48 protein-coding genes and 1 tRNA gene (1 of these 49 running past the window's edge) are annotated in these 57671 nt (G+C 70.7%); 22 read left to right on the top strand and 27 right to left on the bottom strand.

Features of this window, described 5'->3' with window-relative positions:
• Nucleotides 1-192: 192 nt before the first annotated feature.
• Genes ABZ930_RS30655 through ABZ930_RS30675 form a run of 5 tightly spaced genes read right to left on the bottom strand, consistent with a single transcriptional unit; the run spans nt 193 to nt 5481 of the window.
• Nucleotides 193-1275 carry an ADP-ribosylglycohydrolase family protein gene (locus tag ABZ930_RS30655; RefSeq protein WP_361554853.1) on the bottom strand — a complete coding sequence of 361 codons (1083 nt, stop codon included), beginning with the start codon at nt 1273-1275 and terminating at the stop codon, nt 193-195.
• 49 nt (nt 1276-1324) lie between these two features.
• Entirely contained in the window at nt 1325-2620 is a 1296-nt protein-coding gene (locus tag ABZ930_RS30660) for a sugar ABC transporter substrate-binding protein (protein WP_361554856.1), read from the bottom strand.
• Nucleotides 2620-3468, bottom strand: coding sequence for a carbohydrate ABC transporter permease (locus ABZ930_RS30665; RefSeq protein ID WP_361554859.1), 849 nt, complete (start codon nt 3466-3468; stop codon nt 2620-2622). Before ABZ930_RS30665 ends, ABZ930_RS30660 begins: the two co-directional genes overlap by 1 nt.
• A complete protein-coding gene (locus ABZ930_RS30670; RefSeq protein WP_361554862.1) occupies nt 3465-4424 on the bottom strand; it encodes a sugar ABC transporter permease in 960 nt (319 codons plus the stop codon). Before ABZ930_RS30670 ends, ABZ930_RS30665 begins: the two co-directional genes overlap by 4 nt.
• Nucleotides 4425-4443: 19 nt before the next feature.
• Nucleotides 4444-5481: a LacI family DNA-binding transcriptional regulator gene (locus ABZ930_RS30675; RefSeq protein ID WP_361554865.1), complete on the bottom strand. Its 1038-nt coding sequence runs from the start codon at nt 5479-5481 to the stop codon at nt 4444-4446.
• A gap of 306 nt (nt 5482-5787) precedes the next feature.
• Between ABZ930_RS30675 and ABZ930_RS30680 the strand changes: the two genes are divergently transcribed.
• From ABZ930_RS30680 to ABZ930_RS30690, 3 genes are all read left to right on the top strand, one after another.
• The gene (locus ABZ930_RS30680) at nt 5788-6519 is read left to right on the top strand and encodes a VIT1/CCC1 transporter family protein (protein WP_361554868.1); all 732 of its coding nucleotides are present in this window, start codon (nt 5788-5790) and stop codon (nt 6517-6519) included.
• 344 nt (nt 6520-6863) lie between these two features.
• Nucleotides 6864-11471, top strand: a complete 4608-nt coding sequence (gltB, locus tag ABZ930_RS30685; protein WP_361554871.1) for a glutamate synthase large subunit — start codon at nt 6864-6866, stop codon at nt 11469-11471.
• Nucleotides 11464-12927 (top strand): glutamate synthase subunit beta, encoded by a 1464-nt coding sequence (locus tag ABZ930_RS30690; RefSeq protein ID WP_361554874.1) that lies wholly within the window; start codon nt 11464-11466, stop codon nt 12925-12927. Before gltB ends, ABZ930_RS30690 begins: the two co-directional genes overlap by 8 nt.
• Before the next feature lie 116 nt (nt 12928-13043).
• On the opposite strand, the gene ABZ930_RS30695 is transcribed toward ABZ930_RS30690, so the two are convergent.
• Together ABZ930_RS30695 and ABZ930_RS30700 are read right to left on the bottom strand one after the other, a co-directional pair.
• Nucleotides 13044-13553 (bottom strand): lamin tail domain-containing protein, encoded by a 510-nt coding sequence (locus ABZ930_RS30695; protein ID WP_361554877.1) that lies wholly within the window; start codon nt 13551-13553, stop codon nt 13044-13046.
• Nucleotides 13554-13695: 142 nt separating this feature from the next.
• The gene (locus ABZ930_RS30700) at nt 13696-14604 is read right to left on the bottom strand and encodes a chitosanase (RefSeq protein WP_361554880.1); all 909 of its coding nucleotides are present in this window, start codon (nt 14602-14604) and stop codon (nt 13696-13698) included.
• A 142-nt stretch (nt 14605-14746) separates the two neighbouring features.
• Between ABZ930_RS30700 and ABZ930_RS30705 the strand changes: the two genes are divergently transcribed.
• The 3 genes from ABZ930_RS30705 to ABZ930_RS30715 all read left to right on the top strand — a co-directional run bounded on the left by ABZ930_RS30705 (nt 14747) and on the right by ABZ930_RS30715 (nt 16789).
• Nucleotides 14747-14995 carry a hypothetical protein gene (locus tag ABZ930_RS30705; RefSeq protein WP_361554883.1) on the top strand — a complete coding sequence of 83 codons (249 nt, stop codon included), beginning with the start codon at nt 14747-14749 and terminating at the stop codon, nt 14993-14995.
• Nucleotides 14992-16107 carry a hypothetical protein gene (locus ABZ930_RS30710; protein ID WP_361554886.1) on the top strand — a complete coding sequence of 372 codons (1116 nt, stop codon included), beginning with the start codon at nt 14992-14994 and terminating at the stop codon, nt 16105-16107. Before ABZ930_RS30705 ends, ABZ930_RS30710 begins: the two co-directional genes overlap by 4 nt.
• Nucleotides 16108-16213: 106 nt before the next feature.
• Nucleotides 16214-16789, top strand: coding sequence for a HutD family protein (locus tag ABZ930_RS30715; protein ID WP_361554889.1), 576 nt, complete (start codon nt 16214-16216; stop codon nt 16787-16789).
• A 29-nt stretch (nt 16790-16818) separates the two neighbouring features.
• Here ABZ930_RS30715 and ABZ930_RS30720 read toward each other — a convergent pair whose 3' ends face one another.
• The 4 genes from ABZ930_RS30720 to ABZ930_RS30735 are packed head-to-tail and all read right to left on the bottom strand — an operon-like array spanning nt 16819 to nt 20591.
• Nucleotides 16819-17544: a glucose 1-dehydrogenase gene (locus ABZ930_RS30720; protein ID WP_361554892.1), complete on the bottom strand. Its 726-nt coding sequence runs from the start codon at nt 17542-17544 to the stop codon at nt 16819-16821.
• Nucleotides 17545-17557: 13 nt separating this feature from the next.
• Nucleotides 17558-18580: an acyl-CoA dehydrogenase family protein gene (locus tag ABZ930_RS30725; protein WP_361554895.1), complete on the bottom strand. Its 1023-nt coding sequence runs from the start codon at nt 18578-18580 to the stop codon at nt 17558-17560.
• The gene (locus ABZ930_RS30730) at nt 18580-19719 is read right to left on the bottom strand and encodes an acyl-CoA dehydrogenase family protein (RefSeq protein ID WP_361554898.1); all 1140 of its coding nucleotides are present in this window, start codon (nt 19717-19719) and stop codon (nt 18580-18582) included. The genes ABZ930_RS30725 and ABZ930_RS30730 overlap by 1 nt, the downstream gene beginning before the upstream one ends.
• Entirely contained in the window at nt 19719-20591 is an 873-nt protein-coding gene (locus tag ABZ930_RS30735) for an enoyl-CoA hydratase (protein WP_361554901.1), read from the bottom strand. Before ABZ930_RS30735 ends, ABZ930_RS30730 begins: the two co-directional genes overlap by 1 nt.
• Before the next feature lie 122 nt (nt 20592-20713).
• Between ABZ930_RS30735 and ABZ930_RS30740 the strand changes: the two genes are divergently transcribed.
• The 5 genes from ABZ930_RS30740 (at nt 20714) to ABZ930_RS30760 (ending at nt 25432) form a co-directional block, all read left to right on the top strand.
• A complete protein-coding gene (locus ABZ930_RS30740; protein WP_361554904.1) occupies nt 20714-21496 on the top strand; it encodes an SDR family oxidoreductase in 783 nt (260 codons plus the stop codon).
• 28 nt (nt 21497-21524) lie between these two features.
• A complete protein-coding gene (locus ABZ930_RS30745; protein ID WP_361554907.1) occupies nt 21525-22139 on the top strand; it encodes a TetR/AcrR family transcriptional regulator in 615 nt (204 codons plus the stop codon).
• A 42-nt stretch (nt 22140-22181) separates the two neighbouring features.
• The gene (locus ABZ930_RS30750; protein WP_361554910.1) at nt 22182-23339 is read left to right on the top strand and encodes an acetyl-CoA C-acetyltransferase; all 1158 of its coding nucleotides are present in this window, start codon (nt 22182-22184) and stop codon (nt 23337-23339) included.
• A gap of 179 nt (nt 23340-23518) precedes the next feature.
• Complete coding sequence (locus tag ABZ930_RS30755; RefSeq protein WP_005318814.1) at nt 23519-23722, top strand: cold-shock protein; 204 nt, start codon at nt 23519-23521, stop codon at nt 23720-23722.
• Nucleotides 23723-23815: 93 nt separating this feature from the next.
• Nucleotides 23816-25432 (top strand): DEAD/DEAH box helicase, encoded by a 1617-nt coding sequence (locus tag ABZ930_RS30760; protein ID WP_361554913.1) that lies wholly within the window; start codon nt 23816-23818, stop codon nt 25430-25432.
• A 29-nt stretch (nt 25433-25461) separates the two neighbouring features.
• Here the strand turns inward: ABZ930_RS30760 and ABZ930_RS30765 are convergent, their stop codons facing one another.
• The 4 genes from ABZ930_RS30765 to ABZ930_RS30780 are packed head-to-tail and all read right to left on the bottom strand — an operon-like array spanning nt 25462 to nt 28977.
• On the bottom strand, nt 25462-26511 hold the full coding sequence (locus tag ABZ930_RS30765; protein ID WP_361554996.1) for a nitronate monooxygenase: 1050 nt from the start codon (nt 26509-26511) through the stop codon (nt 25462-25464).
• A gap of 32 nt (nt 26512-26543) precedes the next feature.
• The gene (locus ABZ930_RS30770) at nt 26544-27308 is read right to left on the bottom strand and encodes a CoA-transferase (RefSeq protein WP_361554916.1); all 765 of its coding nucleotides are present in this window, start codon (nt 27306-27308) and stop codon (nt 26544-26546) included.
• The gene (locus ABZ930_RS30775) at nt 27305-28189 is read right to left on the bottom strand and encodes a CoA-transferase (protein ID WP_361554919.1); all 885 of its coding nucleotides are present in this window, start codon (nt 28187-28189) and stop codon (nt 27305-27307) included. The genes ABZ930_RS30770 and ABZ930_RS30775 overlap by 4 nt, the downstream gene beginning before the upstream one ends.
• Nucleotides 28190-28191: 2 nt before the next feature.
• Nucleotides 28192-28977 (bottom strand): enoyl-CoA hydratase family protein, encoded by a 786-nt coding sequence (locus ABZ930_RS30780; RefSeq protein WP_361554922.1) that lies wholly within the window; start codon nt 28975-28977, stop codon nt 28192-28194.
• 86 nt (nt 28978-29063) lie between these two features.
• Here ABZ930_RS30780 and ABZ930_RS30785 point away from each other — a divergent pair, with 86 nt between their 5' ends.
• Both ABZ930_RS30785 and ABZ930_RS30790 read left to right on the top strand, forming a co-directional pair.
• Nucleotides 29064-29813, top strand: coding sequence for an SDR family oxidoreductase (locus tag ABZ930_RS30785; RefSeq protein ID WP_361554925.1), 750 nt, complete (start codon nt 29064-29066; stop codon nt 29811-29813).
• A 1-nt stretch (nt 29814) separates the two neighbouring features.
• Nucleotides 29815-30744, top strand: a complete 930-nt coding sequence (locus ABZ930_RS30790; RefSeq protein ID WP_361554928.1) for an SDR family oxidoreductase — start codon at nt 29815-29817, stop codon at nt 30742-30744.
• Between the two features lie 28 nt (nt 30745-30772).
• On the opposite strand, the gene ABZ930_RS30795 is transcribed toward ABZ930_RS30790, so the two are convergent.
• Entirely contained in the window at nt 30773-31678 is a 906-nt protein-coding gene (locus ABZ930_RS30795) for a hypothetical protein (RefSeq protein ID WP_361554931.1), read from the bottom strand.
• 422 nt (nt 31679-32100) lie between these two features.
• Nucleotides 32101-33855, bottom strand: a complete 1755-nt coding sequence (locus ABZ930_RS30800; protein WP_361554934.1) for a beta-galactosidase family protein — start codon at nt 33853-33855, stop codon at nt 32101-32103.
• 176 nt (nt 33856-34031) lie between these two features.
• Between ABZ930_RS30800 and ABZ930_RS30805 the strand changes: the two genes are divergently transcribed.
• From ABZ930_RS30805 to ABZ930_RS30825, 5 genes are all read left to right on the top strand, one after another.
• Nucleotides 34032-34919: an AraC family transcriptional regulator gene (locus tag ABZ930_RS30805; RefSeq protein WP_361554937.1), complete on the top strand. Its 888-nt coding sequence runs from the start codon at nt 34032-34034 to the stop codon at nt 34917-34919.
• A gap of 6 nt (nt 34920-34925) precedes the next feature.
• The gene (locus ABZ930_RS30810) at nt 34926-35279 is read left to right on the top strand and encodes a chorismate mutase (RefSeq protein ID WP_361554940.1); all 354 of its coding nucleotides are present in this window, start codon (nt 34926-34928) and stop codon (nt 35277-35279) included.
• Nucleotides 35280-35418: 139 nt separating this feature from the next.
• On the top strand, nt 35419-37935 hold the full coding sequence (pepN, locus tag ABZ930_RS30815; protein ID WP_361554943.1) for an aminopeptidase N: 2517 nt from the start codon (nt 35419-35421) through the stop codon (nt 37933-37935).
• Nucleotides 37936-38437: 502 nt separating this feature from the next.
• Nucleotides 38438-39823, top strand: a complete 1386-nt coding sequence (locus ABZ930_RS30820; RefSeq protein WP_361554946.1) for an aminotransferase class V-fold PLP-dependent enzyme — start codon at nt 38438-38440, stop codon at nt 39821-39823.
• Nucleotides 39820-41271: a SidA/IucD/PvdA family monooxygenase gene (locus ABZ930_RS30825; protein WP_361554949.1), complete on the top strand. Its 1452-nt coding sequence runs from the start codon at nt 39820-39822 to the stop codon at nt 41269-41271. The genes ABZ930_RS30820 and ABZ930_RS30825 overlap by 4 nt, the downstream gene beginning before the upstream one ends.
• A gap of 4 nt (nt 41272-41275) precedes the next feature.
• Here ABZ930_RS30825 and ABZ930_RS30830 read toward each other — a convergent pair whose 3' ends face one another.
• Nucleotides 41276-43090: a 5'-nucleotidase C-terminal domain-containing protein gene (locus ABZ930_RS30830; RefSeq protein ID WP_361554952.1), complete on the bottom strand. Its 1815-nt coding sequence runs from the start codon at nt 43088-43090 to the stop codon at nt 41276-41278.
• A 152-nt stretch (nt 43091-43242) separates the two neighbouring features.
• Between ABZ930_RS30830 and ABZ930_RS30835 the strand changes: the two genes are divergently transcribed.
• Complete coding sequence (locus ABZ930_RS30835; protein ID WP_361554955.1) at nt 43243-43959, top strand: SIMPL domain-containing protein; 717 nt, start codon at nt 43243-43245, stop codon at nt 43957-43959.
• A gap of 140 nt (nt 43960-44099) precedes the next feature.
• On the top strand, nt 44100-45536 hold the full coding sequence (gene pyk / locus ABZ930_RS30840; RefSeq protein WP_361554958.1) for a pyruvate kinase: 1437 nt from the start codon (nt 44100-44102) through the stop codon (nt 45534-45536).
• 76 nt (nt 45537-45612) lie between these two features.
• Here pyk and ABZ930_RS30845 read toward each other — a convergent pair whose 3' ends face one another.
• From ABZ930_RS30845 to ABZ930_RS30855, 3 genes are all read right to left on the bottom strand, one after another.
• Nucleotides 45613-47511, bottom strand: a complete 1899-nt coding sequence (locus tag ABZ930_RS30845) for an alkyl sulfatase dimerization domain-containing protein (protein ID WP_361554961.1) — start codon at nt 47509-47511, stop codon at nt 45613-45615.
• 135 nt (nt 47512-47646) lie between these two features.
• The gene (locus tag ABZ930_RS30850) at nt 47647-48435 is read right to left on the bottom strand and encodes a helix-turn-helix domain-containing protein (protein WP_361554964.1); all 789 of its coding nucleotides are present in this window, start codon (nt 48433-48435) and stop codon (nt 47647-47649) included.
• A 105-nt stretch (nt 48436-48540) separates the two neighbouring features.
• Nucleotides 48541-48615 (bottom strand) — tRNA-Leu (locus ABZ930_RS30855).
• Nucleotides 48616-48720: 105 nt separating this feature from the next.
• Here ABZ930_RS30855 and ABZ930_RS30860 point away from each other — a divergent pair.
• Entirely contained in the window at nt 48721-49377 is a 657-nt protein-coding gene (locus tag ABZ930_RS30860) for a response regulator (RefSeq protein ID WP_361554967.1), read from the top strand.
• A gap of 80 nt (nt 49378-49457) precedes the next feature.
• On the opposite strand, the gene ABZ930_RS30865 is transcribed toward ABZ930_RS30860, so the two are convergent.
• From ABZ930_RS30865 to ABZ930_RS30890, 6 genes are all read right to left on the bottom strand, one after another.
• Entirely contained in the window at nt 49458-50174 is a 717-nt protein-coding gene (locus ABZ930_RS30865) for an ABC transporter ATP-binding protein (RefSeq protein ID WP_361554970.1), read from the bottom strand.
• Nucleotides 50171-51046, bottom strand: a complete 876-nt coding sequence (locus ABZ930_RS30870; RefSeq protein ID WP_361554973.1) for an ABC transporter ATP-binding protein — start codon at nt 51044-51046, stop codon at nt 50171-50173. The genes ABZ930_RS30865 and ABZ930_RS30870 overlap by 4 nt, the downstream gene beginning before the upstream one ends.
• 5 nt (nt 51047-51051) lie before the next feature.
• On the bottom strand, nt 51052-52857 hold the full coding sequence (locus ABZ930_RS30875; RefSeq protein WP_361554976.1) for a branched-chain amino acid ABC transporter permease: 1806 nt from the start codon (nt 52855-52857) through the stop codon (nt 51052-51054).
• Between the two features lie 5 nt (nt 52858-52862).
• On the bottom strand, nt 52863-53792 hold the full coding sequence (locus ABZ930_RS30880) for a branched-chain amino acid ABC transporter permease (protein ID WP_361554979.1): 930 nt from the start codon (nt 53790-53792) through the stop codon (nt 52863-52865).
• A gap of 118 nt (nt 53793-53910) precedes the next feature.
• Entirely contained in the window at nt 53911-55140 is a 1230-nt protein-coding gene (locus ABZ930_RS30885) for a branched-chain amino acid ABC transporter substrate-binding protein (RefSeq protein WP_361554982.1), read from the bottom strand.
• A 426-nt stretch (nt 55141-55566) separates the two neighbouring features.
• The gene (locus ABZ930_RS30890; RefSeq protein WP_361554984.1) at nt 55567-56205 is read right to left on the bottom strand and encodes a hypothetical protein; all 639 of its coding nucleotides are present in this window, start codon (nt 56203-56205) and stop codon (nt 55567-55569) included.
• A gap of 160 nt (nt 56206-56365) precedes the next feature.
• On the opposite strand from ABZ930_RS30890, the gene ABZ930_RS30895 reads away from it, so the two are divergent.
• Nucleotides 56366-57671, top strand: partial view of a Xaa-Pro dipeptidyl-peptidase gene (locus ABZ930_RS30895; RefSeq protein ID WP_361554987.1) — the 5' portion only. Its footprint extends 641 nt past the window's final position; the window shows 1306 of its 1947 coding nt (coding positions 1-1306); its start codon is at nt 56366-56368; the stop codon falls past the right edge of the window.

Here is a 57671-nt window from a genome sequence, read left to right on the forward strand (position 1 = left end):
GCAGCGGCCGTTATGTGAACGCCTCGGCCGCCGCGTTCGCGCACTCCCTCGCCGCACTCTCCGCGACTCGCGACCTGATGCTGGGTATGAATCCGCCCAGGGACAGGGGAAGGCGCGCGCGGCGCATGCCTTCAGGGGCGCGGGGAACTGCGCGACCAGCCCCCGCCGGGCGGGACCTTGGCGGATGGGGCATCAGGCCACCGCCCCGGCGCGGTCCGGTGGGGGCGGAGTCAGCTCGTCGGCGACGTCCAGGATGTGGCGGCCCGCCATCGAGGGGAGGCAGCTGCCCCGGACGGGGCCGATCGCGGAGGACCAGGCGTCCGGGATCGACGCCTCGCCGCGCAGGGCGCCGGCCAGCGCCCCGGCCACCGCCGCGGTGGTGTCCGCGTCCCGCCCCATGTTCACCGCGGTCAGCACCGCCTCCCGGAAATCGCCCCGGGCCACCGCGAACGCCCCGAACGCGAGCCCGACGGCCTCGGGCGCCAGGTCCGTCCACGGGTAGCCGCCGATGACGACCGCCTTGCGCACCGCCCGCTCCATCGAGAGCTGGGTGCCCTCGGGATCGCGCCGGGCCCGCCGCGCCGCCGACACCGCGCGGTGCAGGGACCGCGCGGTCCAGGAATCGTCGGGGACCACCGAGAGCGCCGCCTGCACCACGGCCTCCGGACTGTGGCTGACCATGGCGGCCGCCACTCCGGCGGCCACGGCCCGGCCGCCGTGGATGCCCTCGCCGTCGTGCGACACCGTGCCGTCGATCGCCACCAGCCGCGCCGCTTCGGCGGGGCGCCCGGCCGCGTACACCCCGAAGGGCGCCGCGCGCATGGCGAGGCCGTCGCTCCACGCGTGCCGGTGCTGGGCGGAGATCGGTGCGGCGAGCCCTCGGCGCAGGTTCTCCAGGGTGCCGCGCTCGCTGAAGCCCGCACCCCGGAACGGCCCCTCGTCCCGGTCCGCGATCCAGGTGTGCCAGGCCCGCTCGACGTGCTCGACCGTCAGCGCCGCGCCGTGCTCGGCGAGCAGCAGCCCGGAGAAGATCGCGTACTCGGTGTCGTCCGTGCCGGCCGGGTTCTCCGACACGAACCCCTCGATGCGGCCCCAGCGTTCACGGATCTGGGACGGCTTCATGTTCTCCGCGGGGGCGCCGAGCGCGTCCCCGACGGCGAGTCCGAGCAGCGCTCCGCGGGCGCGGTCGCGCAGCGAGATCGGGGCCGGGGGAGGGGGCTGGGGGACGGTGCGCAGCCTGCGTGCCGAGGGATCCGGGTCGACGCTGACGCTCATGGTGTGTTCGTGCTCATTTCTGGGGTCGTGCGAGTCGTGCGGGTCGTGCCTAGCGCTGGTAGCGGTCGAGGATGCGGTTGCCGTCCCCGGCCAGGCGCTCGCGGAGCTCGGCGAGGCCGATCCCGCCGTTGTAGTACTCCTGGTAGGCCGGGGTGGCGATCTTGTCCTTCCACTCGGCGTAGCCGCGCACCCCGAGGACGGGGGAGGGGCGCAGGGACGCCGCTATGTCGGCGCCGGTCCGCCAGCCGTACGCCGTCGTGGTGAGCGCGGGGTCCTTCAGTGCCTCGGTGCTGGTGGGCAGCAGCCAGTCGCCGCGCGCCAGTTGGACCTGGTGCCGGGCCTGCGTGAGGTACGCGACGAAGGCCGCGGCCTCCTTCTTGTGCCGGCTGTCCGCGGAGACCGAGAGGGTCTGCGGCGCCGTGCCCTGGGCCAGCCCGCCGGCGCCCGACGGCATCGGCAGCACCGTCCAGTCGAAGCCCTTGGGCGCCTGCTGCTTCACCTGCTGGCGGTACGAGAAGTTGAGCGGCAGCATCGCGTAGCGGCCCGCGAAGAAGCCCGGCAGGGTGTCGGAACCCGACATGCCGAGGCCCGACGTGGGGGCCGTGCGGTCCTGGTTCACCTGGCGGTTGATCAGCTGGGCGACGGCCGAGTCGCGGTCGTCGTAGCGGATCTCGTTCTTGCCGTCCCCGTCCTCGTAGAAGATCTTCCCGCCGGTGGACAGGGACAGGTTCACCGACTGGCTGACCGGTTCCTTCATGGACCAGGCGACGCCGTAGCGGTTCCTGCCGCGCGTCAGCCGTTCGGCGACGGCCTCGAACTCGTCCCAGGTCCAGGGGCGGTCGGCGGTCGGGACGCGGACGCCGGACTCCTTCAGCAGCTTCGCGTTGGCGATGAGCACGCGCGGCTCCTGGAGGAACGGCACGCCGTAGATCTTGCCGTCGAACGTCGTCGTCGCCCAGGCCGCCTTCGGGATGTCCCGCTTCAGGGACTCCGGGAGGTAGGAGGACAGGTCGGCGAGGTAGCCGCCGTAGCCGAAGTCCGTGAGGTCGGAGGCGTCGTCGTGGAAGATGTCCGGCGCCTCGCCGCCCTCGAAGGAGGTGAGGAGCTGGTCGTGGATGTTGTCCCAGCTGCCCTGGATGTACTTGACCCGGGTCTTCGGGTGCGCCTTGTTCCACCCGGCGACGAGCGCCTTGTTGGCGTCGACGGACTCCTTCTGCCAGGCCAGGCTGAGGAATTCGAGGGTGACCGTGCCGTCGGCCGACTCGGAGTCCGAACCGGCGCAGCCCGCGACGGCGGCTCCGGCCAGGCCCGCCGCGGCGGCGGTGAGGAAGGTGCGCCTGCGCATCAGCCCTTCACCGCCCCGCTCATCATGCCGCCGACGAGCCGCCGCTGGAGCAGCGCGAAGAAGACGAGGCTGGGGATGGTGGCCAGGACCGAGGCGGCGGCCAGCGGGCCGAGGTCCGCGACGCCCTCGGCGCCGAGGAAGCGGGTGAGGATGACCGACATCGTCTGGTTCTCCGGGGACTTGAGGAGCACGAGGGCGAAGAAGAACTCGTTCCAGGCGGTGACGAAGGAGAACATCAGCGTCGCCACCAGGCCGGGCGCGAGGAGCGGCAGGACCACGCTGACGAGCGTGCGGAAGCGGCTCGCCCCGTCCATCGCCGCCGCCTCCTCCAGGGAGGCCGGCACCGACTTGACGTAGCCCTGGAGCATCCACAGGGAGAAGGGCAGGTTCCAGACGACGTACACGATGATCAGGCCGAGGAGGCTGTCGATCATGTGCAGGTTCTTCAGGACCAGGAACAGCGGGATGATCACCAGGACGAACGGGAACATCTGGCTGACCAGGATCCAGGCCGTGCCCGCCTGGCTCACCCGCGTCTTGTAGCGCACCATCACGTACGCCGCCGGGACCGCGATCGCGACCGAGATCACCGAGGCGCTGACCGCGACGACCAGACTGTTGAGCGCCGAGCGCAGCAGCGGCTGCGCGTCGAAGGCCGCGCGGTAGTTGTCCAGGCTCGGGTGGAGCGGGATCCACGTCGGGTCGATCGAGCCCAGTTCCTGCGCGGACTTGAAGGACGTGGAGAGCAGCCAGAGGAAGGGGAAGGCCAGGAAGACCATGTAGCAGAGCAGGGCCGCGTACTGGCCCGTGCGGCCCGCGGTCCGTCGGAGCGTCCGGGAGGTGCTCATGCCGCGTCCTCCTTCAGCTTCTTGCGCAGGAACACGGTGAGCAGCACCGCGATCACGGCGACCATGACCAGGCCCATCGCGGCGGCGTAGCCGAACTGCCCGTACTTGAAGGCCTCTTCGTACGCGAACAGCATCGGCAGCCGGGTCTTGCCGCCCGGCCCTCCTTGGGTCAGCACGTACACCAGGCCGAAGGAGTTGAAGTTCCAGATGAAGTTCAGCGCGGTGACGGCGAGGACGACGGGCTTCAGGGCCGGCCAGGTGACCGTGGTGAAGCGGCGCCACAGGCCCGCACCGTCGAGCTGGGCGGCCTCGCGCAGTTCGTGCGGCACGTTCTGCAGACCGGCCAGGAGCACGACCGTCGTCTGCGGCATGCCCGCCCAGACGCCGACCACGATGACCGCGGGCAGCGCGTAGGAGAGGTCCGACAGCCAGTCGACGTTCTCGTGGATGAGCCCCAACTGCGTCAGCGTCTTGTTCAGCACGCCCGCGTCCGAGTGGTAGACGAGCCGCCACATGATGCCGACGACGACCTCGGGCATCGCCCAGGGGACGAGCGCGAGGGTGCGGGCCAGCCAGCGGAACCGCAGGTTCTGGTTGAGCAGCAGGGCCAGGCCGAGGGCCAGCACGAACTGCAGCGCCGTCACGCACACGGCCCAGATCAGGCCGATGCGGAACGACTCCCAGAACAGCCCGTCGTGGCGCAGGTCCAGGAAGTTGTCCACGCCGACGAACTGGGTCGGGGCGGTGCGCCCCGCCTGTGAGTCCGTGAAGGCGAGCGAGATGCCGTACAGAAGGGGGCCCACGCTGAGTATCAGGATCGGGATCAGCGCGGGGAGCAGCAGGAACCACGCGCCGCGGTCCAGACCGAGCGCGCGTTTGCGCTGGCCGGGAGTGCGGGGCGGCGGTGTGCCGCGGCTGCCCGGGACGGCACTGTCCCGGGAGGCGGTGAGACTCATGGCTCGAACCTCGTGACTCTCAACTGTCGGGCGCCGCCCGGCCCGTGGAGGCACGGACGACGAGGCGGGGCGGGGCGGTGGTGGAGCGGGGGATGGCGGTCCCGGTCACCGGCTCGGCGGTGTCGAGGCGGTGCAGGAGAAGTTCGGCGGCGCGCCGGCCGCGTTCGGTGGAACCCAGGTCGACGCTGGTCAGCGGCGGCCAGCCGGCCTGCGCGAGCATGCTGTCGTCCATCCCGGCGACGGCGACGTCCTCGGGTATGCGCAGGCCACGTGCGTGCAGGGCGCGGGCGGCGCCGAGCGCGAGCTGGTCGTTGGCGCAGAAGACCGCGTCGGGGCGGCCCTCCGCGAGCAGCCGGTCGGCGGCCTCGGCGCCCGACTCGATGCCGAAGTCCGTGTGCACGACAAGCTCCGGGTCGTACCCGAGTCCGCAGTCGGCCAGGGCCGTCCGGTAGCCCTCGTCGCGGTTGCGCCCGGGGACCGTGTCCGCCGGGCCGTTGACGAAGGCGATCCGGCGGCGCCCCGTGTCGTGCAGATGGCGCACGGCGAGCGCGGCGCCCGCGACGGAGTCGGCACGCACACTGTCCACGGGCACTCCGTCGGGCAGCGAACCTATGACCACGACCGGGCCCGCCGCGGTGCGCAGCGCCTCGACGTGGGCGTCCGTGATGCGGATGGGGCAGATGATGAGGCCGTCGCTGGTGCGGTCGCCGAGGCTGCGCAGCACCGCGAGCTCGTCGTCGACGACGGCGTCCGTGGAGTGCAGGAGCAGCCGGTAGCCGGCGGCCTTGGCGACGGTCTGGATGGCGCGGACCATCGCCACGTACACCGGGTTGCCGATGTCGGGCATCGCGAAGGTGAGCTGGCGGGTGCGGCCGCCCTTGAGGGAGCGGGCCACCGCGTTCGGCACATAGCCGAGTTCGGCGGCGGCGCGCTCGACCTTGAGGACGGTGTCGCGGCGGGCCCCCACGCCGTTCAGGACCCGGGAGACGGAGGCGATGGAGACGCCGGCGCGCTCCGCGATCGACACGATCGTCGGCTGACCCGTGCTCGTACCCATCGCGCTGCCCCCATGCCGTTGGTTGTCGCCTGCGTCGGTTGTGCCGGTCCTGTCCGGGAGATCCCGGCTTCTGTAAACGTTTCCCGTATCTGGAAACGTTTACAGATGTTGCGATCATATTTCCCCGCGGTCAACGGGCCGATCGCGTGATCCATCTCACGGGTGAGCCTCTGACCTCGTTGCGGAGGGTGCAAAAGCCCAGGTAAGTACGGCCTTCCTTGCTAGCGGAGGCCATTTTTCGCGCGTACTTTCGAGGCCGTAGGGAGCAAGGAACGCAGGCGATGACAGGGGACGGGGATCAGCGGAATGGCCATCATCGAGACCGAGGCGACGCTCCACGACGCGCACCGGGACAACCACACGCACCGCGATGTGAACGGCGGCTGGCTGCGCCCCGCGGTGTTCGGCGCGATGGACGGCCTGGTCTCCAACTTCGCGCTGATGGCCGGTGTCGCGGGCGGCGCCGTCGCCCAGCAGACGATCATCATCACCGGCCTGTCCGGGCTGGCCGCCGGCGCCTTCTCCATGGCGGCCGGCGAGTACACCTCCGTCGCCTCCCAGCGCGAGCTGGTCGAGGCCGAACTCGACGTCGAGCGGCGCGAGTTGAAGAAGCACCCGGCCGACGAGGAGCGGGAGCTGGCCGAGCTGTACATCTCGCGCGGCGTCGAACCGGAGCTCGCCCGCGAGGTCGCCGCGCAGCTGTCCGCGGACCCGGAGCAGGCGCTGGAGATCCACGCCCGCGAGGAGTTGGGCATCGACCCCGGCGATCTCCCCTCGCCGACGGTGGCCGCGGTCTCCTCCTTCGGGGCGTTCGCGCTGGGTGCCCTGATCCCCGTACTGCCCTATCTGCTCGGCGCGAGCGATCTGTGGCCGGCCGTGGTTCTCGCGCTCCTCGGGCTCTTCGCGTGCGGCGCGGTCGTGGCCAAGGTGACGGCCCGCTCGTGGTGGTTCAGCGGACTGCGGCAGTTGGCCCTGGGCGGGGCCGCGGCGGGTGTGACCTATCTCCTGGGCAGTCTTTTCGGTACGGCGATAGGTTGACGGTCGCCAGGTCACGGCCGGATGATGGCTATACAGGGCCTTGCATAAGTAGTCGTTACTGGACGGTTTCGATTACTTGACCACGGGGCATGAGCCGTAAGCGCTGTGGGCAATGAGGCCCGCGGCGCACCGTCGGCTCCTCCGGTCATCGATCTGCCCGCCGGGCCGCCTCTCGCCGCCACCCGCGGCGTCCGCATGTTGGAACGAAGTATCCACTTCTCGGGATTCGCTTCATCATGTAACCTGCGTGAAATTTTGCAGCAGCATGCACTTCGCAGTACCCAGCAGAGGGCCAACGTCGTCCCTCGGCACTTGAAAATGCCACGACGACGACGGGAGAGCCGATGCGTACGCCGCGCCAGCCGTCCCAGCATTCCGCCGGCCAGAACTGGTCGCACATGGATGCTCGCCCTGCCGCCCAGGGCATGTACGACCCGCGCAACGAGCACGACGCCTGCGGCGTCGGCTTCGTGGCCACCCTCACCGGTGAGGCGAGCCACACGCTGGTCGAGCAGGCGCTCACCGTTCTGCGCAATCTGGAACACCGCGGTGCCACCGGCTCCGAGCCCGACTCGGGCGACGGCGCGGGCATCCTGTCCCAGGTTCCGGACGCCTTCCTGCGCGAAGCGGTCGACTTCGACCTGCCCGCCGCGGGTGCGTACGCCGTCGGTATCGCCTTCCTCCCGGAGGCCGACACCGAGTCCTTCGCCGCGCAGGTCGAGACGATCGCCGGTGAAGAGGGCCTGAACGTGCTCGGATGGCGCGAGGTGCCCGTCGCCCCGCAGCTGCTCGGCGCCACCGCCCGCTCCACGATGCCGGCGTTCCGCCAGCTCTTCGTCGCGGACGGCACCTCGAAGGACATCGCGCTCGACCGCAAGGCCTTCGTCCTGCGCAAGCGCGCCGAGCGGGAGGCCGGTGTCTACTTCCCGTCGCTCTCCGCCCGCACGATCGTCTACAAGGGCATGCTGACCACCGGCCAGCTGGAGCCCTTCTTCCCCGACCTCTCCGACCGCCGCTTCGCGTCGGCGATCGCCCTGGTCCACTCGCGCTTCTCGACGAACACCTTCCCGTCGTGGCCGCTCGCGCACCCGTACCGGTTCGTCGCCCACAACGGTGAGATCAACACCGTCAAGGGCAACCGCAACTGGATGCGCGCCCGTGAGTCGCAGCTCGCCTCCGAGCTGTTCGGCTCCTCGCAGGCGACCCTCGACCGGATCTTCCCGATCTGTACGCCGGACGCGTCGGACTCGGCGTCGTTCGACGAGGTCCTGGAGCTGCTGCACCTCGGCGGACGTTCGCTTCCGCACAGCGTCCTGATGATGATCCCGGAGGCGTGGGAGAACCACGACTCCATGGACGCCGACCGGCGCGCCTTCTACCAGTACCACTCCACGATGATGGAGCCCTGGGACGGCCCGGCCTGCGTCACCTTCACCGACGGCACCCAGGTCGGCGCGGTTCTCGACCGCAACGGTCTGCGCCCCGGCCGCTACTGGGTCACCGACGAGGGTCTCGTCGTGCTCGGCTCCGAGGTCGGCGTCCTCGACATCGACCCGTCCAAGGTCGTCAAGAAGGGCCGCCTCCAGCCCGGCCGCATGTTCCTCGTGGACACCGCCGAGCACCGCATCATCGAGGACGACGAGATCAAGGCCGGCCTCGCCGCCGAGCAGCCCTACGCGGAGTGGCTGGAGGCCGGCGAGATCGAGCTCTCCGACCTGCCCGAGCGCGAGCACATCGTGCACACGCACGCCTCCGTCACGCGCCGCCAGCAGACCTTCGGCTACACCGAGGAAGAGCTGCGCATCCTCGTCGCGCCCATGGCCAAGGCCGGCGCCGAGCCGATCGGCTCGATGGGCACCGACACCCCGATCGCGGCCCTCTCGGCCCGCCCGCGGCTGCTCTTCGACTACTTCACCCAGCTCTTCGCGCAGGTCACGAACCCGCCGCTGGACGCCATCCGCGAGGAGCTCGTCACCTCGCTGCGCTCCTCGCTCGGCCCGGGCAGCAACCTCCTGGAGCCCACGGCCGCCTCCTGCCGCTCGGTCACCCTGCCCTTCCCGGTGATCGACAACGACGAGCTGGCCAAGCTCATCCACATCAACGCCGACGGCGACATGCCCGGCATGAAGGCCGCGACGCTCTCCGGCCTCTACCGGGTCTCCGGCGGCGGCGACGCGCTGGCCGCCCGCCTCGACGAGATCTGCGCCGAGGCCGACGCCGCCCTCGAGGCCGGCGCCCGCCTGATCGTGCTCTCCGACCGGCACTCCGACGCCGAGCACGCGCCGATCCCGTCGCTGCTGCTCACCGCCGCCGTCCACCACCACCTCATCCGCACGAAGCAGCGCACCCAGGTGGGCCTGCTCGTCGAGGCCGGTGACGTCCGCGAGGTCCACCACGTCGCCCTGCTCATCGGCTTCGGCGCCGCGGCCGTCAACCCGTACCTGGCGATGGAGTCGGTCGAGGACCTGGTCCGCGCCGGCACCTTCCTCAACGACATAGAGGCCGAGCAGGCCATCCGGAACCTGATCTACGCGCTCGGCAAGGGCGTCCTCAAGGTCATGTCGAAGATGGGCATCTCCACGGTCGCCTCCTACCGCGGCGCCCAGGTCTTCGAGGCCGTCGGCCTCGACGAGGCCTTCGTGGAGAAGTACTTCAGCGGCACGACCACCAAGATCGGCGGCGCCGGTCTCGAGGTCGTCGCCGGAGAGGTCGCCGCCCGCCACGCCAAGGCGTACCCCGCCTCCGGCATCGCCCCGGCGCACCGCGCCCTGGAGATCGGCGGCGAGTACCAGTGGCGCCGCGAGGGCGAGCCGCACCTGTTCGACCCGGACACGGTCTTCCGCCTCCAGCACGCGACCCGCTCGCGCCGCTACGACATCTTCAAGAAGTACACGGGCCGGGTGAACGAGCAGTCGGAGCGCCTGATGACGCTGCGCGGCCTGTTCGGCTTCAAGAACGGCGAGGGCGCCGACCGGCAGCCGATCTCCATCGACGAGGTCGAGCCCGTCTCGGAGATCGTCAAGCGGTTCTCGACCGGCGCCATGTCCTACGGCTCCATCTCGCGCGAGGCCCACGAGACCCTCGCCATCGCGATGAACCAGCTGGGCGGCAAGTCCAACACCGGTGAGGGCGGCGAGGACGCCGACCGTCTGTACGACCCGGCGCGCCGCTCGTCGATCAAGCAGGTCGCCTCCGGCCGCTTCGGTGTGACCTCGGAGTACCTGGTCAACGCCGACGACATCCAGATCAAGATGGCCCAGGGCGCCAAGCCCGGTGAGGGCGGTCAGCTGCCCGGCCACAAGGTCTACCCGTGGGTCGCCAAGACGCGTCACTCGACGCCGGGCGTGGGCCTGATCTCCCCGCCGCCGCACCACGACATCTACTCCATCGAGGACCTGGCTCAGCTGATCCACGACCTCAAGAACGCCAACCCGCAGGCCCGCATCCACGTGAAGCTGGTCTCCGAGGTCGGCGTCGGCACGGTCGCCGCGGGTGTCTCCAAGGCGCACGCGGACGTGGTCCTCATCTCCGGCCACGACGGCGGCACGGGCGCCTCGCCGCTCACCTCGCTCAAGCACGCGGGCGGTCCCTGGGAGCTGGGCCTCGCCGAGACCCAGCAGACCCTGCTGCTCAACGGCCTGCGCGACCGCATCGTCGTGCAGACCGACGGCCAGCTGAAGACCGGCCGCGACGTCGTCATCGCCGCGCTGCTCGGCGCCGAGGAGTTCGGTTTCGCGACCGCGCCGCTCGTCGTCTCCGGCTGCGTCATGATGCGCGTCTGCCACCTGGACACCTGCCCGGTCGGCATCGCCACGCAGAACCCGACGCTGCGCGAGCGGTTCTCCGGCAAGGCCGAGTACATCGTCAACTTCTTCGAGTTCATCGCCGAAGAGGTCCGCGAGATCCTCGCCGAGCTGGGCTTCCGCACCATCGAGGAGGCCGTCGGCCACGCCGAACTCCTCGACACCGAGCGGGCCGTGAACCACTGGAAGGCGCAGGGCCTCGACCTGGAGCCGCTCTTCTACGTGCCCGAGCTGCCGGACGGCGCCGTGCGCCACCAGCTGATCACCCAGGACCACGGCCTGGAGAAGGCGCTCGACAACGAGCTGATCAAGCTCGCGGCCGACGCCCTCGCGGCGAACGACCAGGCCGACGCCCAGCCGGTGCGCGCCCAGGTCGCCATCCGCAACATCAACCGCACGGTCGGCACCATGCTCGGCCACGAGGTGACGAAGAAGTTCGGTGGCGCGGGCCTGCCCGACGACACCATCGACATCACCTTCACCGGATCTGCGGGCCAGTCCTTCGGCGCCTTCGTCCCGCGCGGTGTCACGCTGCGCCTCGAGGGCGACGCCAACGACTACGTCGGCAAGGGCCTCTCGGGCGGCCGCGTCATCGTCCGCCCGGACCGCGGCGCCGACCACCTCGCCGAGTACTCGACGATCGCCGGCAACACCATCGCGTACGGCGCGACGGGCGGCGAGCTGTTCCTGCGCGGCCGCACCGGCGAGCGCTTCTGCGTCCGCAACTCCGGTGCCACGGTCGTCTCGGAAGGCGTGGGCGACCACGGCTGCGAGTACATGACCGGCGGTCACGCGGTGGTCCTCGGCGAGACGGGCCGCAACTTCGCGGCCGGCATGTCGGGCGGCATCGCCTACGTCATCGACCTGGACGCCGACAACGTGAACGGCGCAAGCCAGTCCGCGGTCGAGCCCCTCGACGACACCGACAAGCAGTGGCTGCACGACGTGGTGCGCCGCCACCAGGAGGAGACCGGCTCCACGGTCGCCGAGAAGCTCCTGGGCGAGTGGGACGCCGCGGTGGACCGCTTCAGCAAGATCATCCCCAGCACGTACAAGGCAGTGCTCGCCGCCAAGGACGCCGCCGAGCGAGACGGTCTCTCGGAGACCGAGATCACCGAGAAGATGATGGAGGCGGCGACCAATGGCTGATCCCAAGGGCTTTCTCAACCACGGGCGCGAGGTCGCCGAGACCCGCCCCGTCGGCGAGCGCGTGCAGGACTGGAACGAGGTCTACGTTCCCGGCTCCCTGCTCCCCATCATCAGCAAGCAGGCCTCGCGCTGCATGGACTGCGGCATCCCGTTCTGCCACAACGGCTGCCCGCTGGGGAACCTGATCCCCGAGTGGAACGACTACGCGTACCGCGAGGACTGGTCGGCGGCGCAGGAGCGCCTGCACGCGACGAACAACTTCCCGGAGTTCACAGGCCGCCTGTGCCCCGCTCCGTGCGAGTCGGCGTGTGTGCTGGGCATCAACCAGCCGCCCGTCACCATCAAGAACGTCGAGGTCTCGATCATCGACCAGGCGTGGGACCGGGGCGACGTCGCCCCGCAGATCCCCGAGCGCCTGTCGGGCAAGACCGTCGCCGTCATCGGCTCGGGCCCGGCGGGTCTCGCCGCCGCCCAGCAGCTGACGCGGGCCGGTCACACGGTCGTCGTCTACGAGCGCGCCGACCGCATCGGCGGCCTGCTCCGCTACGGCATCCCCGAGTTCAAGATGGAGAAGCGCCACATCAACCGCCGCATCGAGCAGATGCGCGCGGAGGGCACCAAGTTCCGTACGGGCGTGGAGATCGGCCGCGACATAGACGCCGCCAAGCTCCGCAAGCGCCACGACGCCGTCGTGATCGCCGCGGGCGCCACGATCTCCCGCGACCTGCCGGTCCCGGGCCGTGAGCTGAACGACATCCACTTCGCGATGGAGTACCTGCCGCTCTCCAACAAGGTGCAGGAGGGCGACTTCGTGCAGCCCCCCATCACCGCCGAGGGCAAGCACGTCGTCGTCATCGGCGGCGGCGACACCGGCGCCGACTGCGTGGGCACCGCCCACCGCCAGGGCGCCGCCTCGGTCACCCAGCTGGAGATCATGCCGCGCCCCGGCGACGACCGGAACCCGGTCTCGCAGCCCTGGCCGACCTTCCCCATGCTCTACAAGGTCACCTCGGCCCACGAGGAGGGCGGCGAGCGGGTCTACTCCGTCTCGACGACCCACTTCGAGGGCGACGAGGACGGCAACGTCCAGTGGCTGCACCTCACCGAGGTGGAGTTCATCGACGGCAAGCTGACCCCGAAGCCGGGCACGGAGCGCAAGATCCCCGCCCAGCTGGTCACCCTCGCCATGGGCTTCACCGGCACCGACCAGGAGAACGGCATGGTCTCGCAGTTCGCCCTGGACCTCGACGAGCGCGGCAACATCGCCCGCGACGCCGACTTCCAGACGAACGTGCCGGGCGTCTTCGTGGCCGGCGACGCCGGCCGCGGCCAGTCGCTCATCGTCTGGGCGATCGCGGAGGGCCGCTCGGCCGCCCGCGGCGTCGACCGGTTCCTGACCGGCGCCTCGGAACTCCCCGCCCCGATCAAGCCGACGGACCGCGCCCTCATGGTGTGACGATCCGCCCGGCTTGACCAAAGAACGTCCCGTACAACGGCGTACGGAACAGAGCGCGACGCTCGCCCCACTGTCCCCGACCGGACGACTGGGCGGGCGTCGCGGTGCGTTCGCCGTCAGTTGTGGAAGCTGATGTACCCGTTCCCGTCACGGTCGTTGCCCGACTTCGTGTACGCGTGGGTGTCCGCGTGCGCGCCCGACGGCTTGTACAGGTAGATCGTGTCCTTGTCGTTGTTCCACATGAAGTTGCAGTTGTTGCGGTACACGACGTTCTTGGCGTCCGAGTCCGTGCCCTTGCCGCCGCGCAGGCGGACGTAGTCGCCGGGCTGGAGGGTGTGGCTCTTGGTGAAGGTGAACCGGTTGCCGGTCTTGTCCTTGACCACGTACCCCTTGAGGTTCACCGTCGCGGTCCGGGAGTAGTTCTTGATGGTCACGTACTCCTTGTACGTGTTGCCGCCGGAGCAGCGGTTGTCGTCCCTGCCCGGGGCGTCGTACTGCACCCCGCGCACCTTCAGCGCCGAGCTGTACTCGGTCGCGTACGCGGGAGCCGCGGTCAGCAGGGCCACGGCCGCCACCGCGGAGACGGAGAGAACGGAGGTGGCGGTCAAAGCCGGACGTATCTGCATGTATGTTCCTAACGGGCTTGCGTGGAGACGGTGTTGAGCCTCGCGCAGGCACACCGCGAGCGGCGGTGTGCGCGAGCGCTACACGTTTCAGACACATCATCTTCACGTTTGGTTGCACGAGTGCGCCCTCGAAGTGCCCGTCTCACCGCACCCGGTACGTCTCTCCGTACACCTGCCACGTCAGCGGCGTCTTGAGGGAGAGGTTGCCGTCGTAGAGGAACCGGCGCTGGGCCGTGTCGACGCGACTGGTGTCGAGGCCCGCCTTCTTCGTCAGCATCGCCTTGCGGCGCAGGTCGAGGAAGATGTCGAGGTACGCCGCCTCCTTGCCGCCCTGCGACGGGGTGTCGGCCTCCCCGAGCGTCGCCTCGCGCAGGCCGTAGAAGCTGGTGGGGCCGGTGCCGGGGCCGTGGAAGACCATCGCGTCGTAGTAGATGAACTGGCCGAGTGTGCCGAGGCCGTCCAGCTTGGCGAGGCGGACCGCGGGGTCGAAGTAGACGCGGTCGCGTTCGTCGTCCTGGGCGTCGCGGAAGGCCTGTCGGCCGGCCTCGCTCTTCCAGGCGGCCGTGAAGCCCGGGTCCAGGCCGTCGTGCGAGTCCGTGCCGTCGACCTTGCGCAGGGCGGGGAGATAGCGGGCGAGGCCGTTGTCGGGATGCTTCTTCGTGTAGCGCTCGACCAGGGTCAGGAGGTCGTGGGTGCCGGTGCAGAAACCGATGATGCCGGCCGTGTAGCCCTGGCCGTCGCCTATGTCTTCTATGTAGCCGTACGCGCTGTGCCAGTCGAGGGTGGAGTTCTCGGCGCTGGCGACGATCTGCTGGGCCAACTCCTTCTTCTCCGGCGCGGCCAGGCCCGGCGGCAGGCTCGCGATCATCTTGTCGTCGGCCCTGCGCTCCGCGGCCGACCCGTCCTGCGCGGAGGAGTGCGCCGACGCCGACGCCGCGGGGCGGGCGGAGGAGTCGTCGCTCTCGCCGCCGGGCGACAGGAAGTAGAACGCCGCCGTGGCGGCGGGGGCCACGGCGATGAAGGAGAGGACCAGGCATCCGGCGCGTTTCATGCGGCACACAGTAAAGCCACGACACCTCCACCCCGGAGCGGGGTGGACGCCCACAGCCGCGGCCCACTATTGACTGGATGTCAGTCGAGGGTCAGGCTCGGGCGGAGTCACCCTTCCCGCACACAAGGTCACGGGAGGTCCTGTGAGCACCGAAGCGTTGTCGCGACTGGGGGAACTGGAGGAGGAGCTGGGCGCCCGGCCCCCCGCCGGCTTCGCCGACCTGGCGACAGGGCAGCTCACCGTGCTGAGTGACGCACTGCGCCGCGAGCACGAGCGCCGCGCCGCCGGTCTGAACGAGGCCGCGGAGAGGGCGCTCACCGTGGTGCCCGCGGTGGCCAGGGGCCCCGTCCGCAAGATCCTGTTCCGCCCGTCAGGAGGCCCCCGACCGTGAACAGCTCCGACCGGCTGCAGTGCCGTGCCGAAGTGCTCAAGATCGAGCGGGTGCTCGCCGTCGCCCCGGGAGGCCTCTCCTTCCTCGACGGGCGGTCCGCCGCCGACCTGCGGCGCTTTCGCGAACAGGCCGTCGCCGCGCTCTTCGACCGGGCGCCCGACATGATCGACCGGATCGCCGCCGCCACGAAGCTGGTGCCCGCGACCGTCTCCGCCGCCATCGCGCAGAAGGCGCTCGGGCCCCGGCTCGCCGGCGCCGTCGCGGGCCGGATGGAACCCGCGCGGGCCGCCGCCGTCATCGACAGACTGCCGGTCGCCTTCACCGCGGAGGCCTGCGCCCACCTCGACCCGCGCCGCATCCCCGACATCGTCGACCGGCTCGACGAGGACCTCCTCGTGCGCATCGCGGTGGCCCTCGCGGGCCGCGGCGACCACCTCACGATGGGGCGGTTCGTCGGACATCTGCGGGACTCCGCGCTGCTCCGGATCATCCCGCGGGTCGACGACGCGGCCGTGCTGCGCACCGGCTTCCTCATCGACCGGCGCGACCGGCTCGGCCGGATCGTCGAACTGATGGGGCAGGAGCGGCTGGCCCGGGTCCTCGCGGCGGCCTCCGGCGCGGGGATGTGGCCGGAGGCGCTGGCCATGGCCGGCATGGTCACCGGCGAGCGGCGCACCCAGATCGCGGAACTCACCGCCGACCGCCCCCAGGAGGAACTGGAGTCCCTGGTGTCCACCGTGGCGGCCCAGGGACTGTGGCAGGCGCTGCTGCCGCTCGTCGCGCTGCTCGACGACGACCGGCTGCGCACCGTCGCCGCGCTCCCAGCGCTGCGCGATCCGGCGCTCCTCGCGGACGTGGTGCGGGCCGTGGTGGCGAGCGGTCTGTGGGCCGTGTTCCTGCCGCTGGTGGACGCGCTGCCGGCCGGATCGCGCACGGTGATCGCCGCGACGGCGGCCGGGCTGCCGGAGACCGACCTGACGGCGCTCCTCCTCGATGTGGAGCGACGCAACCTGTGGGAACTGGTCCTGCCGCTGGTCGAGCTGATGCCCGAGGCGGGCAAGGCGCGCGTGTTCGCCCTGCCCGCCTTCCGGGCGGCCGGGCCGAGGGCTTGAGCGGGGCCCGGAGCCCGGCAGGGGGAGAAGCCGCGCCGGGGTGGGTCCCCAAGGCGGGCCGAGGCCCTGGTCAGGCCCTCGGAGCGGTCCCGTACGCTCGGGCTTCGTGATCGACATCGACGTACGGGACCTCCCCGCCGCTGACCGCACCGCCGCCCCCTGGAAGAACGGCGGCGGCGTCACCCGCGAGATCTTCTGCCACCCGCAAGGCGCGGACATGGCGGACTTCACCTGGCGGGTGAGCCTCGCGGAGGTCGCGGCCGACGGCCCCTTCTCCGCGTTCCCCGGCGTCGACCGCACCCTCACCATGGCCGACGGCGACGGCATGGAACTGACCGTCGGCGACCGGACCGTCCTCGTCGACGGCCCGTACGTGCCGCAGGACCTGCCCGGCGACGTCCCCACCGACTGCCGGCTGCTCGGCGCCGGAAACGTCGTCAACCTCAATGTCATGTGGCGGCGCGACGCCCTGCCCACGGCCCCGTCCGTCGCCGTCGTGCGCGGCCGCCTCGAAGTCGGCCCCGAAGCGACCCTCGTCGTGGCGCTCGGCGAGGAGGGGGCCGAGGTCGCGGGCCGGGTGCTCGGCCGGTACGACGCCGCGCTCGTCGCCGGAGTCGCCCCGCTCCGCGCCATGGGCCCCACCGCCGTCGTCCCCGTCCCGGTCGGCCCTCGATCCGCTTGAACCACCCGGGCCGAGAGCCGGCCGCGTGCTCAGCCGGTGGTCGACCCGCCGTCCACCGTGAACTCCGCCCCTGTGATGTACGACGCCGCGTCCGACGCGAGGAAGAGCACGAGCGGCCCGACCTCGTCGGCGCGGCCCATCCGGCCCAGCGGCAGATGCGACCAGTCCCGCCCGCCGACCGACGCCGCCACCATCGGGGTGTCGATCGCCCCCGGATGCACGGAGTTCACCCGGATCCCGTACGGCGCGAGGTCCAGCGCCGAGGACCGGGTGAGCCCGCGCAGGCCGAACTTCGACGACCCGTACGCCGCGTGCCCCTTGATGCCGATGAGTCCGGCGGTCGACGCGATGTTCACGATCGCGCCGCCGCCGACCGCTCTCAGCGCGGGCACGACGGCCTGGATCCCCAGGAACGGGCCCAGCAGATTGACCCTGAGCAGCGTCTCGAAGTTCTCGTACGTCTCGTCCTCGACGGACGCGGTGCGCCACAGCGCCGCGTTGTTCACCAGGGTGTCGAGGCGCCCGAAGGCGTCGAGCGCGGCCCGCACGGCACCGGCCCAGTCGTCGGCCGACGTCACGTCGTGCCGCACGAACAGCCCCTGTCCGCCGAGCGATGCGGCGACCTCGCGGCCCTCCTCCTCCCGTACGTCCGTCAGCACGACCCGCGCCCCGGCCTCGGCGAACAGCCGGGCCTCGACGGCACCCTGACCGCGCCCGGCCCCCGTGACGATCGCGACCTTGCCGTCCAGTGACATCCGCGCCGCTCCCTCATCGCTCCGGTGACAGCACACGCGCCCGGCACCGCGCAGGCGTCCCCCACGCGTCCCGCAACGGCCGCGCCTTCCGCAGCCACAACGACAGATCCAGCTCCTCCGTGTACCCCACGGCACCGTGCAGTTGCAGCGCCGCCCGGGCCGCCCGGTACGCCGCCTCACCCGCCGCCACCTTGGCCGCCGCCACGTCCTTCCCCGCTCTGGCGTCGGCTCGCCCGCCCGCGCCGTCGTCCGTGGCGGCGTCCCGGCCCGCCAGGGACAGCGCCGCCCCGAACACCAGCGGCCGCGCGAACTCCAGCCCGAGCAGCGCGTCCGCCAGCCGGTGCTTGACCGCCTGGAACGAGCCGATCGGCGCCCCGAACTGCTCGCGCTGCCCCACGTACTCGACCGTTCTGCGCAGCAGTTCGAGGCCGACCCCGAGCGACTGCGCGGCGGTGAGCAGCGCGGCCAGATCGCCGGCCCGCGCCACGGCCCGCGCCGCGTCCTGCGCGACGACCTCACCGGACTCGACCCGGAACAGCCGCCGCGCCGGATCGGCCGACTCCCCACACGCCTCCCGCACCGCGGCGCGCCGCACCTCCGACCCCGCCGCGACGAACACCGCGTCCGCGACGTCCGCGTCCAGCACGTACGCACGCGGCTCCGCGCCCAGCGTCACCAGGGCCCGGCCGGCGGCGATCCTCGGCAGCCACTCCTTCGCCGCCCCGCCGTCCTCCGCCAGGCCGGCCAGCAGCACCGCCGCGGCCGCCGTCTCCACCACCGGCCCCGGCACCGCGTGCCGCCCCAACTCCACGTACGAGAGCGTCAGTTCGACCGGCAGTGGGCCCAGGCCGTCGTACGCCTCCGGCACGGCGAGAGCGAAGACCCCCGTCTCCGCGATCCGCGACCACAGCTCCCGGCCCGGACCCGGATCACCGGCCGCCCACGCGCGGACCGCCGACGGGGTGTCCGCCGCGCCCAGCATCCGGTCGAGGGTGCGGCCGAACTCGGCCTGCTCCGTGTCCAGCAGGAACCTCATCAGCGGCGCCCCTTCGGCAGGCCGAGCAGGCGCTCGGCGATGATGTCGCGCTGTATCTCGTTCGTCCCCGCGTAGATCGGGCCCGCGAGCGAGAAGACGTACCCCTCGGCCCACTCGCCCGCCGCCGATTCCCCGTCCGCCCCGAGCAGATCGAGCGCCGTCTCGTGCAGCGCTATGTCGTACTCCGACCAGAACACCTTGTTGAGACTCGACTCGGCACCGATCTGCTCGCCCGCCGCGAACCGCGACGCGTTGGCATACGTGAACAGCTGGTACGCGCGCGCCCCGATCAGCGCGTCCGCCACCCGGTCCCGCACCGCCGGGTCCTCGCCGCGCTCCCGCCACAGCCGCAGCAACCGCTCGGCGGAGGCGAGGAAACGGCCGGGGGAGCGCAGGGTCAGCCCCCGCTCGTTCCCCGTCGTCGACATCGCGATGCGCCAGCCCCGGCCGGGCTCGCCGATCACGTCCTCGTCCGGCACGAACACGTCGTCCAGGAACAGCTCGGCGAAGGCAGGCTTCCCGTCGAGCCGGCCGATCGGGCGGACCGTGACGCCGGGCGCGCGCAGATCGAACATCAGATAGGTGAGCCCCTGATGCGGCTTGGGCGCGTCCGGGTCCGTGCGGAAGATGCCGAACGCCCGGTCCGCGAACGCGGCCCGCGACGACCACGTCTTCTGCCCGCTCAAGCGCCAGCCGCCGTCCGTGCGCACCGCCCGCGACCGCAGGGACGCCAGGTCCGAACCCGCCTCCGGCTCCGACCACGCCTGCGCCCAGATCACCTCGCCGCTCGCCATGGACGGCAGCACCCGCGCCCGCTGCTCGTCCGTCGCATGGTCGAAGAGCGTGGGGGCGAGCAGATTGATGCCGTTCTGCGAGACACGGCCCGGGGCGCCCGCCGCGTAGTACTCCTCCTCGAAGACGAGCCACTTGAAGATGTCGACACCGCGGCCCCCGAACTCCTCGGGCCACGACACCACCGACCACCGGTCCGCGGCCAGCTCGGCCTCCCACGCGCGGTGCGCGGCGAACCCCTCCTCCGTCTCCAGGGAGGGCAGCGGCTCGGCCGGGACGTGCGCCGCCAGCCACGCGCGCGCCTCGGCGCGGAACGCGTCCTCGTCCGGGGTGAGGTCCAGATCCATCACGCACCCGTCCTTCCGGCCCCGGCCCGCTTCATCGCCCCGACGTCCATGCCGGCCAGGGAATCGGCCGCCGTCTCCGCGTTGTGCGCGTGCGCCACGTGGTGCAGGCCGAACACCGAGTCCATGCCCGTCTGCAGCCCTTGCAGGTCCTCCGCCTGGTTCACCGCGCGCTTGGTCAGGGCGAGACCCAGCCGCGGCATGTCCGCCACCCGCCGCGCCAGCGCGTCCGTCTCCGCGCCGAGATCGGTCCGCCGCACCACCTGGTTGACCATCCCCACCTCGTACGCCCGGCGCGCGCTCATCCGGTCGCCCGTGAACAGGAACTCCTTCGCGATCCGCGGCGGCATCACCCACGGGTGCGCGAAGTACTCCACGCCCGGTATCCCCATCCGCACGACCGGGTCCGCGAAGAAGGCGTCCTCGCTCGCCACGATCAGATCGCACACCCACGCCAGCATCAACCCGCCCGCCACACACGCCCCGTGCACCGAGGCGATCACCGGCTTGGGCAGCTCGCGCCAGCGGCGGCACATCCCCAGATACACCTCCGACTCCCGCGCGAACCGGGAGTCGGCGCCCTGCTTGTCGGAGTGGTCCCACCACAGCCCCGCCCGCCGCTCGAACGGCAGGTGCGCGTCCCGCTCCGGGGTGCCGATGTCGTGCCCCGCGCAGAAGTGCTCGCCGGCGCCCGCGAGCACCACGACCTTCACGCCGGAGTCCGCCGAGGCGCGGTAGAAGGCCTCGTCCAGGGCGTAGGTCATCGCCGAATTCTGGGCGTTGCGATACCGCGGCCGGTTCAGCGTCACATGCGCGACCGGGCCCCTGACCTCGTACAGAACGGGCGGTGCGGCGTCGGTGTCTGGTCCGGGCATCGGAACCATCCTTCCCTAACAAGTGTTTGGTAGGTTACCGTAGCGGCACGAGCGGCGTCGAGGGTCTCCCGGCGAGATCCGCTCGACCGGAAGGCGAGCAGCCGAGTCGAGGAGGCACGGACATGACCGCACCCGCATACGAGCCGCCGCACGACCTGCTCGCCGACCGCACCGCCGTGATCACCGCGGCCGCCGGATCCGGCATCGGCGGCGCCACCGCCCGCAGATTCCTGGAGGAGGGCGCCCGCGTCCTCATCAGCGACGCGCACGCCCGCCGCCTCAAGGAGTCCGAGCAGGCGCTCGCCGAGGAGTTCGGCGCCGCACGCGTGGCGGCACTGCCCTGCGACGTCACCGACGAAGAACAGGTCGCCGCCCTCTTCGCCCGCGCCCACGACCTGCACGACGGACTCGACATCGTCGTCAACAACGCGGGACTCGGCGGGACTTCGGCCCTCGTCGACATGACCGACGAGCAGTGGAGCAAAGTCCTGGACGTGACACTGACCGGCACGTTCCGCTGCACCCGGGCCGCCCTGCGCGCCTACCGCGACACCGGCCGCACGGGCGTGATCGTCAACAACGCCTCGGTGGTGGGCTGGCGCGCCCAGGAGGGCCAGGCGCACTACGCGGCGGCCAAGGCGGGCGTCATGGCGCTGACGCGCTGCGCAGCCGTGGAAGCCGCGGAACACGGAGTCCGGGTCAACGCGGTGTCGCCCAGCCTCGCCATGCACCCCCACCTGGTGAAGGTCACCTCGGCCGAACTGCTGGCGGAGCTGACGCGGAAGGAGGCCTTCGGCCGCTACGCCGAGCCGTGGGAGGTGGCCAATGTGATCGTGTTCCTCGCCTCCGGCTACTCCTCGTACATGACGGGCGAGACCGTCTCGGTGAGCAGCCAGCACCCATGACCGATCCGACGGGGACCACAATGGTCGCGTGCCTACGAAGAAGAAGCCCCAGGTGACCGCATCGCCCGAGCGCCGCCGAGAACTGCTCGACACCGCCGCCGAGGTCTTCGCGGCCCAGGGCTACAACGCCACCACCGTCCGCAAGATCGCCGACCACGCGGGCATGCTCGCCGGCAGCCTCTACTACCACTTCGACTCCAAGGAATCGATGCTCGAGGAGATCCTGCGGTCCTTCCTCGACGAGCTGTGGTCGGGCTACGACTCGGTGCTCGAAGCCGAACTCGGCCCGCGGGAAACCCTGGAGGCACTCGTCACCGAATCCTTCCGGGAGATCGACCGGCACCGCGCCGCCGTCGCGATCTACCAGAAAGAGGCCAAACACCTCGCCGTGCAGGAGCGATTCGAATTCCTCGCGGCGTCCCAGCGCAAGTTCGAAAAGGCGTGGCTGACGACCCTGGAGCGCGGGGTCGCGGACGAGAACTTCCGCGCCGATCTCGACATCCGCCTCACCTACCGGTTCGTGCGCGACACCGTATGGGTGGCCGCGTCCTGGTACCGGCCCGGCGGACAGCACAGCCCCGAGGAGATCGCCCGCCAGTACCTCTCGATGGTGCTGGACGGCATCGCCGTACGGCCGACCTAGTCGTACGGCGTCCCCAGACGACAGACACGGAAGGGTTCCGCCATGGCCGAGGCCTACATAGTCGAAGCGGTCCGCACACCCGTCGGACGGCGCAAGGGAGGCCTCTCGGGCGTCCACCCGGCCGACCTGGGCGCCCACGTCCTCAAGGAACTCGTCACCCGCACCGGCGTCGACCCGGCCGCCGTCGAGGACGTCGTGTTCGGCTGCCTGGACACCGTGGGCCCGCAGGCCGGTGACATCGCCCGGACGAGCTGGCTGGCGGCCGGCCTCCCCGAGGAGGTGCCGGGCGTGACGATCGACCGGCAGTGCGGCTCCTCCCAGCAGGCCCTGCACTTCGCCGCCCAGGGCGTCCTCTCCGGCACCCAGGACCTCGTCGTCGCCGGCGGCGTGCAGAACATGACGATGATCCCCATCGCCTTCGCCTCCCGGCAGGCCGCCGAACCCCTCGGCCTCACCGACGGCCCCTACCTCGGCAGCGAAGGCTGGCGCGCCCGCTACGGCGACCAACCGGTGAACCAGTTCCACGGCGCCGAGCTGATCGCCCAGAAATGGGGCATCACCCGCCGTGACCAGGAGGAGTGGGCCCTGCAGTCCCACCAGCGCGCGCTGCGCGCCATCGACGAGGGCCGCTTCGACCGCGAGACCGTCGCCCACGGGGACGTGCGCGTCGACGAGGGGCCGCGCCGCGACACCACCCTGGAGAAGATGGCCGGACTCAAGCCCGTCGTCGACGGCGGCACCATCACCGCCGCCTGCTCCTCCCAGGTCTCCGACGGCGCCGCGGCCCTCCTCATCGCCTCCGAGGGCGCGGTCCGTGAGCACGGCCTCACCCCCCGTGCCCGCGTCCACCACCTCTCCGTGCGCGGCGAGGACCCCATCCGCATGCTGTCCGCGCCGATCCCCGCGACCGCGTACGCGCTGAAGAAGACCGGCATGGGCATCGCCGACATGGACCTGGTCGAGATCAACGAGGCGTTCGCCCCCGTCGTCCTCGCCTGGCTGAAGGAGACCGGCGCCGACCCCGCGAAGGTGAACGTGAACGGCGGGGCGATCGCCCTCGGCCACCCCCTCGGCGCGACCGGCGTGAAGCTCATGACCACCCTGCTCCACGAGCTGGAGCGCACGGGCGGGCGCTACGGCCTGCAGACGATGTGCGAGGGCGGCGGCCAGGCCAACGTGACGATCATCGAGCGACTGTGAAGATCCACGTCCGCCGTGCTAAGGTCTCAGTGTTGCAGTTTTGGTACCCATAGACTTTATGTGCGCCTGACGGGAATGTTCCTCAGGCGCATTATTGTTTTCCGGGGTGTGTTCCCGGAATCCGGCGTTCTCATGAGCGTTCTCGGAATGGGGGCTGCTACCTGTTCAAGGAGAATGACATGGCCACCGGTACCGTGAAGTGGTTCAACTCGGAAAAGGGCTTCGGCTTCATCGAGCAGGACGGCGGCGGCGCCGACGTCTTCGCCCACTACTCGAACATCGCCACCTCGGGCTTCCGTGAGCTCCAGGAGGGCCAGAAGGTGACCTTCGACGTCACCCAGGGTCAGAAGGGCCCCCAGGCGGAGAACATCCTCCCCGCCTGATCTCGCCTGATCGAGCATTTCCGGGCCGGGGTCCGCACCGCTGTCGGTGCGGGCCCCGGCTCATGCTGTCCCCGTCCCCGGAAGGCCTGCCGCATGACCAGCTCTGCCCGTCCGTCCCGCCGCCGCACCTCTCGTCCCGCGGCGGGGAAGCGTCGCGCCCCCGAGCAGCAGCGCAGGCAACAGCCCACGCCGCCGCGCGAGTTCACCATGCCGGAGAACACCACTCCGGCACTGCCGCCGGTCGCGGACTTCGCCGACCTCGACATGCCCGCCGCCCTGCTGAAGACGCTGAGCGCGCAGGGCGTCACCGCGCCGTTCCCCATCCAGGCCGCGACGCTCCCCAACTCCCTCGCCGGACGCGACCTGCTCGGCCGCGGCCGCACCGGCTCCGGCAAGACGCTCGCCTTCGGACTCCCGCTGCTGGCCCGCACCGCCGGAACCAAGGCAGAGCCGAAGACCCCGCTCGCCCTGGTCCTCGTCCCCACGCGTGAGCTCGCGCAGCAGGTCACCGACGCCCTCACCCCGTACGCGACCGCGCTCCACCTCCGGATGGCGACCGTCGTCGGCGGCATGTCGATCTCCCGGCAGGCGGGCACACTGCGCCGCGGTGCCGAGGTCGTCGTCGCCACCCCCGGCCGCCTCAAGGACCTCATCGAGCGCGGCGACGTGGCGCTCGGCCAGGTACGCATCACGGTCCTCGACGAGGCCGACCAGATGGCCGACATGGGATTCATGCCCCAGGTCACCGCGCTCCTCAAGCAGGTCGCGCCCGGCGGACAGACGATGCTGTTCTCGGCGACGCTCGACCGCAACGTGGACCGGCTCGTCAAGCAGTTCCTCACCGACCCCGTCGTGCACTCGGTGGACCCGTCGGCCGGCGCCGTCACCACCATGGAGCACCACGTCCTGCACGTGCAGGACGAGACCGACAAGAAGGCCGTCACGGCCCGGATCGCCGCCCGGGACGGGCGCGTCATCCTCTTCGTCGACACCAAGCGCTCCGCCGACCGGCTCGCCAAGCGGCTGCTCGCCAGCGGTGTGCTCGCCGCCCCGCTGCACGGCGGCCGCAGCCAGCCGCAGCGCAACCGCACCCTGGAGCAGTTCAAGGACGGCCGCGTCACCGCGCTCGTCGCCACGAACGTCGCCGCGCGCGGCATCCACGTCGACGACCTCGACCTCGTGGTCAACGTCGACCCGCCGACCGAGCACAAGGACTACCTGCACCGCGGCGGCCGCACCGCACGCGCCGGTGAGTCCGGCAGCGTCGTCACGCTCGTGCTCCCCGAGCAGAAGCGCGAGATGCAGCGCCTGATGCAGCACGCGGGGATCCGGCCGACCACCACCCAGGTCCGGTCCACGGACGAGGAACTGGTGAAGATCACCGGCGCTCGCGAGCCGTCCGGTGTCGCCGTGACCATCGCCGTCCCGGAGCCCGTGGCCCCGGCGGGCGACGCGTCGAAGCCGCGCCGGTCGCGCCGCTCGCGCGGTTCGCGCGCCGGTGGTGCGGGCAAGCCGGCCGCCGAGGGGCAGCAGCGCCAGCCGCAGCAGCGCCAGCGCTCCGCGAGCGGGACGAAGGCCGCCGGGACCTCCGCGGGCGGCGCGCGACGCCGCTCCTCGGGCGGCGGCGCGGCCGGTGCCGCGAAGTCCGCGTCCGGATCGGGCGCGGGTGCCAACCGGCGCGGACGCGGCCCGCGACAGGCCGCCGCGTAACTCGGCCTTTCAGCAGAGGGGAGCGCTCATCACCCCGGCGCAGGCAGGGTGGTGAGCGCGTGCCGGGCCTCGGCCATTACCCTGGCCACCAGCTCCGCGCAGCTGGGCAGGTCCTCGATGACCCCGGCGACCTGGCCCGACGCCATGACGCCGAGATCGGTGCGGCCCTCGACCATGGAGGCCCGCAGCAGCATCGGGGTGTTGGCGGCGAGCAGGACCTGGCTCCAGCCGAGGTCCTTGCCGTGCTTCATGGCGAGCCCGTCGCGCACCATCTGCGACCAGGTCAGGCCGGACAGCCTCCGGAAACCGGCGGCCCGCCGCACGGCGTGCAGCAGCGCGCGTGAACGACCGCGCCTCTCCAGGGAGTCGACCAGGTCGCTGCGGAGCATCCGGTGCGGCAGCCCGTCCACGGCCGTCGTCACCGTGACGTCCTTGACGCCCGCAGCCAGGTACTTCGCCTTCACCGCGTCCGGCACGGTGGAGTCGGAGGTGAGCAGGAAACGCGTCCCCATCGCGATCCCCGCCGCCCCGTAGGCCAGCGCGGCGACCAGCCCGCGGCCGTCGCGGAAACCGCCCGCGCCGACCACCGGTATGTCGACGGCGTCCACGACCTGCGGGAGAAGCACGGACGTCGCCACGTCCCCGGTGTGCCCCCCGCCCTCCCCGCCCTGCACGATCACCGCGTCCGCACCCCACGCGGCGACCTTCTCGGCGTGCCGGCGCGCGCCGATGGAGGGGATGACGACGACCCCCGCGTCCTTCAGCTCGGCGATCAGCTCGCGCGAGGGCGCGAGCGCGAACGAGGCCACCTTCACCCCCTCGGCCACGATCACCGCGACCCGCTCGCGTGCGTCGCCCGCGTCGGCCCGCAGATTGACCCCGAAGGGCTGGTCGGTGCGGGACTTCACCTCCCGTACGGCGGAGCGGAGTCGATCGACCGTCATGGTCGCCGAGGCGAGGATGCCGAGCGCGCCCGCGTTCGCCGCCGCGGACACCAGGCGGGGGCCCGCCACCCAGCCCATCCCGGTCTGGACGAGGGGATGGCGGACACCGGTGAGCTTCGTGAACGCGGTGGGAATCGTGAACGCGGCCCGCGGGGGCCCGGCCTCGCTCATACGGACCCGACCTCGCGCTCGCGGGTGCCCTTCGGGTCGACGGCCTCGCGGATCAGCCGCAGCTCGGCGGCCGTCGGCTCCCGGGTGAACGGCACCTCCCCGCCCTCCGGCACGGCCAGCTCGAACCCCGTGGCCCGGCGCACCTCCTCGACCGTCACGCCCGGGTGCACGGACGCCAGCCGCATCGAGTGGTCCGGCGTCGCGAAGTCCAGGACCGCCAGGTTCGTGACCACGCGCGGGAGCCGGTGGTACCGGGTCGCCGAAGGGCCGGCGGCGGCCGCGCTGTCGTAGCCCACCCCGCTGATCATGTCGACCTTCTCGACGAACACGCGCCTGCTGTGCCTGGGCACCCAGTAACTCACCGGATTGTTCAGCGTGTTGACGGGCGCTCCGCGCACCCCGAGCAACTGTCGGTCGGGGCGGCTCCAGTCGCCGATGCACGAGATGTTCTGGTTGCCGAACCGGTCGAGCTGGCTCGCGCCCATCATCACGTGCCGGTCGCCGCCGGTGACCATCGCCAGGTGCTGGCGGTACGGCAGCCAGCCCTCCGGCGAGCCGTCGAGACCGACCAGCATCGCCTCGCCGTCGGTGAGCATCAGCTCGGGCGAGAAGGTCCGCTTGGCCAGCCGCGCCCCGATCGACGGGATCAGGCCCATGGGGCTGGCCAGCACCTCCCCGTTGTCCCGCCAGGCCTCGGCGCAGGCGATGACGCAGTACTCGGCCCGGGTGACGACGCTTGCGGGTGTGGCGGACGTGGTCACTTCTGCTCCTCGTGCCAGGTCTGTACGGCGGACTGGTACTGCTTCTCGTCGCCGTCCCGCGGCAGGAACCGGGCCTCGAACTCCGGCCAGGGGGTTGTCGCGTACAGCTTCTGGAACGCCTCGTCCCGGTCGTAGTCGGGAGCGCAGGACGTGAAGTGCGCGCCGTTCGGCGTCTCGACGACGCCGGTCACCGCATGCCGCTTGACCAGCAGCGACTGCGGTACGACGTCCTTCCCGAAGCCGTCCGCGGGGTCGACGATCCGCTCGCAGGAGACGTACGCCGCGTCCGCCGCCTCGCAGAACAGGTCGTCGAAGTACGGGTCGGGGCCCAAGTACTGGCCGTTGCCCGCGCGGTCCGCGCGGTTCACATGGACCAGCGCCGCGTCCAGGCGCAGGGCGGGCATCGCGACGAACGTCTCCCCGTCCTCGTACGGTGACGTGACCGTCCGCAGCTCCGGATTGACCCGCATGACGTCCGAGCCGATGCCCGCGCGGACCGGCAGGAACGGCAGCCTGTTCGCCGCCGCGTGCAGTCCCCACATGAACATCGCCTCGTCGACCTCCGTCAGCTCGAACGCGCCCTGCTGGCGCGCCGCCCGGAAGTGCGGCTCCAGCGGGATGGAGTCGAGCGTGACGAACGCGGCGATCAGCTTGCGGATCCGGCCCGCCGCGGCGAGCATTCCGACGTCGGGTCCGCCGTACGAGACGACGGTCAGGTCCGTGACGTCGCTGCGCAGCAGTGCGCGCACCAGCGCCATGGGCTTGCGGCGCGAGCCCCAGCCGCCGATGCCGATCGTCATGCCGCTGCGCAGCCGGGCGACGACCTCTTCGGGCGACATCGTCTTGTCCGGGCCGGGTGTTGCCTCTGGTGTGTCGGGCATGGTCAGTCGCTCTCCTGTCCGGCCTGTCCGAACGTGTCGCGTACGCGGTCGGCGACGCCGCTGAGATTCGCCTCGAAGGTGAAGCCCTGCTCGAAGCGGTAGCTGCGGTGGACGTCGACGGGGTCGATGCCGTTGAGCGCGGCCTTCGCAAGGCGGATGAGATAGCCGTCCTTGCGGGCTATCTCACGGGCCAGCCCGATCGCCGCCTCGTGCAGTCCGGCTCTCGGCACCACCTTCCACACCGAGCCGTGGGCGTGCAGCTCGGCGGCGGTGGCGGTGCGCGAGGTGTAGAAGAGCGCGCGCATCAGATGCTGGGGGACCAGGCGGGAGAGGTGGGTGGCGGCGCCGAGCGCTCCGCGGTCCAGCTCGGGGAGGCCGAAGGTGGCGTCGTCGGCGGCCACGATCGCGTCCGCGTTCCCCACCAGTCCGATGCCGCCGCCCAGGCAGAACCCGGCGACCGCGGCGATCACCGGGACCTCGCACCGGTACACCGCAGAGAACGCCTCGTAGCAACCGCGGTTCGCACCGATCAGGGCCGTGTGACCGCCCGGGCCGCCGGACGCGGACGCCGTCTCCCGCTGCATCTCCTTGATGTCCACCCCCGCGCAGAACCCGCGGCTGCCCTCGGCGGCCGTGAGCACCACGCAGGTGATGTCCGGGTCGCGGCCGGCGGCGGTCACCGCGTCCGCCAGGTCGTACCAGCCCCGCACCGGCAGCGCGTTGACCGGAGGGAAGTCGACCGTGACGACCGCTATCCCCTTTTCGGGTGAGGAGGTGGAGACACCCATGGCGTTCAGCTACCTTTCCACCTAACGTTTGTTTGGTACGGCGACGACGGTAGCAGGCGGCGGGAGTCCAGGGAATGGGTGCGGGGATGGACAAGACGGATCCGAGCGGGCGAACAGTGGTGGTGACGGGCGGTACGAGGGGAGTGGGCGCCGGGATCGCGGAGGCGTTCGCGCGGACCGGGGCCCGGGTCGTCGTGTGCGCCCGCCGACCACCCGAAGTCCCCCTGGAAGGCTGCGAGTTCATAGCGGTGGACCTGCGGGACGCCGACGCCGTGCGGGAGCTGTTCGCGCGCCTGGACCGCGTGGACGTCCTGGTCAACAACGCGGGCGGGACCCCGTACCGCCTGCTCGGCGAGAGTGACGCCGAGCGGCACGCCCGGGTGATCGAGCTGAACCTGACGGCGCCGCTGACCGCCTCACTGGCCGCCCGCGAGCGACTCGCGGCCGTGCGCGGATCGATCGTGATGATCGGCAGCGTGAGCGGCACCCGCCCCTCGCCGGGCACGGCGGCCTATGGCGCGGCGAAGGCGGGCCTGGAGAACCTGGCGCGGACCATGGCCGTCGAATGGGCCCCGGAGATACGGGTGAACACGCTGGTGCTCGGCATGGTGCGCACCGAACTCTCCGCTCTGCACTACGGCGACGAGGACGGCGTCGCCGCCGTCGGCGCCACCGTGCCGCTCGGCCGGCTGGCCGAGCCGCGCGAGATAGGGGAGGCCGCCGTGTTCCTCGCGTCGGACGCGGCCTCGTACATCACCGGTTCGAGCCTGCTCGTGCACGGTGGCGGGGAGCGCCCCGCGTTTCTGGATGCCGCAACGGTCAACAAGGAGGCCTGAGATGACGGACACGGGTGACAGCGCGGGGCTGTGCGCGGGACGAGTGGTCGCGGTGACCGGAGCCGGCCGCGGACTCGGCCGCGCACACGCCCTCGCCTTCGCGGCGGAGGGAGCGAAAGTCGTGGTGAACGACCTGGGAGTGGGACTCGACGGAGTACCCGCGGCCGACAGCCCGGCCGCGCAGGTGGTCGAGGAGATACGGGCGTCGGGCGGCCAAGCGGTGGCGCACGGCGGCGACATAGCGACAACGGAGGGCGCCGCCTCCCTGGTCGCGGCGGCCGTCGACGGCTTCGGACGCCTGGACACCCTGGTCAACAACGCCGGTTTCCTGCGCGACCGGATGCTGGTGAACCTGGCGGAGGACGACTGGGACGCCGTGATGCGGGTCCACCTCAAGGGACACTTCCTGCCGCTCCAGCACGCCGCCGCCCACTGGAGGGCGGAGGCGAAGGCGGGCCGGACACCGGCGGCCCGAGTCGTCAACACCTCTTCCGGGGCGGGACTGTTGGGCTCGGTCGGGCAGGGGAACTACAGCGCGGCCAAAGCGGGAATCCTGGGGCTGACCCTCGTCGCCGCGGCGGAAATGGCACGGTACGGGATCCAGGTCAACGCGATCGCGCCGGCCGCGCGGACCCGGATGACCGAAGCCACCTTCGCCGAGACGATGGCCGCGCCCGGCGAGGGGATGTTCGACGCGATGGCCCCGGAGAACGTGTCGCCGCTGGTGGTGTGGCTCGGCTCCGGAGCGGCCAGCGACGGGGTGACGGGACGGGTCTTCGAGGTGGAGGCCGGACGCATCACGGTCATGGAGGGCTGGCGGGCCGGACCGACGATCGACAAGGGGGAGCGGTGGACCGCGGCGGGCGCGGGCGAGGCGGCGCGGGAGCTACTGGGACGGACCGCCGTGCCGGGAGCTGTCTATGGGGCCTGAGCGCGACCGGAGCAGGGGCGGGGCAGCGTCACGTGTCGCACTCCAGGACCGTGCGGCACAGCCCGCACCGGGCCCGGACCCGCCCGCGGACCGGAACGCGGATCCGCTGATGACACGTCGGACACGGGAACGCCACCCGCAGCCCGTCACGGCCCTGCGGCCCCTCCGCCGAGAACGCGTAGGGACCGACGGGCACAGAGCCCCGCGTCCCGTGGTCCTGCGCCGAGCGGCGGTCCTTCGCGTACCGGCGCCGGCCCGCCCACCCGGCGGCCGTCAGCGGAGGCTGCTGCTCGTCGCGGCGGGCCTGCGCCAGCCCCTTCGTGTAGGCCGTGTACGCCTGAGCGCTGGTGAACCAGGTCTCCGGAGCCTCGCCGAACGCCAGCGACCGCTTCGCCAGCACGTACCCGAACTCCTCGGGTGTCAGATAACCCAGCTTCTGCGACGACGCCGCGTCCTCCCGGTAGGCGTCGAGCAGCAGCCAGCCCGCGCCCAGATAGGTCGCGGCGGTGTCGGTCAGGATCTCGTTGTCCCGCGTCCCCGGGAAGGACAGGTCCAGGCGGTGCAGGTACACATGCATGATCTCGTGCGCCAGAGCCGCCCCGATGTCCCTGCGGTGTGTGCGGAACCGGTCGTTCAGCTCGATGAAGTACTCCGGGCCGGCGGCCAGTTCCACGCTCGCCGCGTGCTCCATCTCGCGGAAGCTCACGATCATCCGGGCGTCGGGGAGGTGGTAGTGCCGGACCAGTTCGTGCGCGATCCGCTGCGCGCCCATGTGCAGGTCGTCCTGGTCGCAGAAGGCCACGTCCGCCGGGGCCACGCTCGTCGCGAAGGTGTGCACGGTGTCGTAGGAGAGGCGCTTGTACAGCGCGGTGATCGCCGATCGTACGGTCTCCAGATGCGGGTAGCCGTGCATCACCGGTCCGCCGTTCGCCACGTGCGCACCCCCTGAGCCTCCGGGGCCCGTGCCTGGGCCCGGCGTTCTCAGCGTACGGCTCCGCCGGTGTCACGGGACAGCGTGCGCCGCTTCGTCTGCCGGGGCGGTCGTTCTTCGTCCCCGGCCCGGTGGGGCTGGTCGCGCAGTTCCCCGCGCCCCTGGGGTGTCTTTCGGCCGCGGGCCGGTGGCCTCGTCCCGCGCAGTTCCCCGCGCCCCTGGGTGGTTCTCCACGTGCGGGCCGGTGGCCGCTTCTCGCGCAGTTCCCCGCGCCCCTGAAGCGAGCTTCGCTCGCCCAGGGGAAGCCGCGTCCCTGAAGCGAGCTTCGCTCGCCCAGGGGAAGACGGGCGACTGAAGCGAGCTCTGCTCGCCCAGGGGAAGGCGGGTGACGCGCAGACCTCTGTGCGTGAAGCGGCCGCCGGGGGTCAGTCGGTGGTGAGGTGGGTCCGTGGCTCGGGTGCCGCTCGGTCCAGTTCCAGCACCCACACGTCGTTGGCGCCCTCGCGCAGCACCGGACCGGGAACGAACAGTGATTCCTGCGGCCCCGCCGACCAGTACCGTCCGAGGCAGAAGCCGTTCACCCACACGAACCCCCGCGTCCAGCCAGGCAGTTCGAGCGCCGCGTCCCCGGCCCCGGAGACCTCGACCACCCCCCGGTACAGTCCCCGCGCCCCCGCAGCCGGTGCCGACCGAGGCAACCCCGCCACCGCCTCCGGGGAGAACGAGTCGAGCCGCAGCGCCCGCGCCCGCACCCCGTGCAGGAACTGCCGCTCGTGCAGCAGACCGCCCGTGATGCCCTTCGCCTCACCCAGGCGCGGCCCGTAGTTGACCCGGCCCAGCGACTCCGCCCACAACTCCACGCGCGCGTGCCCGGACACCGGCGCGGCGAGCGCCGGCTCCTCCTCGGTGAGCACACCGGCCCGCTCCCCGTCCACGTACACGACCGCGAGATCCCGCAGCCCCCGCGCCCGCAGTTCGTACGCCCCGCGCGGCCCCGGCACGGTCACCGCGTACCGCACCAGCCCGCGGTCCACGTCCAGCTCCTCGAACGACGGCGGCACCGCATGCTCCGCCTCCGGTCCGCCCAGCGCGTCGAGCACCCCGTCGAGCGGCGTGAACGACGTCAGCTCCGCCGAGACGGGGGCCGCCAGCGCGGCCGGCCGCTCCGGCACGTCGGGCAGCGGTCCGTCCGCGTACCGGGCGAGGATCTCCCGGAACAGCCGGAACTTCTCGGTCGGCCGGCCGAACTCGTCGATCGGGGCGTCGTAGTCGTACGAGGTGACGTCGGGCTCCAACGGGCCGTCGTGCAGGGCGCCCCCACCCCGGTTCGCCCCCGCCCAGCCGCCGAAACTCGTCCCGCCGTGCGCCATGTACAGATTCACCGACGCCCCGCACGCCAGGATCTCCTCCAGCGCCCGCGCCGCGTCCGCCGCGTCCCGCGTCGTGTGCTCCGCACCCCAGTGATCGAACCAGCCGCACCAGAACTCCGCACACATCAACGGACCCTTGGGCCGGTGCCCGCGCAAGCTCGCGAACGCCTCACGCGCGCGGGAGCCGAAATTCGCCGTCGCCAGAATGCCCGGAATCGACCCACCCGACTGCATGTGCTCATCGGGCCCGTCCGAGGTGAACAGCGGCACACTCACCCCCAGCCCGACCAGAAGATCGGCGAGCGAGCGCAGATACGCGGCGTCCGAGCCGTAACTGCCGTACTCGTTCTCCACCTGCACCATGATCACCGGCCCGCCCCGGTCGATCTGCCGCTCCACGACGGACGGCAGCAGCACCCGGAACCAGCGCTCCACAGCGGACAGGAACTCCGCGTCCCGCGTCCGGATCCGGGACCCCAGCGGCCCGGTCAGCCAGTGCGGCAGCCCACCGTTCTCCCACTCGGCGCAGATGTACGGGCCGGGCCGGACGATCACCCACAGACCCGCGTCCCGCGCCGCGTCCAGGAACCGCCCCACCGCCGCCACATCGTCGAACCGGCCCGGACCCGGCTCGTGCAGGTTCCATGGAACGTACGTCTCCACACAGTTCAGGCCCATCGCCCGCAGCATCCGCAGCCGGTGCCCCCACTGCTCCTCGTGCACCCGGAAGTAGTGCAACGCACCCGACAGCAGACGCACCGGCCGCCCGTCCACCTCGAAGTCGTCCTCGCCCACCCTGAACTCGGCCATCACGTGCTCCATGCTCCCTGTCGCCTGCTGGGCGTCTCACCCACCAGCCGTCACTGTGACCTCTGGCGGACAACCGGGTCCATGGACAAAGATCGGCTGTTGTTGGACCGCCGAAGCCACCGCCGGCGGCCCAGGGGGAGAACAGGAAGGCCGCGCGAACACCACAGGAGGGACACATGTCCGCCTACCACACCTGGATGCGCTACTTCACGCCCAGCCCCGTCCACCACCGGCTCGGCCTCGTCTGCCTCGGCGTCGGACTCCAGCACGGCCTGCTGCCCAGCGTGGGCCCACGCACCCTCGACCACCACGTCGCCGTCGTCGTCACCGCGGGCAGCGGCTGGTTCCAGGACGCCGACGGACGCCGCACCCCCCTCACCGCACCCGCCCTCATCTGGCTCACCCCCGGCCGCCCCCACCACTACGGCGCCGACCCCGGCACCGGCTGGGACGAGTGCTTCGTCGACTTCACCGGGCCCGCCACCACCACGTACACCGAACTCGGCTACATCGAACCCGACCGGCCCGTCGTCCCCCTCTCCGACGCCGCCCAGGCCCGCGCCGCCGTCGGCCGCATCGCCCGCGCCGCCCGCCGCGGCAACCCCCTCCTCGAGGTCGAGACCGGCGCCGCCGTCCACGAACTCCTCGTCGCCCTGCGCCGCGCCCGCGCCGACATGGCCCCCGACGGCGACCCCGTCCTCCAGGCGCTCGCCCGCGACGCCTTCCAGCCGCTGTCCGTCGCCGAGCACGCCGCCCGGCACGGCATGACCCCCGCCGAACTGCGCACCGCCGTCCGCCGCGGCGCAGGATGCAGCCCCAAGGACTACCTCCTCGGCATCCGGCTCGGCCGCGCCAAGGAACTCCTCGCCGCCACCGAACTGCCCGTCGCCGCCGTCGCCCGCCGCGTCGGCTACGACGACCCCGCCTACTTCTCCCGCCTCTTCACCCGCCGCGTCGGCACCGCGCCCGTCCGCTTCCGCGAGCAGCAGGGCCGCGCCGTCCCCGGCGGCTGGTCGGACAAGATCCCCGACCCTGACGACCCGCCGATGCTCCACGTAGGCTGATCCGTCATGACCACCAGCAACCCCCAGACGGATGCGGCCCAGCCCGCAGTCGACCCCGCGGTCCGCGCCGAACTCGGCCGGCTCCGCGACAGCATCGACAACATCGACGCCGCCGTCGTCCACATGCTCGCCGAACGCTTCAAGGCCACCCAGCAGGTCGGCCACCTCAAGGCCGAGCACGCCCTGCCCCCGGCCGACCCGGCCCGCGAGGCCCGCCAGATCGAGCGCCTGCGCCAGCTCGCCGAGAACGCCAAGCTGGACCCGGCCTTCGCCGAGAAGTTCCTCAACTTCATCATCAGCGAGGTCATCAGGCACCACGAGCAGATCGCCGCCAATTCGAGCGCCGATCCGCAGGCTTGAGCCCCTCCGGCGATCGGGGAGCGGGGTCCGGGGCAGCGCCCCGGGACCTCAGCCCGCTCGCCGAGTACGGCGCCGTCGTGGCTGGTCATGCAGTTCTCCGCGCCCCTGTCGGGGCACACGACCAGAGGCGTAGGGCAGCATGGCCCCCATGCCCGTACTGACGCGCGACGAAGCGCAGACCCGAGCCCGGCTCATCGACGTCCACCACTACACCGTGGACCTCGACCTGACCCGTGGCCCCGACACCTTCGACTCCCGCACCGCGATCCGCTTCACCGCACGCACCGCGGGAGACACCTTCGTCGAGGTCAAGCCGGCCGAGCTGCGCACCGTCACCCTCGACGGGCAGCCGCTCGACCCCACCGCCATCGAGGACAACCGGCTGCCCCTGCCCGGCCTCGCCGAGGGCGAGCACGAACTCGTGCTCGACGCCGGCATGCGCTACTCGCACACCGGCGAGGGCATGCACCGCTTCACCGACCCCACCGACGGCGAGACGTACGTCTACACCCAGCTGTTCATGGACGACATCCAGCGCGTCTTCGCCGCGTTCGACCAGCCCGACCTCAAGGCCGTCTTCGACCTCACCGTCACCGCCCCCGAAGACTGGACCGTCCTCGCCAACGGCGTCACCGACCACCTCGGCGACGGAAAGTGGCGCGCCACCACGACCCCGCTCCTGTCGACCTACCTCGTCGCCGTCGCCGCCGGCCCCTGGCACTCCATCCGCACCGAGCACCGCGGACTGCCCTTCGGCCTGCACTGCCGCCGCTCCCTCGCGCCCCACCTCGACGCCGACGCCGACGAGATCCTCGACGTCACGCGCGCGTGCTACGACCGGTACCACGAGAAGTTCGACGAGCCGTACCCCTTCGACTCCTACGACCAGGCGTTCGTCCCCGAGTTCAACGCCGGCGCGATGGAGAACCCCGGCCTGGTCACCTTCCGCGACGAGTTCGTCTACCGCTCCGCCGTCACCGACACCGAACGCCAGCTCCGCGCCATGGTGATCGCCCACGAGATGGCCCACATGTGGTTCGGCGACCTCGTCACCCTGAAGTGGTGGGACGACATCTGGCTGAACGAGTCGTTCGCCGAGTACATGGGCTACCAGACCCTCACCGAGGCCACCCGCTTCAAGGACACCTGGGTCGACTTCGGCATCTCCCGCAAGGCCTGGGGCTACGACGCCGACCAGCGGCCCTCCACCCACCCCGTCGCCCCCGAGGACGTCCCCGACACCGCCTCCGCACTGCTCAACTTCGACGGGATCTCCTACGCCAAGGGCGCCTCCGCGCTGCGCCAGCTCGTCAACTGGCTCGGCGAGAAGGACTTCCTCGCCGGCATCAACACCCACTTCGAGCGGCACAAGTTCGGCAACGCCACCCTCGCCGACTTCATCGAGTCACTGGCCTCCGGCACCGACCGCGACGTCCACGCCTGGGCCGACACCTGGCTGCGCACCACCGGCGTCGACACCCTCACCGGCCACGTCGCCGACAGCACGGAGGACAGCGACGGCTGGACCCTCACCGTCGACCAGCAGGGCAGCCGCCCGCACCGCATCGCCGTCGGCCTCTACGACCGTGACCCCGCCGACAGCCGGTCCTTCACCCTGCGCGACCGCATCGACGTCGACGTTCCCGGCGAACCCCGCACCTTCCACGGCGCCCGCCCCGCCCTGATCGTCCCCAACGACCAGGACCTCACCTACGCCAAGGTCCGCCTCGACGCCGCCTCCCGGGAAGCCGCCCTGCGCGGGCTGTCCGGCATCCCTGACCCCCTCACCCGCGCCGTCGTGTGGAACACTCTGCGCGACATGGTCCGCGACGGCCAACTGGCGCCCGCCGCCTACCTGTCGGCCGCCAAGGCCCACCTGCCCACCGAGACCGACCTCGCCATCGTGCAGGGCGTCCTCACCTTCGCCCACACCCAGGTCGCCGACCGCTGCACCGCCCCCGAGGACCGCCCCGCGGCCCTCACGCTCCTCACCACCCTGTGCGAGGACCTCATCCGGCGCACCGAGGACGGCAGCCACCCCGGCCTGCGCCTGACCGCCGTCCGCCATCTCATCGACGCCGCCCAGTACGCCGACGTCATCCGCGACTGGTACGACTCCGGGGCCGTCCCCGGCGGCCCCGAGCTCGACCCCGAACTGCGCTGGCGCATCCTCGGCCGGCTCAGCGTCCTCGGCGCCGTCGACGACGCCGTCATCGAGGCCGAACTCGCCCACGACCCCAGCGCCGTCGGCCAGGAGGGCGCCGCCCGCTGCCACGCCGCACTACCCGACCCGCAGGCCAAGGCCGCCGCCTGGGACGCCCTGTTCACCACCGACCCCGAGCGCGATCTGTCCAACTACCTGTTCACCGCGACCGCCCAGGGCTTCTGGCAGCCCGAACAGGCCGACCTGCTGCGCTCCTACGTCCCCCGCTACTTCACCGAGGCCACCCCCCTCGCCGAGCGGCGCGGCCCCGCCATCGCCGCCGCCATCGGCCGCTACGCGTTCCCCGAGCACGCCATCGACACCGAAACGCTCCGCCTGGGCGAACAGTGCCTGGCGAACGACAACCCCACCCCGGCCCTACGCCGCCGCCTCGCCGACCAACTCGACGACCTGGCCCGCGCCCTGAACTCCCGCGACATCCGGGAGTCCTAGGGCTACGACCGGCGGCGCCCCACGATCGGTCGCGCCGCACAACCAGCCGCGCCCCCGGCCCGCCGCCAGCGGCCCCCGGGGGCGCCGCCGTTCTCGCACCCACCTGCCTCACTCCGGCCCTGCGCCGCCGCCTCGACGATCTGGCCCGCGTCCTGAGCTCCCGCGACACCCGGGAGTCCTAGGTCCACGACTGGTCGCGCCCCGCGACCGTCCGCCCCGCAGACCAGCCGCGCCCCGCGACCGTCCGCGCCGCACACCCCCCTCACGCGCCCCGGCCCGCCTTGAGCGGCCCCCGGGGACGGCCCGCCCCCGCCCCATCCCAAACGGCCATACCACACCAACTCCCCACCGCCACAGACCACATCCCTCGTTAGGGTGCCCTTCCTTCGTACCCCGGGCGTATCGGGACACGGCGGGCCACGCTGAGATCGACCACGGCCACCCGGCCGCCCCGCACACACGTGCGGGCCCGGATCCGTTCCCGACGCAGCGAAGGACCCGCATGAGCAGCATCCCGCCCCTCGCCGGCGGCCCCCAGGGCCCCGACGCCCTGCGGCCCCTGCTCAGCACCGTGCTCGACGCCCTCCACGAAGGAGCCGTCCACCGCGCGGGCCCCCTCCCCGCCGGCGGACCCGATCACGTCACCGCCCAACTCCTCGCCGCCACCGGCGACCCGCTGCCCCAGCACGGCACCGGAGCCGAAGAAGCCCTGCGCACCCTCGTCACCGCCCTCGCCGCCGGCGCCGCGGACCCCGCCGACCCGCTCTGCGCCGCCCACCTGCACTGCCCGCCGCTCGCCGTCGCCACCGCCGCCGACCTCGCCGCCAGCGCCCTCAACCCCTCCATGGACTCCTGGGACCAGGCACCCGCCGCCTCCGCCCTCGAAGCCGCGCTCACCACCGCACTCGCCCGCGAGACCTACCCCGGCGCCAGAAGCCCCGACGCCCTCGTCACCACCGGCGGCACCGAGGCCAACCAGCTCGCCGTCCTCCTCGCCCGCGAGACCAACCCCCACCCCGAGCCGGTCCAACTCCTCGTCGGACAGAACGCACACCACAGCCTCGCCCGCGCCACCTGGCTCCTCGGCCTGCCCGAACCGATCGTGCTGCCCGCCCCCACCGGCACCCTCGACCCGGCCGCCCTCGACGAGGCCCTCACCGACCTGCCGGGCCCCAAACTCGTCGCCGCCACCGCGGGCACCACCGACGCCGGCCTCATCGACCCCCTCCCCGACATCGCCGACCTCTGCGACCACCACGGCGCCCGCCTCCACATCGACGCCGCCTACGGGGCAGGACTCCTCTTCAGCGCCCGCCACGCCCCCCTGCTCCACGGCCTCGACCGCGCCCACACCGTCACCCTCGACCTGCACAAACTCGGCTGGCAACCGGTCGCCGCAGGACTCCTCGCCGTACGCGACACGGACGACCTGCGCCCCCTCACCCACACCGCCGACTACCTCAACGCCGACGACGACACCGAAGCAGGACTGCCCGACCTGCTCGGCCGCTCCCTGCGCACCACACGGCGCCCCGACATCCTCAAGACCGCCGTCACCCTCAAAGCCCTCGGCCGCACCGGCATCGGCGCCCTCGTCGACCACGTCATCGCCCTCGCCCACCACCTGGCGCACCTCGTCGACACCCACCCCGGCCTGGAGCTCTACGACACCCCCACCCTCTCCACCGTCCTCTTCCGCCCCACCGGCGCCACCGACGAACACCTCGCCGCCACCCGCCGCACCCTCCTCACCGAGGGCCGCGCCGTCCTCGGCCGCGCCCGCATGGACGGACAGCTCTACCTCAAGGCCACCCTGCTCAACCCGCACACCACCCCCGAAGACCTCACCGCACTGCTGAAACTGGTGGAAGGACACACCCCCCGATGAGCGCCGCGCCCACCCCGCACCCCGCCCCGCCCACCGAAGCACCCCGCGACCTCGTCGGCATCGGCATCGGCCCCTTCAACCTCTCGCTCGCCGCCCTCGCCTACCCCCTCACCGAACTCGACACCGCCTTCTTCGAACAGCGCCCCGCCTTCCACTGGCACCCCGGCCTCCTCATCGACGGCGCCACCCTCCAGGTCCCCTTCCTCGCCGACCTGGTGACCCTCGCCGACCCGACCAGCCAGTGGACGTTCCTCAACTACCTCAAGACCCGCGAGCGCCTCTTCCCGTTCTACTTCGCCGAGCGCTTCCACATCCAGCGCGCCGAATACGACGCCTACTGCCGCTGGGTCAGCGAGAACCTGCCGGAACTGCACTTCTCCCACCAGGTCGACGCCGTCCGCTGGAACCCCGAACGCAGCCTCTTCGAGGTCGACTTCACCCAGCTCGACTCCGACGGAGAAGCCGAAGCCCTCGGCCGCACCTACACCAGGAACGTCGCCCTCGGCGTCGGCACCGAACCCTTCGTCCCCGAACCGCTCAGGCCCCTGGCCGACGCCCCCGGCGTGCCCGTCATCCACTCCGCCGACTACCTCGCCCACCGCGACACCCTCCTCACCGCCGACCACGTCACCGTCATCGGCAGCGGCCAGTCCGGCGCCGAGATCTTCCTCGACCTCCTCAGGAACCGCCCCGCCGGCCACGAGAAGATCCACTGGCTCGCCCGCACCGAAGCCTTCGCGCCCATGGAATACAGCAAGCTGGGCCTCGAACACTTCACCCCCGACTACTCCCGCTACTTCCACGCCCTGCCCGAGCGGGAACGCGACCGCCTCGTCCCCGGCCAGTGGCAGCTCCACAAGGGCATCGACGCCGACACCATCGCCGCCATCCACGAAGAGCTCTACCAGCGCACCCTGCACGGCGGCTGGCCCGACGCCACCCTCACCCCCGGCGTCAGCGTCCGCACCGCGGGACGCGTCGCCACCACCAAGGTCGAACTCCACCTCGAACACCGCCAGCAGGGCACCCGCTCCCGCCTCACCACCGACGCCGTCGTCCTCGCCACCGGCTACCAGGAACGACCCCTCGGCCAGCTCCTCGCCGGACTCGACCCCTACATCCGCCGCGACTCGGCCGAACGCCCCCGCATCGACGAGCACTTCCGGCTCGTCCTCGACGACTCCGTCACCTCGACCGGCTGCCACGTCTACGTCCAGAACGCCGAACGGCACACCCACGGCGTCGGCGCCCCCGACCTCGGCCTCGCCGCCTGGCGCAGCGCCACCATCCTCAACTCCCTCACCGGCAAGGACCCCTACCCCCAGCCGCAGCGCACCGCCTTCACCAGCTTCGGCCTCCTCGCCCACGACACCCGCGACCCCCACGCCCCCCGGCCCGTACCGAACCAGGCAGGGGAGCGCGGCACCATGGTCAAACTCCAGGGCTAGCCGATCACGAGAAGACCGGCGTCCCGTCCCGCGTCAGCTTCCAGTCCACCGAAGCGAAGTCGGCCGGGTCGAGGACGCCCTTCGCCGTCACCCACTCCGCGATCCGCGTACGGATCTCGATCGACTCCGACCAGAGCTCCTGCGCCGACGCCACATGCGGGAACGCGCCACCACCGTTGGCCCGGTAGTTGTTCACCGCGAACACGAACTGCGCCGCGTCGTCCAGAGCCGCACCGTCGAACGTCACGTTCTTGATCCGCGACCCCGCCGGCTGCGCGATGTCGATGTCGTACGAGAGCCCCGACACGTAGTCGTAGTTGTAGTCCGGCCGGTTGTCCGCGTTCGTCAGCTTCTCCACGTCCACGGCCGCACCCGCCGCCGTCTGCACGAAGTACTGCGCCGAGTACTCCAGGTAAGCCCGCACCTGCGCACCCGTCATCAACTTGGCGACCAGCGTGTTGTCGTACACGTACAGGCTCGACAGATCCCGGATCGTCACGTTCCCGGCCGGGATCTGCGACGTACGCGAGAACGGCGACGCCTGCGACAGCACCGGCAGCGACGCGTAATCCGTCGACTTCAGCGCGTCCGTCACCACATCGGCCTGCACCTTGTTGATCAGGTCGATGATCGGCGCGTCCTTGTACCGCGCGTCCTCCGTCGTCAGCGTCGTCGTCGCCTGCCCGACCACCTGGTTCACATACTTCACGACCAGGTCGTGATCCGCCTTCAGCAGCTTCGTGATCTTGGGGTCGTCCGCCACCGTGTTCGAGTTCAGCAGCTTCGACGACACCGAGTCCACCGACCAGCGGCCCTTGTCCCACACCAGCTCGAAGTCGAACTGCGCCAGCCGCTCCGCGTAGCACAGCGGCTCCGCGAGAACGACCGTCTTCCCCGTCTTCTCGTTCGTCACCAACTGCTGCGCGATCTCCACATGCGCGTGCCCGACGAGGATCGCGTCGATGCCCGGCACCTTCGCCGCCACACTCGCCGCCGCGTTCTCCACGTACGGCAGCTGGTCACCCCACGACGACGTCCCCGACGCACCCGAGTGCGCCGAGATGATCACGACGTCCGCACCCATCGACCGCAGCTTCGGCACCCACTTGGCCGCCTGCTCCTCCAGCCCGGGGAACTTCAGCACGCCCTGCACGTACGCCTTGTCCCAGATCGCGATGCCCGGGTTCGTCAGCCCCAGGATCGCCACCTTCACGTCCCTGCCGTGCGGGGTGCGCATCTTCTTGATGACGTACGGCCTGAAGGCGGGCTTCTCCGTCTTCGCGTCCACCGCGTTCGCACCCAGCAGCGGGAAACGCAGCTGCGACTCGAACTTGCGCAGCGTGTCGATGCCGTAATTGAACTCGTGGTTGCCGAGCGCCGCCGCGTCGTAGCCGATCGCGTTCATCGCCTGCGCCATCGGGTGCACCGGACCGTTCGCCGCCGTGATCGGGTCGACCCGCGCGAAGTAGTACGAGAGCGGCGTGCCCTGGATCGTGTCACCGGCGTCGATCAGCAGCGTGTTGTCCCGGCCCTTCTCCTCCCGGATCCGCTTCACCAGCGTCGAGATCCGCGACAGACCCTGCGCGTTGCCCGCCGAGTCCGTGTACGCGGCGTCCTTGTAGTAGTCCCAGTTGAAGACATGACCGTGCAGGTCCGTCGTGCCCAGCACGGTGAACGCGTACCGCTTCTGCTTCTTGGGCGGCCGGTGGGAGTGGCCCGAGTGGGCCTGCGCGGACGGCGCGGCCACCGCGCCGACCAGCGCCGCACCGGCTCCGGTCGCGGCGGTCTTGCCCAGGAAGGATCTGCGGTTCAACGGCATCGGAAAGCTCCTGTACCTACACGGACGTTCAGTGGCAACGCGCGTAGATTCTGGCCCAGGCGACCCCCTCCGCAACAGCCCCCGCAGGTTTCTATCTGGTGACCTGCCGCCGAACACGAACACCGCACACGAACAGTGCCAAAGTGGGACCCATGACCCACGACGACCACGACGTCGGCCACCACCCGAGCCTGCCCTACGGAACCCCCGAAGCCCCCCGCCTGGCCGTCCGCGGCGAAGCCCACCTCGAAACCGACCCCGAACTCGCCCGCATCGGCATCACCGTCACCGCCCGCGGCACCGACCGCCGCACCACCCTCGACGACCTCACCCGCCGCAACACCACCACCCTCGACCTCGTGAAGTCCTACGGAGAAGCCGTCGAAAAACTCGAGACCGGCGCCTTCTCCCTCACCCCCGAATTCACCAAGCACGGCCGTGGCGAACGCATCCGCACCTACCACGGCAGCGTCCACCTCACCGCCCACCTCACCGACTTCACCGCACTCGGCGAACTCACCACCCGGCTCGCCGACCAGGAACTCACCCACGTCGACGGCCCCTGGTGGTCCCTGCGCCCCACCTCGCCCGTCCACGCCGCCGCACGCCGACAGGCCGTCCACGAGGCCGTCCAGCGCGCCCGCGAATACGCCGAAGCACTCGGCACCACCCTCGCCGCCCTCGTCGAACTCGCCGACACCGGCGCCGAGGACACCCACCGCCCCATGTCCTACGGCATGTCCCGCGCCGCCATGGTCCGCGGTCCCGTCGACGACACCCCCGCCGCCCTCGACCTCGAACCCGAACGCCAGCACATCCACGCCGCCGTCAACGCCCGGTTCACCCTTCACCCGCCCCACCTGCAATGAACGAGAAGAATGCTCATCAGAGCAGCACGCCGCCCAAATTCAAAACATAACGGAGCTTGTCAATAACCCTTCACGCAAAGGACGTTGAGTAGTCATACCCATCCAATTACCTACCCACCGGTAGGGCCTAGGCTCGAACCATGCGCCGAGCAAAGATCGTCTGTACTTTGGGCCCCGCCACCGACTCGTACGAGCAGATCAAAGCACTCGTAGAAGCCGGAATGGACGTAGCCCGCTTCAACCTCAGCCACGGCACCTACGCCGAACACGAGGAGCGCTACCAGCGCGTACGAAAGGCCTCCGACGAGACCGGCCGCAGCGTCGGCGTCCTCGCCGACCTTCAAGGCCCGAAGATCCGCCTCGGCCGCTTCCACGAAGGACCCGTACTCCTTGAACGCGGAGACGAGTTCACCATCACCGTCGAACACGACGCCCAAGGCGACCGCCACAGCTGCGGCACCACCTACAACGGCCTCGCCGACGACGTCACCCCCGGCGAACGCATCCTCGTCGACGACGGAAAAGTCAGCCTCGAAGTCACCGGAGTCGACGGCCCCCGCGTCCGCACCACCGTCGTCGAAGGCGGCATGGTCTCCGACCACAAAGGCCTCAACCTCCCCGGAGTCGCCGTCTCCGTCCCCGCCCTCAGCGACAAGGACGAAGCCGACCTCCGCTGGGCCCTGCGCATCGGCGCCGACATCATCGCCCTCTCCTTCGTCCGCAGCGGCCGCGACATCGAGGACGTCCACCGCATCATGACCGAGGAGGGCCGCCACCTCCCCGTCATCGCCAAGGTCGAGAAGCCCCAGGCCGTCGACAACATCGAGGACATCGTCGCCGCCTTCGACGGCATCATGGTCGCCCGCGGCGACCTCGGCGTCGAAATGCCCCTCGAACAGGTCCCGATCGTCCAGAAGCGCGCCATCAAGCTCGCCAAGCGCAACGCCAAACCGGTCATCGTCGCCACCCAGATGCTCGACTCGATGATCGACAACTCCCGCCCCACCAGGGCCGAAGCCAGCGACGTCGCCAACGCGGTCATCGACGGCACCGACGCGGTCATGCTCTCCGGCGAGACCAGCGTCGGCAAACACGCCATCGAAACCGTCAAGACCATGAGCCGCATCGTCGAAGCCGCCGAGGAAGACATCCTCGCCAAGGGCCTCCCGCCCCTCACCGAACGCAACAAGCCCCGCACCCAGGGCGGCGCCGTCGCCCGCGCCGCCGCCGAAATGGGCGACTTCCTCGGCGCCAAGTTCCTCGTCGCCTTCACCCAGTCCGGCGACACGGTCAAGCGCCTCTCCCGCTACCGCTCACCGATCCCGCTGCTCGCCTTCACCCCCGTGCAGGCCACCCGCTCCCAGCTCAACCTCACCTGGGGCGTCGAGACCTTCCTCGGCCCGCACGTCGACTCCACCGACGCCATGGTCGCCCAGGTCGACGACCAACTCCTCAAGATCGGCCGCTGCAAGAAGGGCGACATCGTCGTCATCACCGCCGGCTCCCCGCCCGGCGTCACCGGCTCCACGAACATGGTCCGCGTCCACCACATCGGCGAGGACGACAGCCCCAAGTAGACAGACGGCTGTACGTGGTTGAGGGCCGCCCCGAGCGACACGGGGGCGGCCCTCCGGCGTTCCCCCGAACCACCGACTACGGCGTCACGATCGCGAAATTCGGATCCGGCTTCTCCACGACCGCCAACACCTTCCGCAACAGCGACGCGTCCCCGGACACCTCGATGTCACCGAGCTCCTTGCCACCCAGCAACCCGAGCAACTGCACCTTGGTCATCGACAGCGTCACACCGGCATCCGGATCAGCCTTCCCGTCACTCCGGTACGTCAACACCCCGTTCCGCACCGTCAGGTGATACACCACCCCGAGCGCCGGAAAACTCCAGTCCATCCGCACCCGCAGATCCCACGCCTTCGGCCCATTGACCCGAATCGCCACCGAATCGATCAACTGGTCGACGCTCAAAGCCATCATCATCGTCGACCCCACCGTCGACGACTCACCCGACCGCACACCCTCCGTCAATTCCAGGGCCCCGGTCAGATAGAAATTCCGCCACACCGCATTCTCGCTGGCATAACCCAACCGCGTATAAACCGAAGCCAGTTCCCTCTTCGCCGTCCGACTCCCCGGATCCGCGAACACCACATGATTCAACAACGTCGCCGCGAACCGCAGATCCCCCTCCCGCTCGAACTCCCGCGCCCGCGCGATCGCCGCCGAACGACCCCCCAACGCCCGCACGTACCGCTTCGCCTCCTCGACCGGCGGATGCTCCCACAAGTGCGCCGGATTCGCGTCGAACCAGCCCATGTACCGCTGATAGATCCCCTTCACATTGTGCGAGAGCGACCCGTAGTAGCCGCGATTCGCCCACACGTCCAAGGCCGGCGGCAACTCGATCGCCTCCGCGATCTCCCTCCCCGTCATCCCCACATTGATCATCCGCAACGTCTGATCATGCATGTACGCATACAAGTCCCGCTGCGACGACAGCAGTTCCGTGATCTCCGACCCGCCCCACGTCGGCCAGTGATGCGACGCGAACGCCACATCCACCCGACCCTCCACCCACCCGATCGACTCGTTCAGATACCGCGCCCACTCCCGCGCGTCCCGCACCTGCGCACCCCGCAGCGTGATGATGTTGTGCATCGTGTGCGTCGCGTTCTCCGCCATGCACACCGCCCGCAGGCCCGGAAAGACGAAGTTCATCTCCGCCGGAGCCTCCGTCCCCGGCGTCATCTGGAACTCCACCGCCACCCCGTCGAACGTCTCCACCTGCCCCGTCCGCGTGATGCTCTTCGTCGGCGGAATCAGCCCCACCGTCCCCAACGACACGCTCTGCCCGAGCCCACACCCGATCTGCCCCCGTGCCGACCTCGGCAAATGCGCGCCGTACATGTACGACGACCGACGATTCATCGCCGTCCCCGCGTACACGTTCTCCGACACCGCATGCTCCAGAAACCCCTCCGGCGCCACCACCGGCACATCCCCCGCACCCTCCGGCAGCACCCCGTACGCACCACCGAAATGATCGACGTGAGGGTGGGTGTAGATGAGGGCGGTGACCTTCCTCTCGCCCCGGTGCTCCCGGTACAGCTTGAGCGCCGCCGCGGCCGTCTCCGCCGAGATCAGCGGGTCGATCACGATGACGCCGGTGTCACCCTCCACGATCGTCATGTTGGAGAGGTCGAGCCCGCGCACCTGATAGATCCGGTCGGTGACCTTGTACAGGCCCTGCCTGCTGGCCAGTTGGGACTGCCGCCACAGACTCTTGTTCGCCGTCCCGGGAGCCTTCCCCTTGAGGAAGGCGTACGCGTCGTTGTCCCACACCACCTTGCCGTCCGCGTTCTTCACGACGCCCGGGGTCAGCGCCGCGATGAAGCCTTTGTCTGCGGCCTCGAAGTCGCCGGTGTCGGTCTCGGACGGGTGCTGCGCGGCGACGGCCGACTCGGGGCTCACGGCCACTGCTGCCGCGGCGGCGCCTGCCGCTGCCGCGACGAAACGGCGCCGGTTGATCGGGCTCATACGTACCTCTTCGACGGCGGGGCTCTGGTGATCCCGAAGATCGTCGGAGGGGCGAGGGCCGGTCAAGGCTTTCCTGGGAGATTGGGGCGGGTCCCAGGGGGCGGGTAGGGGTGGTGTGACGCGTCCTATTGTGGGTCAGTGCTTGGGTCCTACGTGGAGGTCGAGGAGGGCGACATCCGCTTTGCGGGCGACTGAGATGTTGTACGGGTTGCCGTGACGGGTGCAGTGCGTCCAGGCGACGCCGAGCTTGTCGAGGGTGCCGGTGAAGAGCTCCCGGATGTCGTCGGACTTGTTGGTGAAGAAGTAGCGCGGGTACTCATAGCGCTTCCGCTCGCCGCCGATGAGGCGGGTTGTCCAGTTGGTGATGCGGCAGCCGTCGGAGTGGATCAGGCCTCGGATGAAGTCCCAGGGGTGGGTGTCGATGATGTCCTGTTGCCAAGGGGCCAGGACGATCTCGCGGTCGTGTTTCCTGCCGGGGCCGTGCTGGGGGAAGAGGCAGGGAAGGTGTTTCGAGTAGAGCTTGATGTTCTGGCATCCGGGGCGCTGGAGGCGATGTACGCCGTTGTCGGGGAAAACTGCTCGCATGGTGCGTTCGATCTCGTCGGCGATGCCCGGCCAGGCATCGGCGGCGGCAATGGTGAGGCTGGGAACACGGTGCTGTGAGTAGTGGCTGATGTGGCCGTCCCCGAGGTACTGACCCAGTAGGTAGGAGTACGCGGTCGGGTCCAGGGGGCGGTCATCGCATCGCGGACAGGTTGGGTTATGCGCGCCGGGACACTCTCCGCGCTTGGCGCGGTCCATGTGCTTCCAGTAGCCGATCGTGCCCATCGGGATACTGAGGGCGCGGCTGACATCCGCGTTCTTGGCTCCACCCCTGAGCATGGTCAGAGCCTGCTGTCGTACCTCTGTGCTGTGGTAGTTCACGTGAACACACTGCGTGACTGATCGTGACGCCACGCAGCAAAAAGCGGATGTTCACGAGAACGTGAGCATCCGCTTCCGGTGGCGACCTTGGAAACCAAGGAAAAGTGCCCCAGGTGGGATTCGAACCCACACTGTCCGCTGTTTGAGAGCGGCCTCTCTAACCAGTTGGAGTACTGGGGCCTTAGAAAGTAAGGGGAATGGACACCCCCCGGCGCACTACCTTACCGCAGCTAGGTACGCTCTTGGGAGCAGTACCCCCGCCCTGCTCACCCAAGGAGCGCCCCCGTGACCGGCCCCGAGTCGACCCAGCCCGCTGACGCCGCCGACGACGACAAGTCGCACGTCCCGCCGCTGACGACCCGTGTCGTCATCGCCGAGGACGAGGCCCTGATCCGCCTCGACCTCAAGGAGATGCTTGAGGAAGAGGGCTACACCGTCGTCGGCGAGGCCGGCGATGGCGAGCAGGCCGTCGAGCTGGCCCGTGAACACAAGCCCGACCTGGTGATCCTCGACGTGAAGATGCCGAAGATGGACGGCATCAGCGCGGCGGAGAAGATCGCCGGTGAGTCGATCGCGCCGGTGCTGATGCTGACGGCGTTCTCGCAGCGCGATCTCGTGGAGCGGGCAAGGGACGCCGGTGCGATGGCGTACCTGGTGAAGCCGTTCAGCAAGAGTGACGTCGTTCCGGCGATCGAGATGGCCGTCTCGCGGTTCACGGAGCTGAAGACGCTGGAGAAGGAGGTCGCCGACCTCACGCAGCGGCTGGAGACGCGGAAGCTGGTGGACCGGGCGAAGTCGGTGCTTCAGACGGAGTACGGGCTGACGGAGCCGGCGGCGTTCCGCTGGATCCAGAAGACGTCGATGGACCGTCGCCTTTCGATGCAGCAGGTGGCCGAGGCGGTCATCGAGGACGCCGCGGAGAAGAAGGCGGCCAAGGGCTGATCCAGAGCCCCCCGGTACACGAATGAGGCCCGCGCCCCGGGAAGGGGCGCGGGCCTCATTCACGTACAGGCGTGTACGGCTCAGTCCTCGCCGAGGTACGCCTTGCGGACGGACTCGTCGTGGAGGAGTTCCTGGCCGGTGCCGGACAGGACGATGGAGCCGATCTCCATGACGTGGCCCTGGTCGGCGAGAGAGAGGGCGGCCTGGGCGTTCTGTTCGACCAGGAGGATGGTCGTGCCCTGGGCCTTCAGCTCGGCGATGGTGGACATGATCTTCTGCATCATGATCGGGGAGAGGCCCATGGAGGGCTCGTCGAGCATGAGCAGTTTGGGCTGGGACATGAGGGCCCGGCCCATGGCGAGCATCTGCTGTTCGCCGCCGGAGAGGGTGCCGGCGGCCTGCTTGCGGCGTTCCCCGAGGATGGGGAAGAGGTCGTAGGCGCGCTGGATGTCCTTCTGGACGCCCGCGGTGTCCTTGCGGAGGAACGCGCCGAGCTGGAGGTTCTCCGCGATGGTGAGGCGGGGGAAGATCCGGCGGCCTTCGGGGGAGTGGGCGAGGCCCATGGAGACGATCTTGTGGGCCGGGACCGTGTTGAGGGGGGTTCCGGCGAAGGTTATTTTGCCGCTGAGGGGCTTGAGCAGGCCGGAGAGGGTGCGCAGGGTGGTGGTCTTGCCGGCGCCGTTGGTGCCGATCAGGGTGACGACCTGGCCTTCCTCCACGGTGAAGGAGATGCCCTTGACGGCCTGGATCTTGCCGTAGGCGACCTTGAGGTCCTCGACCTCCAGAAGTGCGGTCACTGGTCGTTCCCTTCGGCTGCGTCTGCTGCGTCTGCGGCTTCGGCTGCTTGTACTTCTTCGATGGCGGAGTCCTCGGGGGCGCCTTCGAAGGGGGTGCCGAGGTAGGCGGCGATGACGCGTTCGTCGCCCTGGACGACGTCGCTGGTGCCCTCGATGAGTTTTTCGCCCTGGACGAGGACGGAGACGCGGTCGCAGAGGTTGAAGATGAAGCGCATGTCGTGCTCGATGACGAGGACGGCGATGCCCTGGTCGCGGATGGCGAAGACCAGTTCTTCGGTGGCGCGCGTCTCCTGGGGGTTCATGCCGGCGGTGGGCTCGTCGAGGAGGAGGAGTCCGGGGTCGCTGGCGAGGGCGCGGGCGATCTCCAGCTTGCGCTGTTCTCCGTAGGGGAGGTTGCGGGCGAGGTGGTCGCGCTTCTTGGCGAGGCCGGTGAACTCCAGGAGTTCCATGGCGCGTTCCTCGGAGGCCCGTTCCGCCTTCTTGAAGCCGGGGCCGCGCAGGAGCGCGGACCACAGGCCCTCCTTGGTCCGGGTGTGGCGTCCGACGAGGACGTTCTCCAGGACGGTCATGTTGGCGAAGAGGCGGATGTTCTGGAAGGTGCGGGCGATGCCTGCCTGGGTGACGAGGTGGGGCTGGGGCGGCAGGACGGTGCCCTTGTAGGAGACCTTGCCCTCGGTGGGGACGTAGAGGCCGGTGAGGCAGTTGAAGAAGGTGGTCTTGCCTGCGCCGTTGGGGCCGATGAGGCCGACGATCTCGCCTTCGCCGACGGTGAGGTTGACGTCGCGGACGGCGGTGAGGCCGCCGAAGCGCATGGTGACGCCGGTGGCTTCGAGGACCGTCTGCGTGGTCGTGGTGGTCGTGGGTGTGGTCATGGTGGTCACGCCCCAGCCTTTGTGACGGCCGGTTCGTCGGGCAATCGTTGCTCTGGCACGTCGAGTTGGTCGGTCTCGTGGAATTCGAGCTGCTTGCGGCGGTCGGCGATGAGGCCTTCGGGGCGGAAGCGCATCAGCAGGATGAGGGCGACGCCGAAGAGCAGGAGCTGGTACTCGCCGATGAACTGGAGCTTGGCCGGGATGAGGTAGAGCAGCGCGGCGCCGACGAGGGGTCCGCTGACCGTGCCCATGCCGCCGAGGATGACGGCGGCGAGGAGGAAGGCGGAGTTGGGCGGCGCGTTCTCCACGAACTTGTACTGGTCGGGGGTGACGGAGTACTGGACGTGGGCCTGGACGGTGCCTGCCATGCCGGCGAGGGAGGCGCCGAGGGCGAAGGCGAGGAGCTTGAGGCGGAAGGTGTTGATGCCCATGGCCTGGGCGGCGGTCTCGTCCTCGCGGATGGCGACCCAGGCGCGGCCGATGCGGGAGGTGCCGGCGCGGCGGAAGACGGTGACGACGATGATCGTGAAGACGAGCATCAGGAGGTAGTAGTTGGCGAACCGGCCGAGGTCGACGCCGAGGACGGTGTGGGTCTCGCCGAGGTTGAACCCGAAGATCTCGAGGTCGGGGATGTTCGGGATGCCGTTGGGCCCGTTGGTGATGTCGGGTCCGCTGTCGCCGTCGAGGTTGTTCATGGTGATGCGGAAGATCTCACCGAAGCCGAGGGTGACGATGGCGAGGTAGTCGCCGCGCAGTCGCAGGGTCGGGGCGCCGATGACGATGCCGAAGACGAGCGAGGCGGCGGCGCCGGTGAGGACGGCGGCCCAGAAGGGGAAGTGGACGCCGATGGTGGAGTCCGGGGAGCCGGAGACGAGGGCCGCGGCGTAGGCGCCGACGCCGAGGAAGGCGACGTAGCCGAGGTCGAGGAGTCCGGCGAGGCCGACGACGACGTTGAGGCCGAGCGCGACGGTCGCGAAGACCAGGATGTTCGCGGCGACGTTGGTGTACGTGTCGTTGGTCTGGGTGAAGGGGAACGCGGCGGCGGCGACGAAGGCCGCGGTGAGCGCGATGGTGCGGTGTTTGGCGGTGAGCGCGGTGAGGCGCGCGGGCAGTCCGGTCTTGGTCAGGGCGACGCCGCCGAAGAGGACCAGGATGAGGAAGCCGGTGAAGAGTTCGACGTATTCGGTGTCGATGCCGTACGTGAAGACGTAGAGGGCGATGCCGAAGGCGACGGCGATGACCAGGATCTCGGCCCAGGAGGGCAGGGTGATCGTGGCGGGGCGTGCCGGGGGTGCCTTGAGGGTGTTGCGGAACCGGTCCCAGGCGCTGGTGGCGTCGGGGTCGGGCTGGTCGGCGGGGAGGCCGAGGGTGCAGACGGCGGTGAGGAGTGCGGCGATGCCGGCGACCCAGGCTCCGGGTTCGAGGTTGACGACGCCGCCGAGCCGGTAGCTGATGGCGCCCATGGTGTAGCCGGTGGTGCCGAGGGTGCCGAGGGCGAAGAGGAGGGTGGGGGCGGTGGTGCCGCCGGGGGTGAGCCAGCGCAGGCCGCGGATGCCGAGGGCGGAGAGGCCGAGCAGGAGGGTGATGAGGGCGCCGACGAGGGTGAGGACCTGGAGGCCGCCGGGGTAGCCGGTGACGGTGAGGTCGCCGGGGAATTCGGCGGTCCAGGTCCAGGCCATGAAGGTGGCGGCGGCGGTGAGGACGGCGCCGCCGATGGTGCCGTAGCGGGCGGCGTTCTCGGGCAGCGGTACGAGGGCGCTGTGCGGGGCCGTCTTGGCCGCGGTGTCCGTGGTGGTCGTGGTGTCGGTCATCGTGATCACGCCCTGTCCGCGACGCGCTCACCGAGCAGGCCCTGGGGGCGCAGCAGGAGCACGAGGATGAGGAGGACGAAGGCCCAGACGTCTTTCCAGGCTCCGCCGCCGAGGAGTTCCATGCCGGGGATGTCCTGGATGTAGGCGGTGGCGAGGGCTTCGGCGAGGCCGAGGGCGAGGCCGCCGATCATGGCGCCGTAGATGTTGCCGATGCCGCCGAGGACGGCCGCGGTGAAGGCCTTGAGGCCCGCGATGAAGCCCATTTTGAAGCCGACCTGGCCGTACTTGAGGCCGTAGGCCATGGCGGCGACGGCGGCGAAGGCGCCGCCGATGGCGAAGGCGGTGACCACGATCCGGTCGGTGTTGATGCCCATGAGCTGGGCGGTGTCCGGGTCCTGGGAGGTGGCCTGCATGGCGCGTCCGGTGCGGGTGCGGGCGACGAAGTAGGCGAGGAAGCCCATGCACACGGGGGCGGCGATGATGAGGAAGAGGTCGCCGCGCTGGATGGTGAAGGCGCCGAGGTCGATGGGTCCGCCGGAGAACTGGGGGAAGGGCCGGTCGGCCTTGGCGTCGGGGTAGAAGGCCCAGACGACCTGCTGCAGTGCGATGGAGAGGCCGATCGCGGTGATGAGCGGTGCGAGGCGTGGGGCGTTGCGCAGGGGGCGGTAGGCGAAGCGTTCGGCGCCGACGGCGACGGCGACGGAGCAGGCGATGCCCATGAGGAGCATGAGGGGCATGGCGAGGGCGAGGGATGTGCCGCCCGGGAGCCAGAGATACATGGTGAGGGCGCCGAAGCCGCCGATCATGTAGATCTCGCCGTGGGCGAAGTTGATGAGCTGGATGATGCCGTAGACCATGGTGTAGCCGACGGCTATGAGGCCGTACAGGGCTCCGAGGATCAGGCCGTTGACCAGCTGCTGCGGCAGATCGTGCACCGCTGGGCCTCCGAGGTTGTCTCAAGTGCGAGGGCGCGGGGGGCTGTTGTGTGCCCCCCGCGCCGTGGGCTGGTGCGGTGGGATCCCGGAGAGGGTTACCGCGGGGTGTCGCGGTGGGTTACTTCTCCAGCTCGCCGGTCTTGACCGGGGTGTGCTTGCCGTCCTTGACCTGGTAGACGGTCAGGGTGCGGTTGGTGGTGTCGCCGTACTCGTCGAAGGCGACCTGGCCGGTGACGCCGTTGAAGGAGACCTTCTGGGTGGCCTCGACGATCTTGGCGCGGGCGTCGGCGGGCACCTTGCCGTCGTTGGCGTTCACGACGGTCTTGACGGCCTGGATGATGGCCCAGGCGGCGTCGTAGGAGAGGGCGCCGTAGGTCTCGTAGGGCTCGCTGTAGCCGCCGGCCTTGTAGTCGGCGATGAACTTCTTGGCGGTGTCGAGCTGCTCGGGCGGGGCGCCGACGGAGGTGGCGAAGTCGCCTTCGGCGTTCTTGCCGGCGAGCTTGACGTAGTCGGCGCTCTGGAGGGCGTCGCCGCCGATGACCGGGATCTTGGCTCCGGCGTCCTTGATCTGCTTGGAGAGCGGGGCGCCGGCCGGGTATTCGCCGCCGTAGTAGACGAAGTCGGCCTTGGAGTTCTTGATCTTGGTGGCGATGGCGCCGAAGTCGCGGTCGTCGGGGTTGATGTGGTCGGTGGCGACGACCTTGCCGCCGAGCTTGGCGAACTCCGTGCGGAAGGTGCGGGCCAGACCGGCGCCGTAGGTCTTCTTGTCGTCGACGGAGTAGACCGTCTTGAGCTTCAGGGTGTTGTACGCGTACTGCGCGGCGTACGGGCCCTGGAGGGCGTCGGTGGTGGCGGTGCGGAAGTACGACTTGAACTGGCGGGACTTCGACTTCAGGTAGTTGGCGCCCTGGGTCAGCTCGGGGGCCGTGTTCGCGGGCGAGATCTCCACCAGGTTGGCGGAGTTGAAGGTCTTCTGCATCGACTGGGCGACGCTGGAGTTCAGCGGGCCGACGACGCCGAGGACGTCCTTGTTGCCGACGAGGGTGGTGGCGTTCTGGCCACCGGTGGAGGGGTTCGCGACGTCGTCGAGCGCCTTGATCTGGAAGGTGACGCCCGGGACTTCCTTGTTCTTGTTGGCGGTCTTGGCGGCCAGGTCGACGGAGTTCTTGATGCCGATGCCGATGGCCGACAGGTCGCCGCTGAGGGGGGCGTCCACGCCGATGACGACGGTGGTGTTGCTCTTGTCGCCGGACTTGTCGCCGCTGTCGTCGCGCGATCCGCAGGCGGTGAGCGTGAGTGCTCCGGTCGTGAGCACTGCGGTGAGTATGAGCTGTGAACGGTGTCGCACGATCAATCCTCTCCCTGGCGCGGCCCTTTGGTCGGGGGCCGTGTGTCTCGCCGGGCCGTACGGGGTGGTACAGGGCCGTGCAAGTGACGCGCCCGGCGGCGCGGTGACTGGCCGTGACTATAAGCGCAGGTGGGGGAGTGCAGCGTGGATGCGGGAGAGGCTGTGACGCTCTTGTTATGCCGGGGCGGATTCGGCGGGGTGCGGTGTGGGCGATTGGGGTGGATGTGACGGTGGCGGAAAAGATCGCTTGGTGAGAACGCCCAGTTCTTCCATGGGACTTGAGGTGATCTTGGTCGGGTGGGTGGTGGGTGGTTCGGGTGGTTGTGTCCGTCGGGGTGGGGGCGCGCCGGGTGTGGTGGCGGCGCGTGACCTTCGCATTGCTTCGTTGCGGCAGAGGTAACTGGCTGTTACCGCTGTGTGAGTTCGTCATGCGGGCGTAATGGGGCCGGGCGGCGCCCGCCGGGCGCGGCAGATGGTGTGAACGTGGTCGAGGAGGGCGTGCGGATAGCGGTCGACGAAGAGGTAGCTGTGGCGTTGGCGGCCGCGGCGGTTGTGCAGGGTGATGTCGAGGTAGGTCATGTCGAGGGCGTGGGGGAGTGCGGCGCAGCCGCGTACGCCGATGCGCACGCGGAGGGCGCGGGGTGCTCCGGGGGCTGTCGTGAAGGGTGTTCCTGGAGTGACGTGAGTCGTCAACTGTGCTGTTCCGGGCTGTATATGACTGATCGTCACAGCACTGCCCCGGTCGACGCGGACGGTGAACGCGAAGGTGCCGCCGGGGCCGGCCGGGCCGTCGTACCGCAGATGGGTCACCTGGGCGGGCCAGGGATCGAGGGCGGGGGCGTCGGGGCTCGAGGGCAGCAGCAGGGCGGTGGTGGCGAGGGCGGCGGTGAGGCCGGCGGCGCCGAGGGCGAGGAGCCGGCGGCGGCGCGGCGGCAGCGCGGTCCAGCGGTCGGACAGGCGCGGGGAGTCGCTACCGAGGGTGTCGGTGGCGGCGGGCGGCGGCGGTGTCCGGGGGCGGGGCGCGTCGTCGGGGTCGTACGGTTCCACGGGCCCGATGCCGGTCATGTCCGGAAGATAGGCCGGAGTACCCGGTTCCGCCCATGTCGGTGCGGATCGGGACGTGGGTGCCGGTGGGCGGGTCGGGCCCACTGGCGGGCCGGTGGGCGGCGCGGTGGAATGACAGGCGTCCCGTGAGTGAACTCCCTTACCGCGCCCAGGAGGCACGATGGTGAGATCCGCACGTACCACCCGCAGACGCGGTCCGCGCGGCGTTCCGGCGCTCGTTCTGGCGGGCGCGCTGGTCCTGGCCGTGGCGGCGCCGGCCGCGCATGCCGCGCAAGAGGCTCCCGGCAGGGCGGAGTTGAGTATCTCCGGGCAGGAGACGCGACCCGTCTTCTCCCGGGCCGACGCCGTCTATCAGGAGGTCGACGTCCGGACGGAGGTCGACAGCGACGGTGACGGCAGGCGGGACACCGTCAGGATGCGGATCCTGCGGCCGAAGGAGACCGGCACGGCCGGTCTGAAGGTCGCCACGATCATCGAGGCGAGTCCGTACTGGGCCGGTGGCAACGATGTCCCCAACCACGAGGTGGACCTCGACGAGGACGGCCTGCCGGTGGCCGGGGCGGCGGCCCGACGCGTCGCGGGCAGGCCGGGGTTGACCGGCCCGGCGGTCGCGTACTCCGGCTACTACGACAACTACTTCCTGCCGCGCGGCTATGCGGTCGCGCAGGTCGACAGTCTCGGTACGGGCGGCTCCACCGGCTGCCCGACCTCCGGAGGCCGCAACGAGACGCTGGGCGCGAAGGCCGCCGTCGACTGGCTGGGCGGCCGCGCCAAGGGCTGGGATCCCGAGGGCCGGGAGGTCCGAGCGGACTGGTCGACCGGGAACGCCGCCATGATGGGCATCTCCTACAACGGCACGCTGCCGACGGCCGTCGCGACGACCGGAGTCAAGGGCCTGAAGGCGATCGTGCCGATCTCCGGGATCTCGTCCTGGTACGACTACTACCGGGCGAACGGCGGTGTCGTGGCGCCCGGCACCTACCAGGGCGAGGACACCGACGTGCTCGCCCGCTACGTGTACTCGCGCGCCGACCGGGAGATCTGCGAGCCGGTGCTCGACGCGCTGGAGCGCGACCAGGACCGGGTGACGGGCGACCGGTCGGCGTACTGGGACGAACGCGACTACATCAAGGACGTCGGCAGGATCAGGGCGGGCGTCTTCGTCGTGCACGGGCTCAACGACTGGAACGTGAAGACCAAGAACGCGGGCGCGCTGTGGGAGGCGCTGAAGAAGAACCACGTGCCGCGCAAGCTCTGGCTGCACCAGGCCGGACACGCCAACCCGATGCCGCTGCGCATGGAGGAATGGCTCGGCCAGGTCCACCACTGGTTCGACCACTGGCTCTACGGCATCGACAACGGCGTCCTGGGCGAGCCGCGGGTCGATGTCGAGCAGGCCGACTTCAGCTGGCGGCAGCAGTCGGACTGGCCGGCGCCGGGTACCCGCGACACGGTGCTGCGGCTGC

The organism is Streptomyces sp. NPDC046716, from assembly GCF_040645755.1.
GTDB lineage: Bacteria > Actinomycetota > Actinomycetes > Streptomycetales > Streptomycetaceae > Streptomyces.

Coding starts and splice junctions, on each gene's coding strand:
- ABZ930_RS30655 (WP_361554853.1), bottom strand. CDS start 1,275: ATGAGCGTCAGCGTCGACCCGGATCCCTCGGCACGCAGGCTGCGCACC.
- ABZ930_RS30660 (WP_361554856.1), bottom strand. CDS start 2,620: ATGCGCAGGCGCACCTTCCTCACCGCCGCCGCGGCGGGCCTGGCCGGA.
- ABZ930_RS30665 (WP_361554859.1), bottom strand. CDS start 3,468: ATGAGCACCTCCCGGACGCTCCGACGGACCGCGGGCCGCACGGGCCAG.
- ABZ930_RS30670 (WP_361554862.1), bottom strand. CDS start 4,424: ATGAGTCTCACCGCCTCCCGGGACAGTGCCGTCCCGGGCAGCCGCGGC.
- ABZ930_RS30675 (WP_361554865.1), bottom strand. CDS start 5,481: ATGGGTACGAGCACGGGTCAGCCGACGATCGTGTCGATCGCGGAGCGC.
- ABZ930_RS30680 (WP_361554868.1), top strand. CDS start 5,788: ATGGCCATCATCGAGACCGAGGCGACGCTCCACGACGCGCACCGGGAC.
- gltB (WP_361554871.1), top strand. CDS start 6,864: ATGCGTACGCCGCGCCAGCCGTCCCAGCATTCCGCCGGCCAGAACTGG.
- ABZ930_RS30690 (WP_361554874.1), top strand. CDS start 11,464: ATGGCTGATCCCAAGGGCTTTCTCAACCACGGGCGCGAGGTCGCCGAG.
- ABZ930_RS30695 (WP_361554877.1), bottom strand. CDS start 13,553: ATGCAGATACGTCCGGCTTTGACCGCCACCTCCGTTCTCTCCGTCTCC.
- ABZ930_RS30700 (WP_361554880.1), bottom strand. CDS start 14,604: ATGAAACGCGCCGGATGCCTGGTCCTCTCCTTCATCGCCGTGGCCCCC.
- ABZ930_RS30720 (WP_361554892.1), bottom strand. CDS start 17,544: ATGTCACTGGACGGCAAGGTCGCGATCGTCACGGGGGCCGGGCGCGGT.
- ABZ930_RS30725 (WP_361554895.1), bottom strand. CDS start 18,580: ATGAGGTTCCTGCTGGACACGGAGCAGGCCGAGTTCGGCCGCACCCTC.
- ABZ930_RS30730 (WP_361554898.1), bottom strand. CDS start 19,719: ATGGATCTGGACCTCACCCCGGACGAGGACGCGTTCCGCGCCGAGGCG.
- ABZ930_RS30735 (WP_361554901.1), bottom strand. CDS start 20,591: ATGCCCGGACCAGACACCGACGCCGCACCGCCCGTTCTGTACGAGGTC.
- ABZ930_RS30740 (WP_361554904.1), top strand. CDS start 20,714: ATGACCGCACCCGCATACGAGCCGCCGCACGACCTGCTCGCCGACCGC.
- ABZ930_RS30750 (WP_361554910.1), top strand. CDS start 22,182: ATGGCCGAGGCCTACATAGTCGAAGCGGTCCGCACACCCGTCGGACGG.
- ABZ930_RS30755 (WP_005318814.1), top strand. CDS start 23,519: ATGGCCACCGGTACCGTGAAGTGGTTCAACTCGGAAAAGGGCTTCGGC.
- ABZ930_RS30760 (WP_361554913.1), top strand. CDS start 23,816: ATGACCAGCTCTGCCCGTCCGTCCCGCCGCCGCACCTCTCGTCCCGCG.
- ABZ930_RS30775 (WP_361554919.1), bottom strand. CDS start 28,189: ATGCCCGACACACCAGAGGCAACACCCGGCCCGGACAAGACGATGTCG.
- ABZ930_RS30780 (WP_361554922.1), bottom strand. CDS start 28,977: ATGGGTGTCTCCACCTCCTCACCCGAAAAGGGGATAGCGGTCGTCACG.
- ABZ930_RS30785 (WP_361554925.1), top strand. CDS start 29,064: ATGGACAAGACGGATCCGAGCGGGCGAACAGTGGTGGTGACGGGCGGT.
- ABZ930_RS30790 (WP_361554928.1), top strand. CDS start 29,815: ATGACGGACACGGGTGACAGCGCGGGGCTGTGCGCGGGACGAGTGGTC.
- ABZ930_RS30800 (WP_361554934.1), bottom strand. CDS start 33,855: ATGGCCGAGTTCAGGGTGGGCGAGGACGACTTCGAGGTGGACGGGCGG.
- ABZ930_RS30805 (WP_361554937.1), top strand. CDS start 34,032: ATGTCCGCCTACCACACCTGGATGCGCTACTTCACGCCCAGCCCCGTC.
- ABZ930_RS30810 (WP_361554940.1), top strand. CDS start 34,926: ATGACCACCAGCAACCCCCAGACGGATGCGGCCCAGCCCGCAGTCGAC.
- pepN (WP_361554943.1), top strand. CDS start 35,419: ATGGCCCCCATGCCCGTACTGACGCGCGACGAAGCGCAGACCCGAGCC.
- ABZ930_RS30820 (WP_361554946.1), top strand. CDS start 38,438: ATGAGCAGCATCCCGCCCCTCGCCGGCGGCCCCCAGGGCCCCGACGCC.
- ABZ930_RS30825 (WP_361554949.1), top strand. CDS start 39,820: ATGAGCGCCGCGCCCACCCCGCACCCCGCCCCGCCCACCGAAGCACCC.
- ABZ930_RS30830 (WP_361554952.1), bottom strand. CDS start 43,090: ATGCCGTTGAACCGCAGATCCTTCCTGGGCAAGACCGCCGCGACCGGA.
- ABZ930_RS30835 (WP_361554955.1), top strand. CDS start 43,243: ATGACCCACGACGACCACGACGTCGGCCACCACCCGAGCCTGCCCTAC.
- pyk (WP_361554958.1), top strand. CDS start 44,100: ATGCGCCGAGCAAAGATCGTCTGTACTTTGGGCCCCGCCACCGACTCG.
- ABZ930_RS30845 (WP_361554961.1), bottom strand. CDS start 47,511: ATGAGCCCGATCAACCGGCGCCGTTTCGTCGCGGCAGCGGCAGGCGCC.
- ABZ930_RS30870 (WP_361554973.1), bottom strand. CDS start 51,046: ATGACCACACCCACGACCACCACGACCACGCAGACGGTCCTCGAAGCC.
- ABZ930_RS30875 (WP_361554976.1), bottom strand. CDS start 52,857: ATGACCGACACCACGACCACCACGGACACCGCGGCCAAGACGGCCCCG.
- ABZ930_RS30890 (WP_361554984.1), bottom strand. CDS start 56,205: ATGACCGGCATCGGGCCCGTGGAACCGTACGACCCCGACGACGCGCCC.